Raw genomic sequence first — 54,242 nt, 5'->3', positions numbered from 1 at the left:
CGTCTTGTCTTCCTCGGACTGGCGCAAGAAAGACCGAGCGGAACCGGGATAAACAGGACCGGACGAGAGCTCGTGATAAGAACGTTGCTTAGTGCTCGCTCTAATTAAGTCTGCATTGATTCCTGCCAGCTGCGACGAGGTGGCTGACTTGACTTCCCGGATTGCTTCACCACCTATGGCCTTATGAACGCCGCAGTCAAAATTCGTCACGATTTTCTTTTCCGGGTTTGCCCCATAGCGGGAATCTAGCCCCCGGCTCAGCCATACGCCCTGAGCCGAGGGGGCGGTGCGTTAGCCCAAATGGGATGGTCCCGCAGGGCCGCAAGCCTCTGGGATCGCGGCGTTGTCAGCAAGATTTTTCACGGACCGACTCAGTCCGACACCGTTGGTGGGCGGCTGGTGCCGGCAAGAGCATGAGTATTCAAATGCAACACAATACGAAAACCAGGCGCAAGCCGAACATCCGTATCTCAAAGTCGGACCATGCACGTTTATCGGCGCTTGCAAACACCGTTGCTGCACGAAATCCGGAAGCTGTCGACGAACTGCTCGCGGAACTTGAGCGCGCGCGCGTCGTCGCCGATGGTTGGGTCTCCGCCGGCACTGTCCGTATGGGTTCTACCGTGACGTTCAAGCCTGATACCGGCGACGCAAAGACAGTTACGCTGGTTTTTCCTGGCGAGGCGGATATCTCCGAGGGCAAGGTCTCAATCCTCACGCCGATTGGCACGGCTCTGATTGGCCTCTCGGCTGGACAGTCGATCATGTGGATCGCGCGCGATGGGCGCCGGCACGAACTGTCGGTACTTGCAGTGGACCAACCCGCTCCGGAAACCGGTACGGCTGATTGGCGCGCACCAGCGTCTTCGACGATTGCGGCGGACGTCTAGCCATGGGCGTTTCCATCCGTCTCCTCAATCACGCAGGCAGCCTGATCGCGGGGGTCTGACCCCTGCGCCGGTCTCTCGTGGTCCGGCACAGGGGATCAGCTTTCCACACCCGATCAATCTGCTTGACGCTGGCCCCCTTGCGCGGACCGGCTGGAGACGCACCATGCCCACTATCGACAGCTGCCAACTGACTACTAAGGACTACACAATTCTTGAAGTGATGCGGGATCGCCATCTTGCGCGAGAGGAAGCCCTCTCGGCTATCCTTAAGCGGAAGATTTCGAGCGCAGTTGTAGTGTTTCGGGATGATATTCCGGCAACCGTCGTGACCCTCAGCAGCCGCGTGGCTTATCGGGTAAACGAAGGCCCTGCCGAAACGCGCATCGTCTCACATGACGAGATGCGCGGCCTGGTTGGCATGCTTTTGCCTATCACCAGTCCGCGCGGCCTGGCGCTGCTTGGTCTGGCCGAAGGTCAGTCCATATCCATTCCGACCGCAGACGGCGGCCTAGAAACGCTGACTGTTCATGAAGTGGTCTATCAGCCCGAAGCCGCAACCCGCGAGAAATTGAACCTGGCGGGGGGTGCCGCGCCGGGCTCGGGGAGACCGGTTCTGCGCGTCGTCCATCGTTCCGATGAACCGCAAGACAAAGCGGAGAACAAACTCTTGGCGGTTTCGGACGTCGGATTCGACGACCCAGGTCCGTCGGCCGCCTGAAGGCTCGACTATCCCGGAGGTTGCGAAGGCGGGTAGACAAGCGTTCCGTCAGCTCTTACCCGCGCCCCGTCGGTAAGTTTCGCTGGCTCGACCTTGTCATGGCCCATCAGATGAAAAACGGACTCGCCGCGGCTGATCAGATAGTCCGCGACGATCCTTCTGTGACAGCGCCACCAGAGCGTTTCCGAGCACATGACGGCGCATCGCCGCTGCCTGCCGAAGTACACAAGCCGGTCCAAGCCGCCAAGAAACTCCACTGATAGCGCGTAGTCGGCGTAGTTGTGAAAACTCTGGTTGATCCAGAATGCGTTAAGCGCCGGTGGGATACCGTGCGCCTTGCCGCGCAGGCCGCCAAGCTCGGCAATGCATTCATATCCAATCCCGTATGCTGCCAGCTTTTCCGCCAGCACCTCGCCGTTGAACTGCGGGTTGGCACGCGAGCGCCGGATGGTTCTTATGTCGACCACCAGGCTTATATCGGCGACCCGCAGCAGAGCTACGAATTCGGCAATCGACCGGGCCGAGTGACCGATGGTGTGGAATGGATAAGGCATGTTCAATTAATCCATGGCGACGGATCTATTTCCGGCGGCATGATCAGTGATTTGGAACAAAGAGCGCGGTCATTTCACCACCTGTTTCAGGCCGCGTAGCGCCTCCTGCACGTCGGCTCGCGCCGCGCTTGCTTCCGGATAGACTGCATAGGCCGGGTAGGTGAATTCCGGCGCACCCTTCACGGCCTCCAGCTGCCCCGCCTCGATATGGGGAGCCGCCGCCCCCCTGCGGAAATAGCCCATGCCACCGGCACGCAGGATATAGCTCAGCCCGAGCGGGCCAAGGCCGACCATCAATCCCGGCTCGCCGAAGACCGAGGAACTGGCACCATGCTGCGCGGCAAACAGCGGCCCCCAATCTACATAGACGTAGTCCCTGGAGGCACCCAGTTCCCCGTCTCTGTCCGTGGTCCGAACCAGGACGAGCTGCTCCTCGACAAGAAGCTCCACCCTGAAACCTGGCAGCAGCTTCGGCGCATAGAGCACCGCGATGTCCAGAACGCCGGTCCTGAGCTGATCGAGGAGCTGGTCCGGCACACCCACCTGGGCTTGGATAGCGATTTCCGGCTTGGCGTTCTTCATCCAGACCAGCCAGTCGAGCAGCAGGGGGTTCCACAGACTGAGCTCTCCGCCCAGGGCAACGACGCTTGTCCTTCCCGATGGGATGGCGAGCTGGTGGCGTGCCCGCTCCCAGATTTGCACGAATGACTGGGCGAACCGCTCGAACTCTCTGCCTGCCTGGGTCAGCTGCGCGCCATTGCGATTGCGGATAAAGAGCTGACGTCCGAGTTCGTCTTCCAGCGTGCGTATCCGCGCGCTCACTGTCGTCTGGGTCACGTGGAGTCGGTCTGCGGCTTTCAGAAAGCTGCCCGAATGAACGATCTCCAAAAAAGTGCGAGCGCGGTCAATGTCCATGCTGGTCCCGGATCAATGCAATAATCTTGCACTAATACAGCATTTAATTCCCTTTGCCTTCCTGTTTTACGCAGCGCAACCTCGTTCAGTAGAGATATCCGGCCGCGGCGGTCTATGGAACGGAGTGCGTAATGTCCGATCAGGAGGATGGTCCCCAGGAAACGCGAGAGTACGCCTCTCCGCCATGCTTCATGCACGAACTCGTCCCAGGATATGGCGCCGAAGCTATTCAGCAAGACGCATGGACCGGTGTCTGTCGATGGCGCAAGGCGGAGCGCAAGCGCCTGATCGACGAGCGTCTGGCCGTCGACGCCGAGGAACGCGCTGCGAGGTCTTTGCGCATCGCTTCGGCTCTCGACCTAGTCGTCGGCCGGGTGAGCGGTCGCATCGTCAGCGGCTACTGGCCTGTTCGAGGCGAACCGGACCTTCGCAACTGGGCGATACGGGTGATCGAGCGCGGCGGACGGGTCGCGTTGCCGGTCGTCATTAAAAAAGGCTGGCCGCTGGAGTTTCGCATCTGGAGACCGGGAGACCCTCTGGAACGCGGCATATGGAATATTCTTGTCCCCTCACACGGGCCATCGGTCCAACCGGATGTGGTCGTCGGGCCCGTGGTCGGTTTCGACCAGGCCAACTATCGCCTGGGTTATGGCGGCGGCTTCTTCGACCGGACCTTGGCCGCCGCGCCGAAGCGTCCTTTCGTCGTCGGCGTCGGTTACACCGGCAGCAGACTTCAAACCATCTATCCGCAGCCACACTACATTCCGATGGATGTGATCGTGACGGATGAATGACTGAGCGCAGGTGAAGAGCAGGAAGCACATCATGTCTAATCCGGCCACGATCTTGGATGATCACAAGCCCCGGTTTCTCGTCAGGTGGCTGTTTTCCACCAACCACAAGGATATCGGGACACTTTACCTGCTGTTCTCGATCATGGCGGGAGTCTTCGGCACGGCGCTTTCTGTTTTGATCCGCATGGAGTTGCAGGAACCAGGTTTGCAGATATTCGGCGATCCGAGCGTCTACAACGTCGTCGTCAGCGCCCATGGGCTGGTCATGATCTTTTTCGTCCTCATGCCGGCGCTGATCGGTGGCTTCGGCAACTGGATGGTGCCGATCATGATCGGTGCGCCCGACATGGCTTTCCCGCGCATGAACAACATCTCGTTCTGGCTGCTCGTGGCCGCGTTTAGCCTTTTCGTCACTTCGATGTTCGTGCCGGGAGCGCCCGGCACGCTCGGCCATGGTGGCGGCTGGACGCTTTATCCGCCGCTTTCGACCTCGGGCCAGCCTGGCCCTGCCGTCGATCTCGTCATCCTTTCGATCCACCTCGCAGGAGCGTCATCGATCCTCGGCGCGATCAACTTCATCACGACCATCTTCAACATGCGCGCGCCGGGAATGACGATGCACAAGATGCCTCTGTTCGCCTGGTCGATGCTGGTCACCGCCTTCATGCTGCTCATGTCGCTTCCGGTGCTTGCCGGCGCGATCACGATGCTGCTCACGGACCGCAATTTTGGCACGACCTTCTTTGTTCCGGATAGCGGCGGCGACCCGATACTCTACCAGCACCTGTTCTGGTTCTTCGGCCATCCCGAAGTCTACATCATGATTCTCCCTGGCTTCGGCATCATCAGCCACGTCATCTCGACCTTCGCCAAGAAACCGATCTTCGGTTACGTCGGCATGGCCTATGCGATGGTGGCAATCGGCGCGATCGGCTTTGTCGTCTGGGCACATCATATGTATACGACCGGCCTGTCGGTCGACACGCAGCGCTACTTCGCCTTCGCTTCGATGGTCATCGCCGTTCCGACCGGCGTGAAGGTGTTTTCATGGTTGGCGACCATGTGGGGGGGCTCGATAGAGTTCAAGACGCCGATGCTGTGGGCTCTCGGTTTCGTCCTGCTGTTCACCATTGGTGGCGTCACTGGCATAATGGTTGCGAACCCCGGTATCGACCGCGTGTATCACGACACTTACTTTGTCATCGCCCACTTCCACTATGTGTTGTCTTTGGGGGCGGTCTTCGCGATCTTCGCGGGCTTCTACTACTGGTTCCCGAAGATGACAGGCTACATGTACAGCGAAGTTTTGGGAAAGCTGCACTTCTGCCTGATGTTCGTCGGCGTTAATCTCGTCTTCTTCCCGCAGCATTTCCTCGGCATGGCCGGCATGCCCCGACGCTATGCCGACTACCCCGACGCTTTTGCCGGCTGGAATTTCGTGTCCTCGATCGGGTCCTACATTTCAACGGCCGGGCTTGTCGTCTTCTTCATCGCGGTGGCGGAAGCTTTCAGCCGCAGACGCCAGGCAGGAGCCAATCCATGGGGCGAAGGCGCGACCACGCTCGAGTGGCAACTTCCGTCGCCGCCGCCCTTCCATCAGTGGGAAAAGCTGCCGCGCATTCTCTGACTTCGCACCCTGTTCCAAATCGACACCTTCCGTCGCTTCGATACTTATCGGGAGAAGGTCATGAACGAGACAACAGATCCGAGCAACCACATCCTGATCGTGGCGATCATCGCGTTTTATTGGGCACTGCTGGGCAGTTGGAGCCAACTTCTGCCGCGCTCAGGTGAAGACAAGCCTAAGCGGGACGATGCGCTGACTGGCCAACGAACCGCGAGTACGGAACCCCGTTCCTCCGCGGACGCGCCCTCGGATTTGATCCGAAAGATCGACCCGGATTTCGACCTCGCCAAATTCCTGGCCGGCGCCAAGACCGCTTACGAAACTATCCTGAGAGCCTATGTGGACAGCGACTTCCAGACGTTGAAGCACCTCGTCGGGCCGGAAGTGCTTTATACCTTCGAGCAAGCGATTGCGGGACGCCGGGATTGCGGGGAGATGCTGCAACTCACCTTCATCGGCACGAGCGAAGCAAAGGTGGTCGACGCTCTGGAAAAGGATGGTACCGCTGAAATTGTTGTTCGGTACGTTTCCGATTTGATCCAGGTTACACGGTTGGCAGATGATACGATCGTCGCCGGCGATCCCAAGCAGATCATCGAGGTGACCGATACATGGACGTTCGCCTGCGAAACCCTGTCAACCAAGAGGAATTGGATGTTGATCGCCACGGAAGGCGAATAGCAAGCGCGTGTCATTCCGATGCCTGCCTGACCTCCTGGTCACCGTCGGTGGGGGTCGACCCCAGAGCGCTGGACTGCATGGGCAGATTTGTCCAATTTTGAGGATGCGCATTCGCTACTGGTGTTTCAACCAATTCGACATGACTCGGTTCAGTCGGTCATTTTCAAGCAGCGCAATGCGGCAACCCTCGAACGCCGGAAGGTCTGCCGCGCAGGTTCCAAAAACCTAATGACAAACGATCATTGAATGAGAAGTGCGCCGGTCGGCGTGATCACGAAGGTCCCACCCTAATCGAACATAATCCGAGCGGTACCCCTTTTGGCGATCAACATGCTTCGAGTTTCCTGGATCCGCTCAGCCTGTTGCTTGGTATAGGGGCCCATTGGCCGGGTTTTTTGATTGCCTCGACGGACCCGGCAGTACCAGTGGCCGCCGTCCGAGAAGATTTCAACCGAGGTCGGTATCGCATCGGACGCTTCCCTAGCCACCTCCTTGGCGAACTCGACGATCTTTGAATAATGCTGAGCGGGCGCAACCGTGCGCAAACCATTGGCATTGCCAAGTTCCTGTTGCGTTTTGGACATAGGTCGAACTCCTTTCGGTCATGCACCGCTCTGCCATGTTGGTTGTGCTCTCTCGGATCGGAGTGCCGGAGAGCGTTTGCTAGGTCGCTATTTGGCGCTCCATTTCCACCTCGGCTTCTAGGCTCTCGATGTCGCGGAAGATCGAAGCGACAGCTAGCGTGCGCCCTTCGCGTTTGAAGCGGATCAGGCAATCCTTGGCGGCAATGTCACCCTCGACTGCGATCTCGTCCCATCGCTCGGCATGGCCGACATAGTTGATGGGAACGTCGTAGTGCTGGCTCCAGAAGAACGGCACGGCAGCGAATTTCTCGCGATGGCCGAGCATGTTGAGTGCCGCAGTTCGCCCCTGTCTCTCTGCAACGACCCAATGCTCGACCCGAATGTTTTCACCAGTGTGGGGATCGGGCCACCGTGCAATGTCGCCGGCCGCAAATATGCCGGGCGTGCTCGTCTCCAGAAAGGCGTCCACCACGACACCGCGATCAAGGCTTAGCCCAGCCGTCTCGGCAAGCCCGGTCCGCGGCCGCACGCCGATGCCGGCCACAAGGAAGTCCGCCGCCAACGTGCCGCCACTTCTGAGCTTCACCCTGCTGCCGTTGATGCGGCTCGCTACGTCCTCAAGGTGGAAAACAACGCCGTTCTCCTCATGGAGGGCCCGGATGAAGTCGCCCATCTGTGAACCCAGGACACGCTCCATAGGCTTTTTATCTGGTGCCACGACGTGAACGTCGATGCCGCGCGCGCGCAGGGCCGCGGCAACTTCCAAGCCAATGAAACTGGCGCCAAGCACAATGGCGCGCTGCGCAGTCGTGGCTCGCTCGATGATCGCCTTGCAGTCTGCGAACGAGCGGAGGGTGTGAACGTGTGGGTGGTCGGCGCCGGGGATAGTAAGACAAACTGGTTCTGCCCCCGTGGCGAGCAGCAGCCTATCGTAAGGGATCCTGCCTTCACCCGCGAGGACGACCTCCCGGGAATGCAGGTCGATATCAACGGCCTTCGTATCGAGACGCAGGCCGATGTTGTTTTTTGAATAGAACTTCTCCCCCCGGAGCGGCATCCAATCCTCCGGTGCCTTTCCGGCGAGGTAGTCCTTGGAGAGGTTGGGTCGGTCGACAGGCGGCGCTTGGTCATCGCTGATCATGACGATGCTGCCCTGATACTGCTCGCGCCGCAGTGTTTCGGCCGCGGCGAAACCAGCCGCCCCGCCGCCGACAATGACGATTTTCCCAGGAAGCTGGCCAGAGCTTCCGTCGCGCGGCTTTGGTGCTGTCCGCTTGCGCTTCTCGCCCACGAATATCCGGCCGTCGCGCTGTTCCACCGACCAGCAAGCGAGTGGATTGAAGGCAGGGGCGTGCAAGGCCTCGCCTGTGCGCAAATCGAAGCATGCGTGATGCCAGGGACACCGGACAGTATCCTCCACCAGAAGACCTTCGACGAGCGGCCCGCCGTAATGTGTGCATGTCGCCGCGGTGGCGAAGACCTCTGTCCCTCGGCGCACCAACAGCACCTGTTCGTCGCCGCAATGGCCGACAAGCTTTCCGCCATCGGGAAGGTCTGACAACGCAATGCCCTGGACCAGATTCGGTCCCACTAGTACGGTATGGCCTTCAGCCATTTTCTTCTCCTGGCGATCCTGTTACAAAATCGCTCGTACGGCGAGGCGGCAATCCCACAGCTTCGGGATATTTTCTGCCTGGCTAGAGCGCCTTCAGATTCTCAGCGCCGCTTGCAGCAAACATTCCGACCACGTCACGCGTTGGGCTGACACAGTTTCCTGCCATCTCCGGTATCCTGCAAACGAATTTAATCGGTGATTGAGTGCAATTTTTATGATGGCTTCCTTAGCGATTCCACTGCGGTGATTATAGGATCGCCTGCCCCGTCTTGCCCCAATCGGCGAGGAAGGACTCGAGACCCCTGTCGGTGAGCGGGTGCTTGGCGAGGTTTCTGAGCACCGCCGGTGGCACCGTCGCGATATCGGCGCCTGCCATCGCCGCGTGCTTGACATGGAGTGGGGTGCGAATTGAGGAGGCGAGGATTTGCGTCGTGAAGGATTTGTCATTGTCGTAAATCGCGCGGATTTCGCGGATCACTTCCATGCCGTCCAGACCGAGATCGTCGAGCCTGCCGACGAACGGAGAAATGAAGGTCGCGCCTGCCTTGGCTGCGAGCAATGCCTGGTTGGCCGAAAAGCACAGTGTGACATTGACCTTGTGTCCGAGCTGACTGAGCGCCCGGCAGGCCCTGAATCCCTCCCAGGTGGAGGGCACCTTGACGGCCACATTGGCCGCAATGCCGGCCAAACGCTCTCCCTCGGCGATCATGCCGTCGAAGTCGGTCGCGGTGACTTCCGCTGAAACCGGGCCCTCGACCGTCTGGCAAATCTCCTTGATCACGCCCCTGATCGGTCGGCCGGTCTTTGCGATAAGGGATGGGTTTGTGGTCACCCCATCGAGAATGCCAACGGCGGCAAGCTCGCGAATTTCAGATATGTCGGCGGTATCGACAAAGAATTTCATGGTGTTTCTCCTCGACGTGAGCTTGTCCATCGATGCTTTGATGAGGCTTCTCCAGTTTGGTTCCATAAAGGTGATTTCGGTCTCGCTGTCGTGATCGCACGCCCAATGCTTTTGAAGGTCAATGGCAGCGCCGCGCGGCGTCTCTATCGATGTCCCAGCAAAATCTCTCTCAGGACGACGGCATCATTGTGGGCCTCGTCGTGAGCCGAGTAGACGAGCGTGACGGCGCCCTGCCGTATCAGGTCGCGCAGCCGGTCGACCTCGTCGCGGTGCGCGTGGATTTCCGCCGCATATCGCCGACGGAACTCCTCCCAGCGGGCTGGATCGTGTCCGAACCATTTCCGAAGCTCGGTGCTTGGCGCGAGTTCTTTCATCCAATAGTCGATGGCGGCCTCGGTCTTCTTGACCCCGCGCGGCCAAAGCCGGTCAACCAGCACCCGCGTGCCATCGTCGGCAACAGGGCTCTCATATGCCCGCTTCAATTTCACTCTCTCGTTGAAGACTTTTCCGCTCATCCGTCCGTCTCCGTGTCGTTGACGGCATCGAGAAGCCGGGAGAACTCCTTTCGAAGGATTATCTCGTCGGCTTGATCAGATACGATCACGAAGATGTCGCCGCGATATCTCTCGATCCAGTGATGACCGGTTCCATGGCTGCGCAGGTAGTCACCAATCTCGTGAACCGTGGAATACCCCAGACCCTGATGCAGGAGGAACTTCATAAGGTTGCGCTTCGCAAGCCGGGACAGATCGTCCCCTGTTTCAGGGGGCGGCCTTCTGTCCTTGAGTGTTGAACTGTTTGAGATAGGCGATCACATCGGCGATCTCCTGGTCCTTGCTGAGGCCGGCGAATGTCATCTTTGTGCCTGGCACCAGCTTGCGCGGCGCGCGCAGATAAGTCGTCAGCGTCGGTTCGTCCCAGGTCAGGCCTGAATCCTTGTTCGCCGCGGAATAACTGTAATCGGGGTAGGTGCCTGCCGCGCGGCCAACGACGCCATTCAATACGGGCCCTACTCCGTTCTTGGCATCAGGGCCGACCTGGTGGCAGGCCATGCATCTCTTGAAAACGGTTGCGCCGGCCTCAGCACTGCCAGGAGATGTGTCCTGCGCATGGGCCGAACCGACTGCGGTTAGAACCGCGGTCGCCAATCCAAGCATGATCGATTTCATGTTAGCTGCTTTCAATGAGTTACGGGTTGGTTCCGGTCGAGCCGGCTCGCGGCAATATGAGGTTCGAAACACACCCGGCCTGCCGGACCCGAACCGCGGATCCGGCAGGCGTTGCCTCAGGAGGGAACCAATGGGCCCGGGCTCTTCAGATACTGGTTCTTGATCGCGTCCACGGCCCAATAGGCAAGAGCACCTACCGGCCCGGTCGGATTCTTCCCTGCGTTTTGCGGAAACACGCAAGCGCCGGTGACGAATACGTTCGGGACATCCCAGACCTGAAGATACTTGTTCAGAACGCTGGTGCTCGGGTCTGCTCCGAAGACTGCCCCGCCTGTGTTGTGCGTGCTCTGATAAGGCACGATGGAATAGGGCACAGGCGGGATGCTCCGATCGACCTTGGTCGCACCCATTTCCTTGGCGATCTCCACGCAGATGTCGGCCTGACCGCTCATCTGCTTTACCTCGTTGTCCTGGAAGTCGAACGTCATCCTCATCAGCGGACGTCCAAAGACGTCAGTGTAGGTCGGATCAAGGCTCAAGTAGTTCTGTCGGTAGGCCATGACGGCCCCTTGATTGCCAACGCTCGCCGCGTGGTCATAATTGTCGACCACTGCCTGCTTCCAGTCGGAGCCCCAGCGCGGCGTGCCGTGCGGAGTTGGATGCGACTGGATAGGCCGGGCGCCCGAGTTGCTGCAGCTGATGCCGCCGCCGCCGATATAGCCTGCCTTCACGAAATCGTAGTTGTCGCCGTTGAAATCATCCATGCAGGTGCCGAGCGCACCGGCGCCCATGTAGCGGTTCAGGATGGTCTTCTTGTCGAAGAAGGCGGTGGCCCCGCCACCGCACTGATAGGCATAGTTGCGGCCGACCACGCCCTTCCCCGTTGCCGGATCGTAGGGCACGCCGATGCCGGACTGCAGCAACAGATTGACGTTGCCGAGCGCATAGGCCGACAGGATGATGAGGTCGGCAGGCTGTTCGAATTCACGCCCGCGTGCGTCGAGATAAGTGACGCTGACCGCCCGCTTGCGGGTCGAGTCGAGATTGACCTTCAGTACGATCGAGTTGGTGCGCAGCTCGAAATTCGGGTTCTTCAGCGCCAGCGGGATAACGGTGAAATGCGGGCTGGCCTTGGCATTCGCTTCGCAACCGAACCGCTCGCAGAATCCACAGTAGTGGCACTGGCCGAAGGCCACGCCGTCGGGATTGACGTAATCCCGCGACGCGTTTGACGACGGATTTGGAAAAGGGTGGTAGCCCAGATTGCGGGCCGCCTTCTCGAACATCACCATGCTCTGCGCGGCAATCATCGGCGGATTAGGGTACTCGTCCTTTCGCGCTCCCTCGAAGATGTTGCCACCATCGATCTTCCGACCGTTGATATTGCCGGCCTTGCCGGAGGTGCCGCAGGTTTTTTCGAACTTGTCATAATAGGGTTCGAGATCGTCGTAGGTGATCGGCCAGTCCTGCAGGTGCATGTCCGAAGGGATGATCTTCTCGCCGTACTTGTCGGCGGTCCTGGTGCGCGCCTGATGATCCCATTCGAGCCAGCGCCATGTGACGCCGTTCCAGTGCACGCCGGCGCCGCCGACGCCCTGGCCGGGCAGGAAGGAGCCGAGTTGACGCATAGGCAGCGCCGTTTGCGATTCACCATTGCGGAATGTGATGGTCTCCCGTCGCACGTTCTGCATGAGATCGTAGCGAGCCGCGTAACGCAATTCGTCATGGATTTCTGGGTCGATGAAGTCCGGATTGGTGTCACGTGGGCCTCCCCGCTCAAGGGCGACGATCTTCAGCTTGGTGGATGCAAGCTCCTTGGCAATGATGCCGCCTGTCCACCCAAGACCGACAATCAGGACATCTACCGGGTTCAGTTTAGTGGTCATGTCAAAATCTCCTTCTTCCGCCGATCAAATGAGGTCCTGGATGCCCTTCGGTTCAGCCTTGTAAGGCTTGTTCCGGAAGGGCTCGATCTTGTCCGCGTACATGGCATCCGCGCCGGGAAAGCCGATCATCTTCCAGGCAGCCGCGTCCTTGTTTCCGCCATACATCGGGTCCGCGAAATAACCCTCGATCGTGAGCTGGAGCAAAAGCCCGAAGAAGGTTGCCGTCGGGACTGTCGGAAGCTCGATCTTGTTGCTCTCAAGGTCAGCCATGACCTCGGCACGATCTTTTGCCGACAAGCCCTCGAAGGTGCTCTTGTGGCTTTTCTGCACGTAGGCCCTGACATCCGCGATGCCGGCTCGGATCACTTCCGATGGCGTCATCGGCAATTGATAGCCCTGCTCGGGCGTACCCTCGCCAAACGGTCCTTCCAGATACTGACGGTCGCCCTTGCCGTATGCGCCGGCCATCTGCCGGTCGACGTAGGTCGCAACGCCGAGTTCCTTGGCACCAGGGCCTGTTGAATCGCTTGGAATGAGCGTATCGACCGCTGCCTCGATGAAGGCGGATTCGTCGACGTTGAAGAATTCATAGCCGGACCCTCGAGTATGAGGTTCGGCGACGGTCACGTGATGATGTTTCGTACTGGCGGTAGCGGCGATGTTTTCGTCCGCCGATGCGGATCCGCCAAGCGGCAGTGTACCCGCTGCTGCCCCTGCTGCGCCGAACAGCTTCAGGAAGTCGCGACGCCCCACACCGCCATGGCTCTTTTCTCTTGTCGACATGGATCACTCCCGTGACGCTGCAGGCAAAAAATGTGTAAGGATGGAGGAGAGCTTGCGCCTCACTCCAACCGGCGCTGCGCAGCATCCAGCGCTAAGCTTGGTGGATTACCGGAGCCTAATGTTCGCACTTACTATGTGGCAAACGAAATTCATTGACATTTAAGCGCAATTTTTATGCTATATGCAGAATGGACATTGAGCTTGCCCGCACTTTTATTGAGATCGTTTCGACCGGCAGTTTCATTCGCGCTTCGGAGCGCTTGAATGTCGCCCAGACGACCGTAAGCGCGCGAATCCGCAACCTTGAACAGCAATTGGGCCGTGCTCTTTTCGTTCGGCACAAGGGCGGAGCCTCGCTCACCCCGGCTGGCGAGCAGTTCCTGCGCCACGCCCCGATGTTCGTCCAGCTATGGCAGCGAACCCTTCATCAGGTTGCAGTGCCGCCGGGCCGCCGGGCCGTTCTGACGGTCGGAAGCGAAGTCAGCCTTGCGCAACCCCTTCTGCTCGATTGGGTCAGATGGATGCGCCATTCGCTTCCGGATATTGCGCTTAGAGTACACGTCGACGTGCCGCAGGATCTGATCAATCAGGTCGCGTCGGGACTGGTCGACTTGGCCATTATGTACGCGCCCCCGCACAGACCGGGTTTGAAGATCGATCTGCTTTTGGAAGAGAAACTCGTCCTGGTGACTACCAATTCCGAATCGCGTCTCCTGGATGAATCCGATTATGTCTATATGGACTGGGGGCCGGATTTTGGACTTCATCACGGGATGAATTTCCCGAGTGCTGCGCCGGATCTTTCTTTCGATCTCGGTCCGCTCGCGCTGAACTATGTTCTTGCGGCTGGCGGCTCCGGGTATTTCAGAATGAGTTCAGTGCAACCTCACATAGAAGCGGGCCGGCTTCATCTTGTGCCTGAAATGCCGCAGTTCTCTTACCCGGTTTACGCGGTCCAATCCGCGAGTGCGGACGAGAGCGTTGTGGGTCCTGCCCTGGCGGGATTGCATGCCGTTGCAGGTGGCGACGTCAAACTCTAGTCATTGCTTGGCGACGCTTTGACTTCCGGTTGGATTGACGGGAACAGCAGATCGACTGTCGTCCCAATCCCCGTCTCGCTCGCAATGCGAACATGGCCGCCAATCATCCGCATCACTGCGCGTACCTGCGACAGCCCGATGCCCGTGCCCTTATCGCCTTTGGTCGTGAAGAAGGGATCGAACGCCGTTCGCAAGACTTCCTCGGTCATGCCGCACCCTTGGTCCTTGACGCGAACGCAGACATAGGTTCCCGGCCCCACGTGGTCAGGTATGGCGGTCTCCTGCACCAACCGCTCGGTGACAATCCTGATCTCGCCGCCTTTGGGCATGGCATCCCGTGCGTTGACAACGAGATTAAGCACCGCCGTGTCGAACAATGCAGGATCGACCAGGCAGTCCGGAATATCGGAACCAAGTTCAAGCCTGACGCGTATATCGGGACCGGCGCCATATCTCAGCAATGGCTCGAAGGACCTGAGGAATTCATTGAGGTCGCCGGCATGGGCATCGAGTTCCTGGTGCTTTGCAAAAGCGAGGAGCTGCGAGGTCAAATCGATCCCACGAGCGATTCCTTCCCGCGCCATCGCAATGCAGGTCAGCACATGGTTTGGCTCGTCAGCCCTTGCTTCGGCAAGCCTCAGGCCGGATTCGATGACCGCCAGCAGGTTTCTGAAGTCATGGACAATGCCGCCCGTCATTTCGCCCAATGCAGCAAGCCGATGTGTCGCCTGCCCGCGTCGTTCGATTGCGGTCCGGGCATCGAGAGAAACGGGCGGCAACCGAGAGCGCCCGTCCCGCCCTGTCTGAGATTGTGGCTGATTTCCGCATGGATGCACGTCGCCCGTCATGAAAACGTCCCCATCGGTCACTGACGACAGCCAGGGAACTCGTGGCCCGGTCTGATCGCGGTATCCAATCCTCGTTGTTCAGCCAGGCGCCTTCGCGGACATGACCTAATCGCGCTGGACGACCCCGCGAATCATGATGTTTTCGACTTTCGGAAATGCTTTGAGGGCCTTCTCCGGCAAATCGCCATTCGCACCAACCAGCTCGGTCCAGCCATGCGCTTCGGGCGCGCCGACGATGATACGGCCGACCATGCCGGCGTGCTCATGCGGGACGCAGTAGTAGTCATAGACCCCCTGCTCAGTGAAGGCAGCCGAAAAACTCTCGTTGGGCAGGAGGTAGCCAGAATCCCACGGTTTTGCGGCCCCGGGCATGCGGCGCGGTCTCTCGAAGTTCGTCGGACTGTATGCAGTCGTAGTGTGCGAATTGCCCGAATTGAGATTGGTCCAGCGGACCGTCTGTCCTGGTTTGATCAGAATGCCGATCGGGTCGAACCAGACCTGTGAGCCGTCGTCGCGCCCTCGCATCGTGATTTCCACCACCTCCTCGGCCCATGCGGCAGGAGAAGAGCGAGAAAGGGCGGCGGCAAGCGCGCCGCCCCCGCCCAGTACCTGACGACGCGTGAGCATCATTTGGCGACACGGGCTTCGTCGGTGGCCGAGACGTGCCACAACACGACGTGGACATGCGGTTCGGGAACACCCGGATGCCCGGCATTGTAGTAGACGTCGACATGGTCGACATTGCCGCCCGGCGCCGCGAGGTCGTCAAAACGCTTGTCCGGATTGAGATCCTTGATCGGCAGCATGTAGATGGTGCTGACAAGCTTGCCGTCGTGGTCATAGGCAAGGAACGGGCCGGCAGGCAATGTCGTCGGATCGACGAAAAGTTGGCCCATGCCCGGCAGGAAGTCGGGCAGCTTCACAAGCTTGCTGACCTGTTCGTAAGGAGCAGCCGGCGGAGATTTGGCGACATCGCTCGCCGCCATAGCGCAAAGCGAGCTGGCCATTGTCACGACAACTGCGAAGGCAAGCGTTTTCATCACGGTAACTCCTTGTTTTGGTAGAAGCCGCGCAACAGCCAAAAGGTGGAAGACCTAATATCCGATCTTCATCGCTGACACGGCCTATTCGTGCCCGCCAAGCAAGGAGGAGACGGCCACGTCCGTCAAACGAAATTAAGTGGCGTTTCAGTGCATTATTTTTGCGTTTATTTGGTATCTCCTGTTTGCATCCATGAATTCTCTTCAGTCACTCGATGGCGAAGATCCCAGAATGTGCATTACCAAGCCTTAGACCATTCGCGATAGCTCGCGAACCAAGGCGGCACGTGTCAAATCGTCGAAGGGGTTGTACCCACAGAACCGAATAACTCTGAAGCGACGGCCACTATTGGCGTCGCTTGATTCCAAAAAGGCCTTCACTACATTTCAGTTGCTATGCATATTTTCACGCAAAATTTCCGAAGAGATCCGTGGCGCCTCAACGCAGGCTTCTAGCCCGGACGCGAAAGACGTTGGGCTTCGCGTCCGGGAAAGCCGGGATTCCAATTCAGTCCAAAGTGAACGTTTCCCTACGCTGGCAATGTGACTGACCGTTGTCCGCGATTGCGTTTGGATCAGTCTTACCGGCAACTGTGATGATCCCCTACTTGTTAGAAGAAGATGTCGCGCTTGACCTCGCGACAAAGGGCAAGCATTCCGCATTGTCGAAAATAGCCGTCAGGATAGCGCGGAGAGCCGGACTCGACGAGCAGATGGTTCTCCATAGCCTTTGGCGCAGCGAGTGTCACGGCTCGACAGGTCTCGGCCGCGGCGTTGCGACCCCGCACGCCTTGTTCGACACGATCTCTTCTCCCGTGGCATCTTTTGCTCGACTGCATCGGCCTATCGATTTCGGCGGGCCGGACGACGATCCGGTCGATATCGTTTATACCCTGGTCTGGCCTCGCTCCGCCGTCTCCGCCTTCCTTCCCGCTCTTTCGCAGGTGTGCCGGGTGCTTCGGATGCCTCGGACTCGAGAGGGACTGCAACAGGCACAGTCAGCCGCTCGATGCTGATCCGCGCTCGGTCATTTCCGCCAATTGGCACACGTGCGCAGCCGGCTTCATGCCTGGTCAGTTGCGCGACGCCTCATTAGTAGCGGACGTACGCCTTTGAGGAACTCCGACGCCTCGGCCTTCAGCAGGGTGCAGTTCGACAGAAAGCTTGCCAGTCCATCGAACCCCGACTTCATGATCATATTCCTAAAACATACATTGACAATGTATGTTTTAGTTGAGATGCTTACCTCGATGCCAAGCCAAGGCACAATCAGAATGCAAGCCATTGATAGATCCTGATCCCCAAACCATGGCTGCAAGGACTGCGCACTTCGGTGCTGCCGACGAGCCGGCGGCCTGGATTGAGCCTGGCGGCGATTCCAAAAGCCGCATTGGCCTGGCGGAAATGAGGGCGAGCACATGAGCGGGAATAGCCGGAGCAAGAGAACGATCATCGTCGACGGCCTCCCGTTGCCGGATGTGCTCGACGAGACCATGATCCGCGGCGTGGTTGACGGCTTCTATGAAGAAATTCGCCGTGATGAGCTTCTTGGTCCCATCTTCCGCCAGCAGATACAATCCGACGAGTGGCCGCGTCATCTGGCGAAGATGTGTGACTTCTGGTCCGCGACACTGCTGCGAACATCCCGATATGAAGGTCGGCCCCTGCCCCCACATCTCGCGATAGGCAGCCTTGGCGAGGTGCATTTCCGGCGTTGGTTGACGTTATTTCGCGTAACAGTGCGCCGTATCTGCCCGCCTGAAGTCGCGGCGCTGTTCATGGATCGCGCGCTGCGCATCGCTCACAGCTTTCGTCTTGCGGTCGCCTTCAGCCGCGGCGAGACCACGATTGGCATCGAACCGATTGCCGAGAAAGACCTGTGATGCCGAATTGGTTTGTGAGTGGTTGCCATTGCAGCACGCCAACCCAAGAGAGGAAGCGCCGGTGAGGCTGACCAACTTCTCGGACTATGCCTTGAGAATGCTGATGTACGCGGCCTCCGCCGGTGATCACCTGATCACGATCGAGGAAACTGCCCGGATCTTCAAGGTATCGAAAACGCACCTCAACAAAGTCGCCAATACCCTGACGCGCGGGGGATACCTGAAGGCGGTCCGCGGCCGTTCCGGCGGCCTCGTTCTGGGACTCCGGCCCGAGATGATCCGGATCGGCGATGTCATACGGCTGACTGAGCCGGATTTTGCGGTTGTGGAGTGCTTTGCTACCGGAAACCAATGTGTGCTCACCGGATCCTGCAAGCTTTCAAGCATGTTTGGCGAAGCGATAGCCTCCTTCCAGAACGTTCTTGACCGCTACACGCTGGCCGACGTCGCACTGATGCCTCAGGATTTCCTTGGCCGGCCCGCATCACCCCAAGCTTTCGGCGTGACGCAAAGGGGCGGGTAAGGTCGAAGTCTCTTACGGTCGGGGACAAAGTGTTTCCATCTCGTCGCCCGATCAATTTGAGGACTGAGCAGAGGGTCGTCGCGGGCCGCGACGGAGGCCTTTCCCTTTACCGGACAGATGCTGATCTTTGTCACACAAGGAGACGAGCTATGGCTGAACCAAATAAGAGCGACAAGCCGACAACAAAGCAGTTTGAGTCTGGTATCGACTCGGACAACAGTCTGTTGCCGATGCTGATCGGCGGCCTTGTTCTGATCGTCATCGGCGCGATTATTGTCATGATGTTCGTCTAGTTCCGGAATGGCATAGTCGCCGCCGCGCATTGCCGGCAAGCCCGATGCTCGAGGGGCTTACAGGACCGGTTTTCTTGGGCTGATTTGACAAGAGAAATTCCCAAAGCGTCTGTCTACTTAACGCGGCGGCCGCCTCGATCGCCACCGCAGGCTCTTATTTGCGTCGAATACCCTACGAGATTGTCGCCTCCCGACTAGGTGGGCCGCGCCTCCTCCTGTGGATGACCAATGTCGGCGTCAAGTGCAAGTCGCTTGATGCGTCAGTCAGCCTCGGTTCAAACGCCTTCCTCTATGTGCTTTTCCGACTGAAAGTCAGTAGGTGCTGGATTTGATGATCTGCGCCAGGCTGCGATACGTTTTCTCCAGCATGTCAAAACCGCCTTCGGCAAGCGTGATCGGCGCAGCGTTGTCGGCTATCGCCGCGAGCAGCAGAGCCGCATCACTAGGGACAATATTTGGAGCTAGCTCGCCACGTCGGCCTGCAGCCGATAGGGCATCCGTAAACAGCATGGAAAGCTCCGCGCCGAAATGGTCGAGCATCTTCTGGCCATCGGCGCCAAGAAGTTCGGCGTCCTGCCTGAGCCTTGTGATCAGGCTCCAATTTCGTCCCTTCGTGTCGGGTGGATTGAAATGCAAGAAGCGGCCGCGGCTGTAGGCGATCATGGCCTCTACCTGATCGGAGAGGTTCGCACCCTCATCCGACCACACGGCGCGCAAGGCACTCAGCGTCGCCTCCATGTAGTCGCCAAGCACCTCATCGACGAGCGCCTGCTTGTTGCCGAAATGATAGTGAATATTGGCGCGCGTCGTACCGAGCGCCGCCGAAATATCCCCGAAGCTGGTGCCGCGATAGCCATGGCGCACCAGAAGCTCCAGCGCCGTATCCTTGATCGCCTGTCTGGTGTCGGTCTCGTCCATGCTTCCATCATAGCCAAATGCGTTGGCCATGGACGCCGAAGCTTTGCGGCATCCCCAGCATTTGACGGGATACTGACTTGCAGGTAAGTAAGTTGGAATCGGCGGGGGAGGATACGTGGTGCGGATGCAGACATTCAGCGATATCGAAGGATCGGCGCCGCAGGCCGTCCGCGCGGGCGACATCGTCTTCATCGGCGGGCTGATGGCGACGGACGCCAGCGGCAATATCGTCGCAAGCGACATAATCGGTCAGGCGCGCGCCATCTTCGACCGGCTGGCGGCCCTCCTCGCCCAGGCCGGCGCGGGCATTGCCGATGTGGTTAAGCACAACATCTATTTCAGTTGCGAGGCCGATGCCGTCGGCGCCTTCCTCGACGAACTCGATGCCGTGCGCGCCGGCTGTTTCGCGGCCCCCGGCCCGACCACAACGGAAATCCGCTGCGGCCTCGACCGCGAGGGCGCGCTGCTGATGGTCGACGCTTGGGTGGTCATCGGCGGCAAGCGCGAACTGCTCGACCCGCCCGGTCATTGGCGCTGGCGCAAGCAGCTGCCCTTCGTCCATGGCTGGAAGGTCGGCGACATGCTGTTTGTCGGAGGCCAGCGCTCGCTCGATGCCGAAGGCGATGTACTCGGGCTTGGCGATATCGAGGTGCAGACCGACGCGGCCTTCCGCAACCTCGACACGATGCTGCGGTCGGGCGGCGGCGACCGCCACAGCCTGATGCGCCAGAACACCTATTTCCGCTTTTTCGGCGAGGGCCGCGAGGTCACCGACTTCTGGGAGAAGATGACCAATGTGCGACGCCGCTACATGTCGGCGCCTTCGGCGGCCGGTGCCGGACTGCGCATCCAGGGCATGGGCAATGCCGACGAACTGATCCAGGTCGAGGGCATCGGCATGCTCGGCGACGACAAGCAGCGCCTGCAACCGGCCAACCATTGGGACTGGAGCATTTCCAACACCCAGTTCACGCAAGGTTGGAAGGTCGGCGGGCTCGCCTTCATCGGCGGCCAGATCTCGGCCGACAACAAGGCACAGGCCGTCGGCGACGACATGGAAACGCAGACCCGCAACGTCTTCGAGTTCATCCGCCGCACGCTGGCCGAAGGCGGGCTCGACGAAAGCGATGTCGCCAAGCTCTACATCTACTATCACGTCGAAGGCAGCTGGGCGGGGATCGAGGCGACGCGCGCGGTGATTGCCCGCGTCCAGCGCGAATTCTACGCCGAGCCTGGTCCGGCGGTGACCGCGATCCGCGTCGCCGGCTTTGCCTTCGAGAACCTGCTGATCGAGATCGAGGCAATGGCGGTGACGCAAGACTGATGTCGAAACATGATTTCACCGCCGCCGAGTTCGCTGATCGGTTGGCGCGTGTCCGCGCCGCCATGGCCGCACGCGACCTCGACTGGCTGGTTGCCGTCCACCCCGCCTCAATCCATTGGCTGACCGGCAGCGATGCCAAAAGCTACCAGGAATTCCAATGCCTGCTGGTCGGCGCGCGTGACGAGCCGCTGGTCGTGCTGACACGCCAGGGCGAGGTGCATGAATTCGAGACGGACGCCCTTGCCGGCGAGGTACAAGGCTATGGCGGCGGCGAGAACGAGGATCCGGTCGCAGTCTTCGCCGGCATAGCGCGGCGCCACGGCGTGCTCGGCAGGCGCGTCGGCCTCGAAGTGCCGGCCTACTATCTCCACCCGCATCACTATCTCGGCCTTCGCGCCGTCATCGGCGATGCCCTGGTCACCGAGGCGACCGAGCTGATCGCCGGCCTGAAGCTGGTGAAGTCGCCGGCCGAGATCGCTTATATCAGGCGCGCGGAGGCCCTTGCCGACCTTGGCATGGAGCGCTTTGCCGGCGAGCTCGCGGCGGGCCTGTCGGAACTGGCGCTGGCCGGCGGCATCCACGAGACCTTGCTGCGCAATGGCAGCGGCATCGCCGCTAGTCCGATCAACCTCGTCTCCGGCCCGCGCTCCGCCTACAGCCACGGCGCGCCGACCGCGCGTCGGCTTGAACATGGCGATTTCGGCAACATCGAATTCGGCACCACCTTCAACCGCTACACCGCCACTATCGGCCGCAATTTCGCGCTGGGCACGCCGACGCCGCGCATGGCCGAATTGCACGACCTCGTGCTGCGCGCCGGCGATGCCATGATCGCGGCGATTCGCGACGGCGTGCCGGCAACCGTGCCGCACCAGGCGGCCCGCGCCGTGATCGGTGAGGCCGGGCTCGAAGCCTGCCGTGTCCACACATCAGGCTATGCGCTGGGGCCGGGCTTTCCGCCGAGCTGGGCCGAGCCGCTGCACATGATCGGCGACAGCCCGCACATGCTGAAGGCTGGCATGGTGGTCACCATCGAGCCGCCGGTCTATATCGGCGCCGAAGGCCTTGGAGCGCGCATCATCGACAATGTGCTTGTCACCACGACCGGTGCGGAGGTGCTGTCCCGCACGCCGCGCGACATCATCGTCGCGGGTTGAGCGTCCCTACCCTCCAAGCTCATGCGCGATCTCGGCGCAAGCGAGCTTCAGCCGCGCCAGCATGGCCTCGAAATTGGGCGCGGCGCTGCGTCGGCTGACCGCCGCAACCGTTACGCAGGCCACGGCGCGCCGGTCGCCGGCGATTATCGGACAGACGACGTCGGTCACGCCGATGATGTCGCGGCTTTCATGGATGATGGCGCCGCGCTCGCGCACCGCGTCGAGTTCGGCGGCGAGCGTCGTCGGGTCCGGCGGCTCGCGCATCAGCATCAGGCATTCGGCGATCATCCGGTCACGCACCAGTTTGGGCTGGAACGCCATCAGCACCAGCCCGGAATGGGCGTCCGCCAGCGGCCGGCGATAGCCGAGCTTGAGCGAGAAGTTCATGTCCGCCCCGCCCGATGCTGCCGCGATGATGACGGTTTCGCCGCGATGCGCGACAACCAGATGCGCCGCCTGGTGCACTTCCTCGGCGAAGCGCTCGACGATGGGGGCCGCGGTGCTCACCAGGTCACGGGCGCGCGCCGTCTGCATGCCCAGCCCGAACAGCTTGTTCGACAGCATCAGCCCCTCGCCGCCTTCGTCGCGCTGGATGTAGCCGCGCGCAAGCAGCACATGGACCATGCGGAAAATCTCGTTCTTCGATCGCCCCAGTTCCTCGGCGATCTGGCGCGTGCCCAAGGGCTGGCCGGCGTTGGCCAGCAATTCGAGGATATCCAGTCCCTTTTCGAGGGCCGGCGCGCTGTAATTGAGCTTGTCGTCCGTCATTTGTATCGCTTCATAGATGACGCTTGACGTCACATATGAAGCGACGATAGCGTGGTGTCCAGGCAAATCCGAGCGGAAAATAGCGATCTGCCTAGCGTTGCATAGGGGACGCTCTGCATCCATGAGCTATAATTTCAAGTTTGATGTCCTGCTGCGCTATATCCCCGAGATCGTGCAAGGCGTGCTGCTGACCTTGCAGTTCTCGGTCGTCACCATGCTCTGCGGACTTGCCATCGGCTTGATCGTCGCCATGGCCTCGATAAGCCCGCTGACGCCACTGCGCGCCTGCGCCCGCGTCTATGTCGAGGCGCTGCGCAACACGCCGCTGCTGGTGCAGCTGTTCATCGTCTTCTTCGGCCTGCCTTCTATCGGCATCAAGCTTGGCGCCAACACCGCCGCGCTGATCGCGCTGTCGATCAACATGGGCGCCTATGGTGCGGAAATCCTGCGCGCCGGTTTCCAGTCCGTGCGCCAGAGCCAGATCGAGGCCGGCCGATCGCTCGGCCTCACCGCCGGCCAGACCTTTCGCCATGTCGTGCTGTTCCAGGCAATGAAGGCCATTTACCCGGCGCTTTCCAGCCAGTTCGTGCTGATCATGCTGACCACCAGCGTCGTCTCCTCGATCGGCGCCACCGAACTGTTCCACCAGGCCGCCTTCATCGATTCACGCACCTACCGCTCCTTCGAGACCTACACGCTGATCACCGTTTCCTATCTCGTGCTCACACTGGGCTTCCGCGCTTTCTTCGCCGGCGTCTACTGGGCGGTCTTCGTCAGGAGGCCGCGCCGATGATCCGCGAATTTGGCGGCACCGATATCGTCTACCTGATCGAGGCCGCGCGCTGGACGCTGCTGCTGGCGTTCACCGCCACGGTGGGCGGCGGCCTTCTGGGCATCGTCGTCGCCGTGCTGCGCGTCATCCCGTTCGGGCCGCTCAACTGGCTGGCCATCGCCTGGATCAACCTGATCCAGGGCACGCCGCTGCTCGGCCAGCTCTTCGTCTTCTTCTTCGGCCTGCCGCTGGTCGGCCTCTCGGTCGACGCCTGGACGGCGGCGGCCTTGTCGCTGTCGATCTATGCATCGGCCTTCTTCGGAGAGATCTGGCGCGGCAGCCTGCAATCGGTGTCGCAGCGCCAATGGGAGGCGGGCGCGGCGCTCGGCCTCACCTACGCGCAGCGGCTTGGCCACGTCGTGCTGCCGCAGGCGATCCGCATCTCCGTCGCGCCGACCGTCGGCTTCCTCGTCCAGCTGGTGAAGAACACCTCGCTCACCGCGCTGATCGGCTTCGTCGAGCTGACCCGCGCCAGCCAGATCATCAGCGGTGCGACCTTTGCTCCGCTGCCGGTCTATCTCACCGCCGCCGCCATCTATTTCGTCATCTGCTTTTCCCTCTCCCAGCTCGCCCGCATGCTGGAAAGGAGACTTCATGTCGCTCGTTGAAATCGCCGATATCCGCAAGCGCTTCGGCGCGGTCGAGGTGCTGAAGGGCATCTCGCTCAACGTGGAAAAAGGCGAGATCGTCGCCGTCATCGGCCGCTCGGGCTCGGGCAAGTCGACCATGCTTCGCTGCATCAACGGACTGGAGAAGGTGCAGGCCGGCCGCATCGTCGTCGACGGCATCGACGTCACCGCGCCCAAGGCCGACCTCAACCTGCTGCGCCAGCGCGCCGGCATGGTGTTCCAGAGCTACAATCTGTTCCCGCATCTCAATGTCGAGCGCAATGTCATGCTGGCGCTGAAGCTGGTGCGCAAGCTCGACAGGCCGGCCGCCCGCGAGGTCGCCCACGCCGTGGTGGCTAAGGTCGGCCTCGCAGACAAGCTGCTTGCCTATCCCGACGAATTGTCGGGCGGCCAGCAGCAGCGCGTCGCCATCGCGCGCTCGCTGGCCATGCAGCCAACCCTGATGCTGTTCGACGAGATCACCTCCGCGCTCGACCCCGAACTGGTCGGCGAAGTGCTGCGCGTACTCGAAAGCGTCGCCAGCGAAGGCATGACCATGATGCTCGTCACCCATGAGATGAACTTTGCCAAGAACGTCGCCGACCGCGTGATCTTCATGCACGAGGGCCGCATCCACGAGGATGGGCCAGCGCGTGAGACCTTGCTCGAGCCTCGTACGGCCGAACTCAGGAGCTTCCTGAGCGCCGTCCTTCACTAGGAAAAGAAAGCCCAACCAGAAAAAGGGGAAGTTCCATGTTCAAGCATCTTACCAGGATCGTCACAGCCGTGCTCCTGGCCGGCGCGGTCTCGGCAATGCCGGCCAGCGCGGCCGACCTGCAGAAGATCCTTTCCGCCGGCACGGTGCGCATCGGCGTGCCCATCGACGTGCCGCCCTTCGGTTCGGTCGACGCCAAGAACGAGCCGGTCGGCCTCGATGTCGACATGGCCAAGAAGATCGCCGAGGCGCTGGGCGTCAAGCTCGAAATGCAGCAGATCACCGGCGCGAACCGCGTACCCTATCTCGTCACCGACCGCCTCGACATCGTCATCGCCGCCATGGGCGCGACGCCGGAACGCGCGCTGCAGATTGCCTTCACCTCGCCCTACTCAGCCCTTTCGATCGGTGTCTTCGGCCCCGACAGCATCGCGGTGAAGAGCCCCGCCGACCTCAAGGACGAGACCGTCGCCGTTGCGCGCGGCACGACGCAGGACCTCGAACTGACCAAGGCCGCGCCCAACGCCAAGATCGTGCGCTTCGACGACGACGCCACCGCCGCCGCCGCCTTCACCTCTGGCCAGGCGCAATTGCTGGCCACCGCCGATGTCGTCGCCAAGGACCTGATGGACAAGGACCCCAAGGTGCAGCTGAAGCCAAAATTCATCCTTCAGTTCTCGCCATGCTACATCGGCATCCAGCAGGGTAGTCCCGAACTGCTGCGCTGGCTCGACACCTACATCCATCTCGGCATGCTTGACGGCTCGCTCTCGGCGCTGTCGCAGAAGTGGATCGGCACCACCCTGCCGACCCTGCCCCCGATCTGACCTTTCGGCGGCGGGGGTTTTCCGCCCCCGCCGCCCTTTCTCGGCCCGCTTCCATCCCCACAAGAGTTCCAAAGAGAAACATGGCTCGCATGTCCACCGCCCGCACCACCATCGACTTCGACCGCGCCGGCAAGCAGGTCGGCTTCGTTGACATCCCGCATTCGCCACATGAAGACGCCTGGGGCGCGACGCGCATCCCGATTGCCGTGATCAGCAATGGCAGCGGCCCGACTGCGATCCTGCAGGCCGGCAACCATGGCGACGAATATGAGGGGCCGATCACGCTCGGCGAAATGATCCGCGATCTCGACCCGGGCATGGTCAGCGGCCGCATCATCTTCCTGCCGGCGATCAACCTGCCCGCCGTTCTGGCCGGCCGCCGCACCTCGCCGGTTGACGGGCTGAACCTCAACCGCACCTTTCCGGGCGACCCCACCGGCACGATCACCCAGCAGATCTCGGCCTATGTCAGCGACATCGTCATGCCGCTCGGCCACGCCTATGTCGATCTTCATTCAGGCGGCTCCTCGCTCAACATCCTGCCCAGCGCCATCATCGAGCCGGCGCCGGATGCCGCCCACCGCAAGCGCAACATGGAGGCAGTACTGGCCTTCGACGCGCCGCTGACCGTCGTCATCGACAATCTCGGCGAACCGCGCACCTCGACAGCCACATCGGTGCGCGCCGGGCTGACCACGGTCGGCACCGAGATGGCCGGCGCCGGCACGGTGTCGCTCGATGCGCTCGGCATCTGCCGCAAGGGTGTGCGCAATGTGCTCAGCCATCTCGGTGTGCTGCCGCCGACCGGCAAGCCGCGGGCCGCGCGACCTGAAAAGATCCTGCGCATTCCCGGCCATGACGGCTATGTGCTGGCAACGAGTGACGGTGTGTTCGAACCGTTCCATGCTCTGGGCGCCGTGGTCCATGCTGGCGAGGACGCCGGCCGCATCCACAATCTGGCCGATCCCGGCCGTGCGCCCGAGACCGTGCGCTACCTCTCGGACGGCATCGTCTATGGCCGCCGCCAGCCCGGCCGTGTCGTCGTCGGCAATTGCTGCGTCACTGTCGCCACGCGCTACGAAGGAGAGCTGGCGTGATTGCGCTGGAAGACATCCGCGCCGCCGCCGCGCGCATTGAGGGCAACATAAGACGCACGCCGATGATCGCCGGTTCCAATTTCAAGACACCCCTGGCCGGCGATGTCGAACTGATGCTGAAATTGGAACTGCTGCAGGTCACCGGGTCGTTCAAGGCGCGCGGCGCCACCAACAAGCTGCTGTCGCTGGACCGTGCGATGCTGACGCATGGCATCGTCACCGCGTCGGGCGGGAACCACGGCATTGCCACCGCGCGCGCCGGTCTCATGGCCGGCGTGCAGACCACCATCTTCTTGCCCACCAATGCCTCGCCGGCCAAGATCGAGAAGCTGCAAGCCTGGGGTGCGGCCACACACATCGTCGGCTCTGCCTGGCATGAATCGAACGAGGCGGCTCAGGCCTTCGTTCGTGAGACTGGTGCGGTCTACTTCCACCCGTTCGCCGACCCGGCGGTGGTGGCCGGGCAAGGCACCGTCGGTCTCGAAATCCTCCACCAGATGCCGGACGTGACGACGGTGCTGGTCGCCATGGGTGGCGGCGGGCTGATCAGCGGCGTGGCGACGGCGATCAAGGCGCTGGCGCCGCATATCCGCGTCGTCGGCGTGGAGGCGGCGGGCTCACCAGTGCTGCTGCGCGCGCTCGAAGCAGGACGCAACGTGGCGCTGGACAAGGTGACGACCTCGGTGGCGACCATGGCGTGTGCTAAGACCGACGACCGCATCTTCGACATTGTCAGTGACAAAGTCGACGAGATCGTGCTGGTCGATGACGACGAGATGCTGCGCGCCGCGAAGGGCCTTTGGTTCGAGATGGGCCTCGCCGCCGACCTCAGTGGCGCGGCCGCGATAGCCGCAATCGCAGAAGGCCGAGTACGGCTGAACGCGAGCGAGCGGATCTGCGCCATCGTTTGCGGTGCGGGGCCGGATGCGATCCGGGGATAAGCTGACTGGTGTCAGAAAAGCGGACAAAAGCTGTGCCTGCATCGCACGACATCCCATTTGGGCACGCTGCTCGGGAGAGCACCGGAGGTTCGTTCAGTTACGGCCGCGCACCCTTCATCGAGATTGCCGTGCCTCGAGCTATGCCACTCTAACCCATCAGACGATGGCGGAAGGTTTGTAGTGGCATGTTCGATACGCTCTCCCGCGTTACGGCCGATTTGTTATGCCGCAGGCTTATCCCTGCCCATGGACGTGAACAGGTGCGTCGCGGATACCGCGTTGAACAGCGCCCGAATGCCCGCCGCTCACCGCCGCGCTGATCAGCGTGAAATCGCTTTCTGCTTCGACCTTCTCACCCAGCCCGTTCGTCGTCTCGGGGTGGAGCGTGCGCATGATGATCGTCTTGCCCCTGGCATGCGCCGCGAGCCGGCCCTTTTGACCAAGGATGACCTCGACGTTCTGTGCATAGTCGCGCACCGTCGAGGTGATCTCATCGTCTGACTGTTCGGCGACCTCCTTGAGCGTATCGACCATGGTGATGCCGGCGCCGCCCGCCTTCTCGTAAATGCCCTTGAAGGCGTCTTAGCCGATCACCTCGAACCCGGCCTTTTGAGGTTGACGGCCATAGGGAAGCCCATCGTTCCGAGGCCAATAGATCCGATCTTCTTGCTCATGATCCTGTTCCTTCAGCAGATTGTGCGCGTTCCAGGTCAGCCCTTGACCCAATTCCGGTCTTCCACGGGATCGTTGCGCAGGTTGAAGTCTGGCTGAACCCAGATAGTATTCTGTAGAAACCGAGAACGATCATGGCATCGGCCAGCGCTTGCACAGCGAAGTGCTCAAGTGTGTGCTTGAACAGCACCGGAGCGAAAGGATCGCCTTGCCGAATCGCAGGAAGACCCGCTCACGTTCATCGAACACGTCGGCGTCCTCTAGACGGATTCGGGACCATTGAGTTAACGCGCGGCCGTGGGCATACGCACCAGACCGAGCGCAATAGCCTTGACCCGGATCCTGCCGCGGCGAATACCGCACGCGTTGAGGCGGAGAAGACAACGGTGTCAACTCTCGTGCGCTACTTGTGCTTCGGGCAAGTCATTGCCAGGAATCCTGGGTTCGGTTCCTTCAGCATATGCAGCGTTTGGCGCGGCGGCTTAACGCTCGGCCGCGAATTCCCACATGGTACCAATACCATGGTCCGCTCGCCGCTTGGACAAAGCAAGAGAGACATCGACCACAGATGGAAAGGCAAGGGATAACGCGCCCCTTGTAGCGGCCTCTACGCATCTTTCGGCAGCACTGAACGAACCCTCGCGATGAAGGTGTGGAAATCCTGCATGAAGGTGCGCAGGAAATCGGCGGTGCCGTCATTGGTGACCTCGCCGTCATCGGTGATCAGCCCCGGTGTGAACTGGATATAGGCTTCCGGGGCGTTCATCTGGGGCGAGTTGCAGAAGCCGAGCACGCTGCGCAGATTCTGCTGGGCGACGGCGGTGCCGATTGCGCCTGGCGACGTGCCGATCACTGCGGACGGTTTGCGGGCAAACGAGTTGGTGCCGTAGGGGCGGCTCGCCCAGTCTATCGCATTCTTCAACCCGCCCGGGATCGAACGATTGTATTCCGGCGTGACGAACAGCACAGCATTGACGGCTGCGATGGCCGCCTTGAACGCCTTGCCGGCGGGGGGATAGTCGGCATCATAGTCGTAGCTATAGAGCGGCAGGTCCTTGAAGGAGATCTCCGACATTTCGAGTTCGGGCGGCGCCAACCGCACCAGTGCTTTGGCGAGTTTGCGATTGATCGAGCCTTTGGCGAGGCTGCCGATGAGATAGCCCACTTTGTGCGTAGTCATAAGGGTCTCCTGCTTCGTCGAGCCGTGTCTGATCGAAAACCAACCCCGCATCCCAGAAAATCATTGTTTGCCTGTTGAATCCGATTGTCACCCTGATTGTGCGGCAGCTACGTTGGCGCGAGACAAGGTCACGATCAGTTGATTGCGAAGATCCACCTTGCCGCCGCTGTGGATGGTCGTGATCATGATCGCGACTTGGCCGGACCGTTTCAGAGCCGGGAGGCATCGAGGACGAACAGGAGTCCGTCATGACAAAGCATGTCCACACCAAAAGCGTTTCCGCCATGTTGAAGGACATGACCAAGCTGCTGCCCGAGCTTGAGGCGCTCTACAAGGATGTCCACGCACATCCCGAGCTCTCGATGCAGGAGACGCGCACCGCGGGCATTGCCGCCGACAGGCTCAGAAAAGCTGGCTTCGAGGTGACGACTGAGGTCGGCAAGACGGGTGTCGTCGGACTGCTTCGCAATGGTGAAGGACCGACGGTGATGCTGCGCGCCGATATGGATGCACTGCCGATCGCGGAGAACACTGGCCTTGCCTATGCCAGCAAGGTTACGGCGAAGGACGCCGAAGGCAATGTTGTGCCGGTCGGCCATATGTGCGGTCACGACATGCATGTGGCCTGGCTGGTCGGGGCGGCGACACTCCTGTCGCGGACGCGCGATGCCTGGAAGGGCACCTTGATGGCCGTCTTCCAGCCGGGCGAGGAAACCGCGCAGGGCGCCCAGGCCATGATCGACGACGGGCTGCTCAAACGCTTTCCTCAACCTGACGTCGTGCTTGGCCAGCACGTCATGGTCGGTCCCTCCGGATCCGTTGCCGGCAGCGCCGGACCCATCACCTCCGCGGCGGACAGCCTGCAAATTCGCCTGTTCGGGCGCGGCGCGCATGGCTCGATGCCGCAGGCCAGCATCGATCCCGTCGTCATGGCGGCGTCCGTCGTGCTACGGCTGCAGACTGTTGTTTCCCGCGAGGTTGCAGCCAACGATGCGGCGGTGGTCACGGTTGGCGTGCTGCAGGCGGGCACCAAGGAAAATGTCATTCCCGACGACGCCGTCATCAAGCTCAATGTGCGGACATTCGACGCTGGCGTGCGTAAGCATGTGCTTGCCGCCATCGAGCGGATAGTCAATGCTGAGGCCGAAGCCTCGGGCGCGCCGCGCAAGCCGGAGATAACGCCGCTCGACCGCTACCCGCTTAACGTGAATGACGAAGCCGCCAGCAACCGCATCGCCGAGGCGTTTCGCGGTTATTTCTCGCCAGATCGGGTGAAACATACCGGCCCAGCCCCAGCGAGCGAGGATTTTGGCTGCTTCGGCACCGCATGGCAGGTGCCCTCGGTGTTCTGGTTCGTGGGCGGCAATGATCCCAAAGTCTATGCCAAGGCCAAGGCGGCGGGAAAGCTGAACGAACTGCCGGTTAATCACAGCCCGCAATTCGCGCCGGTTCTGCATCCCACCCTGGAAACAGGCGTCGAGGCGTTGGTCGTTGGCACGTTGGCCTGGCTCGGTGCGGCGTGACATTCGCCTGCCAGGATTGTGGTTGTCGGGATTGCCTTTTGCTTGCATGCGAACTTTTCTGAAGTCGTTTCGCGCTTGCGGTCTGGCATTTTGGACCGCCGAACGTCCCCTCAGATGGACAAAGAAGATTGGGTACTTGATTGAGCCCGGATTTACCGAAAACCGGTATCAGTCTGGCACCCTAGCCTTCACGAGTAGGAACGGCATGGTCGCCATTGGAACCTTCGTGCACGTTCTCGACTTGGTCGGAACCTTCGTCTTTGCGATCAGCGGCGCAGTTGCGGCAGTCAATCGGCGCCTCGATATTTTCGGCATTCTCGTGCTCTCATTCGTTGCCGGAAATTTCGGTGGGATTACCCGGGATCTCTTAATTGGCGCAGTGCCGCCGGCGGCCCTGACTGACGGACGATATCTGCTGGTTTCGGTTCTCGCCGGGCTCATCGTTTCCTTCTGGTATGCCGGTGTCGACAGGCTGCGCGAACCCGTTCTGTGGTTCGACGCGGCGGGACTGTCGCTTTTCGCCGTCGCCGGTGCGCAAAAGGCAACTCAGTTCGGATTAAGCCCGGTAATGTCAGCCCTGCTCGGCATGTTGACTGGCATCGGTGGTGGCATGTTGCGGGATGTTCTTCTTGTGGAAATTCCACAGGTGTTGCGTTCCGATCTATACGCTGTGGCAGCACTGGCCGGTGCATCCATCGCCGTCGTCGGCAATATGCTCGGTTTTTCCTATGGCATCTCGGCATTGGCCGGAGCAATCTTGTGTTTCGGCCTTCGCTTCATGGCGATCAGACATGGCTGGCATCTGCCAGTCGCCCATCTGTCGGCGCAGCGGCGCGCTGAAACAGATAATTCGAGCGATGAGGAGCCACGCTGAATCCTCGGTCGCGGTATGTCCACGGCCTCCGCCGGGCACCGTCCGGCCTCTCGTGGCGCCTACGATCCGTTGCGGGCCGCAACATTCGAGAACAACGCACCGAGGCCCTCCGCCATGGTCGGATGCGCCAATATGGCGTCGCGCAGGTGCGTGTATGGCAGGCCGGCGAGCATGGCCGTCTGTACCGTGGCCATGACCTCGCCCGCTTCCGGGCCGACCATGACAAAGCCAAGAATTTGGTCGTCATCCGCGGAGATGATCGCCTTCATGAACCCCGTGGTTTCGTCGATGGTTCGCGTGCGCAACACCGCCTTCATCGGAAGCCGCGCGACCCGCACCGCCATACCCTTGCGCATCGCCTCATCTTCGTTCAGACCCACCCGCGCGAGGGGCGGATCGGTGAACATGCAATACGGGACCAGCCGGTCCCGTGTCGTGCGAATTCCTCCAGCGAGGTTATCGCGGATGATCCGGAAATCGTCGTAGGAGACATGCGTGAACTGTGGGCTGCCGGCACACTCCCCGATCGCCCATACGTTGCGCGCGCTTGTCTCCAGCCTTTCGTTGACATGAATATATCCGCGATCGTCGAGCTTGACGCCCGCCGCTTCGAGTCCGATTCCCGCTGTGTTGGGAACGCGGCCGGCCGCCACCAGAATGTCGCTGCCTTCCATGGTCCGCTCGCCCGAGGGCGTGCGCAGCACGAGGCTGATTGTTCCACCGGATTGACCTTTCACCCTGAGAATATCCGTCGACAGGCGTATGTGGATGCCTTCCGCGGCCAGGAATTGCTCTACTTCGCCACCGACATCGGCATCTTCGCGGCGGGCCAGCCGAGATCCACGATCAATGACGGTGACCCGGCTGCCGAAGCGACGGTAGGCCTGGGCCAGTTCGAGACCGACATAACCGCCTCCCAGCACGATCAAATGCGAAGGGACATAGTCGAGATCGAGTGCCTCGATATTGGTGAGCGGCGCTGCGTCAGTCAGGCCGGGCACGTCCGGGATCGCGGGGCGGGTCCCGACATCGAGGAAGATTTGATCAGCACTCAGGACGCGTGTTCCACCGTCGTTCAGGCCTACCTCGATCGTCTTCGATTCCACCATGCGACCACTACCCATGACAAGTTCGGCGCCGCTCGCCTTGTAGTTTTGCAGATGCATCGCGATCAGGCCTTCGACCATGTCACGCTTCCGCTGGCGGACTTTGCCCATGTCGACCGTAACCGCACCAGTCCGCGTGCCGAATTTAGCGGCATGGCGCGCCAGATCCGCGACCTTCGCGCTCCAAATTTCATTCTTGCTGGGGAGGCAGTTGATGTTGGGGCAGGAACCGCCAATCCATCTTCGTTCCACGACCGCGGTCCGACGCCCTGATTTTGCCAGGTGCCACGCGAGATACTTGCCGCCCTCGCCGCTTCCGAGAACCAGGGCATCGAACTGTTCCGGCAGGGCCATCACCATCTCCGCCAGGCCATCGCATCTGAACGGATTCATTCGACGCGGCTTGGGTCTTTGTTTTTATGCATCCCCTCATCCCAAAGCAGATCAGTATTTGGGCGACATGCACAGGGTTGAGAGCGTCATGTCACACCGTGACTTCCGCTCAATGCTGGACCACAACGGCCCTATTTCTTCGCCGACGCAGCCATAGGACGACAAGCCCGATCAGCACCAGCGCGCCGACGACCATGGCCACTCGTATGGCCGGAACCAGCATGGATTTCTGCGTGCCGGCGCGCAGCTCCGAGACTTGCCCAACGTCCACTTTGGCCGCCGGGTTGCCAAAATGCTGAATCAGATAGGTGCCCAGCGTGGCAATTTGCGTATCCGAAAGTTCCTTCGCGAAGCCGGGCATCAGAACGTCCGGTTGGCGACGCAGGCCCTCCAGCATCACCATCACCAAATTGTTGGAATTTTCTCGGCCGAGCGCGGTGTTGTGCAGCAGCGGCGGCAGACCGCCTTCGAAACTGCCCTGCCCTTGTGCCTGATGGCAGCTCGCGCAATAGGCGTCGTAGAGCTGCGGGCCGCTCATTTTGTCGCGATCCTGCGGCAACGCAAAGCCGCGGATACTCTCCAGTTCGTCCGAAGGACTGCCCCATGCAAAGACCGGCTTCGTGTCGACGGCATCGTGAGCCGCCGGTATGGATTTCACGTAGACCGCGATCGCCTGCAAATCTTCAGGCATCAGGAATCGCAAGCTGTTGTCTACCGCTTCCGCCATCGGACCGGCCGCCTGGCTCTTGCCGGCGGCATGGCCGTCACGCATGTAAGTGACCAGTTCCTCGACGCTCCACCCGCCCACACCACTGTTGGCATCGGAGGTGATGTTGGGTGCATGCCAGAAGCCGACATCGCCGCCGGCCATTTCGCTGGAGGTCTTTTTCGCCATGAATAGATTGCGAGGCGAATGGCAGGTACCGCAATGCGTGGGTCCACGCGCCAGATAGGCGCCGCGGTTCCATTCGGCGTCATGCGCCGGATCGGGCTTGTAAGGGCCGTTGTCGAGGAACAGCAGGTTCCAGGCCGCCATCGACAGGCGAATGTTGAACGGAAACGGCAGTTTCGTTTCGGCGGGGCTAGTCTCGACCGGGGCCACGCCGTTCATGAAAAACGCATAGAGTGCCTCGACGTCGTCGCCCGACAGCAGTGCATAGGCCGTATAGGGCATGGCCGGGTAGAGATGCTTGCCGTCGGCACGCACGCCCTTGCGCAACGCCGCGCCGAACTGCTCCAGCGTATAGCTGCCGATACCGTTTTCCTTCGACGGGGTTATATTGGTTGACATAATGGGCCCGATCGGCGTTGCAAGCGGCAGGCCGCCCGCCATCACCGCGCCGCCGGGAGCGGTGTGGCAGGCCACGCAATCGGAGGCAGTAGCGATATACTTGCCGCGGGCAATCTGATCCATATCCGCGCTAAGAGCAGGGTTCACGGCAATCGACAGCGCCAAGGCAACACCTGAGCGGCGAAACAGGCGAGGCATGGCGCGGCTCATGATTTTGCCGCGCCGCCAGCAGCGCCGGTCGAGGCCGCTTGCTGTCCCAATATGTGCGCAACCGAGCGCAGTGCTACCGCCAGGCCATTTTCCGTCGAATTGCAAGTCGCCGCTGTCGGCAGCACACCGGTGCTGGCGAGAAACAGGTTCTCGTGATCGTGCGCGCGACCATAGCCGTCGCAGACCGAGGTCTTGGGGTCGCTGCCCATGCTCAACGTGCCGCAAATATGCTGGTTGTTGGCGAAGTCTCCGTTCTTGCTGAAGCGCAGATTGGTGCCGCCCATCAGCTCGGCAATGCGCCGAAAATCCTGCTGGGATCGCTCATGGCCCCGCACGGTATAGTCGGCGATCGCATAATGCGCCTCGGGCTTCGGGATGCCCATCGCGTCCTTTTCCGAACTGAGCGTGATCCTGTGCTCAGGGTCCGGCAGGACTTCGAGCACGTTCTTCACGTTCATCTCGCGCGCCGCGCTGAAGCGCAGGCGCTTTTCCAATTCAGCGCCGTAGACACCCGCTGCTATCAGGCTCTTCGTCGCACCGTCGACCCGCGAGATATTGGTGAAATCGAGCCGGTAAGGCGCATGTTCCGAGCGGAACGCGCCGTCGCGCATGGTGTTGATGGAGCTTGGGCTTTGCGGCCCGCGCCCCAGCCACACGTCCTCGTCCGCGTCGAAGGTCAGCGACGTGCTGGGATGATCCATCAAATTGCGCCCGACCATGTCGGAGCTGTTGCCGAGGCCGTTCGGGAACTTGTCGCTGGCCGAAAGGAGCAACAGGCGCGGGCTCTCGATGCCGTTAGCGGCGACGATGAAGGTCTTGCCAGTCACCCGATGCGAGGCCTTGTCGGAATCGTAGTAGAGTGCCGCCGCGATGCGACCCTTTTCGTCATGTTCGAGCTTGTAGACATTGGCGTTGGCGATCAGTCTTGCACCAGCTGCTTCGGCGGCCGCCGCGGCAAGCCCGCCATGATACTGGGCGTCGATGGGGCAGATCGGCTGGCAGGAGTTGTTGCCGCAGCAGGCTGGCCGGCCGTCATAAGGGCGGCTGTTGCGCGCCGTGGTATTGGACACGACCGGATAGTCGGAGACAAGCCGTTCGCGCAGGCGGCGCATGGCATAGGGTTCGGCCACAGACTCCATCGGAAACGGCTTGTTGCGCGGCGAACCGGTGTTGGGCGCACCCGAAACGCCCATGATCTCCTCCGCCTCCTGGTAGAATGGTTCGAGGTCGTCGTAGCTCATCGGCCAGTCGACGCCGACACCATAGAGGCTCTTGATCCTGAAATCGTTGCGTACGTTGCGCCAGGCATGCGCCGCCCAATGCCACGTCGTGCCGCCGACCTGCCTGATGTACTCGGCCGCGTAGGGATATGGCCCGGCCTGGATGAGATGGTTGTTCGGCTCAGGTTGGTAAACCGGGTGCGGCGCCCAGGAGGCGGGCGGATATGGCGACATCCAGTCGCTGCGGCGGGTGGAGTTGCGGAAGCGCGCCACCAGTTCGCCGCGGGTGACGCGGGGGCCCGCTTCGAGGATGATCACCGACGCACCCGCGAGCGCCAGCTTGTGCGCCACCAGTGAACCGATGATCCCCGAGCCGACGACGATAAAATCCGCTGACAGGATGTCGGCCATCATATTCCCTCAGATCGGTTTTCTGATCCAGCTGCCATAGGCCCCATAGGCGTAGGTCGGCGGCTTCAACACATCGGCAACTGCCTGCGCGTTGAGTGCCGTCTCAAAAGCGAGACAGCGCGCCTTCGCGCCGTCGCCGACGATGCCCATGTACCAGGCCGTCACGATCCGCCAGGGCACAAGCTTGAGCGGCGAATTTTCGTCGTTGAGAATCTTCTGCAACTGCATGGGATCGATCTTGCGCTGCTCGATTGTGTCGAGCAGCGCCTTGGCGGCCGCAGGAAACCCGGGCTCGTCGGCGACAAGCGCTGCGTATAAGCGTCGGGCTTGCGCCTGATCGAGCGACTGGCGGCCGACCAGAATGGCGGAAACCGCCAGGAAAGCACCGCTATCCGCATCGGTCTCCTCCTGGGCCAATGCCCACGGTATCAAAGAGGCCGTATAGGCTGAAACCAGCCCAAACAGCATCAGTCGCCGGCTAGGATTCGGTGGATCGATTGAATCGGCAAGCCTTTCCACGACCTGTCCTCGCTAAGCGCAACGCACAATCGCTGCTTTGACTATCGCCTCAAATCGTCAAAACCCGAAATAAGGCGATGCGACCAGCGTGGCTGCTCCGTCGCCCAGAAGAAACACTGCAAAAAGAGCCGCAGCCCAGAACGCCGGATATTCCCAGCCGCCGTCGGTGTTGCTGAACAGCCATCCCTTTTTGCCGTGCACGGTGACGACGGTGCCAAGGATGAGCGGCACCAAAAGCAGGGCGACATAGCGCGGATAAATGCCCAGGATGAGACAGGCCGCGCCACCCAGTTCCGCCACGATCGTCACATAGGCCAGCCAGCCGGGCAGCCCAAGCGACTTGAAAAAGGCAACGGTGCCGGGAATGGTGAAAACCCTGACTTTGAGCATCGCGTGGGCGATGAACATCGCGCCGAGGCAAAGCCGTAGCAGAAGGTCCCGCTACCTGATCGATCATGGGCTTCCCCCCGGTCACGGCAATGCCAGACGACCGACGCGCTGAGTGCCCTCCAGCCTACGCTGGCCCTGTCGGGAGTCAATGCCGCAAGGGTAGTTGCTGGGTAGTTGCCTGACGGACTGCAAGATCACGTCGTTCGGGACCGGTTATGCGGCCCGAGATGAAGCGCAACATGCCATGCATGGTTGCGTTGGCATCGCGTCGGGAATGAAACGGCATCCAGACACGATTTTGACGCTTAACGAGCTGCGCCTTGGTTAAACGGCGTCACGCCCGAAATTCCGTTGGCATGAGGCGACGCCGTTGGCGTGCCGCGCAACGGAGCGGCGGCAATCTGTTCTTAGCCTTGCTGATTTTCCGGTGCCAAGGACTGATGTGCATCTGAACGAGAGATTCAAGTATGACCACGCTCGACTTGCACGGAGCTTGGTGGTTTGGTGTCTGGCTGAAGCGGCGAGGAACGGGACATGGGAAGGCTCGGTCGATTCATACTCTGGCTGTTTATCGCGCCGGGCGACATTATCTCGGATCGACTTGGCGTCACCAAGGAGCAAAACCGCGACCTTGTTCGCATGCTTTTTAATTCGCTCTTCTGGATATTGATTGTCATCATCGGCTTGGCAATCTGGACATCACGAATGTCAGCGTTCCAATAAACTAGGCCACCGTTTGATTCAGAGAATGGCGGCAGGCCGAGATAACGCAAGAACACCGGCCAGAACGAGTTTGATCGAGCCCGCAATATTGCGCTTGGTGTTTGACTTCAGCTCAGCGGCGTCTTCAAAGGAAAGTCGCGACGCCCCTTTCCGGCAACTTTGTCATCGCGATGAACGAGGCCATTCCGACGGTAATTGCCGGCAGCAGGATGTGCCAGCCAATCAGCCAGGCAAATTTCAGCCGCGACAGGAATGCACGATTTCCATTGCTCGCCTCCTCAAATTCGCCGAGAGGGAAATCTGGCTGTGCAAAGCAATGGCAATTAGAGCACTTGCTAAACGCTGTGGTCATCGACATCTTTCTCGAGCGCATGTCCAGCCTCTTCAAGGCTGTAAACAAGGCGAGGCGGCAGGCACAGCGGGAAGCGAACCGCGAACGCCTCGGGGCAATGATCATGCGCTATTACAGAATCTTCATCCGCGATCACAAGAGCAGCGGGACTTGCGAGCAGGGTGCCGAGATCCTCGAGGAGATCCAGAGTCAGCTCGACGACACGCCGCAGTCCGACGACGTCCGCATCCGCATCCAGCTCAAGGCAGAGCGCACGAAAGCGCCCGACCCTGACGTGACTCCTAAACCGGAGACCACACAGGCAGCCTCTTCGGCGCGCCTTTCTGGATTCTGTCCCTGCTGACGGGCGTCTTCCTGAACAAGGGGCCGAAGCAGATCCGGTACATGCTGAAGCAGCGGGAGATCGATCCGAACTCCTTGACGTCGCAGCAGATCAACGGTGATGGTCACTAGCCGAGGTCACCAGGGAGTCTCGAGAGGATCCTCGCGGAAGCGCCGGTCAATCTTGGGCAGGCGTTCGCCCCGGATATTGGCATCAAGGCCGCGCAGGCGCTTGTAGATGGACAAGAGTTCCACGATCACCGTCCACGAATTGATCAGAAACTGCATAGACGTACGTACCTGCAGGAAGGCGTTCAGAATCTGGTTCATGGCACCTAGCGTGATTTTGCCAGCCACAATATTTGGTCCCAGTACGACGTAGGGGAAGATGTTATCTACCTGTAAATAAGTCAGTCGAACCACATTGAAGTAAACGTAGTTGAGATAAAGTCGAAAGTAATTGCGCCGGATGTGCGAGAAGAGTTCCGCGATCGTCGCCGGCTGCGCCCGCTCGGCGCTATCCTCGCCATGAACAAGCTCCTTGCGGTAGGCCGCCTCAACCCTCTGGTTACGAAATTGTAGCGCCGGCAAGCGGATGCCGACGAGAGCGAGCAAACCCGTTCCGAAAATAGACCAGACGACAACGGCGACGACGAGTGCATAAGGCACGTGCCCAATGAGCGGCAGTTCGGTCACATCGGCGGAGAGGCGGAGCAGGACGGGCAGGAAGGCGACTAACGTCATGACCGACTCGATGAAATTGATGCCCAGGCTTTCTATCGTCGAGGCGAAGCGCATTGTGTCGTCTTGCACGCGCTGCGAGGCACCTTCGGTGGTGCGCAGCCGGCTCCAATGCGCCATGTAGTAGCTGTTCATGGCCGTACGCCAGCGGAAGATGTAGTGACTAGCGAGGAAGCGCGTCAGCACGCCGACGCCGACACCGACGCCGACGATGCCCGCGAGCCCGCCGATCTTTGTGTAGAACTCGGCCAAAGTGACAGGCGCCGATCTGGACAAGGCGGCCTCGATCAGATTGTAAAAAGGTCCGTACCAATTGTTGATCGCGACGCTGGCCTCAACCTGAATGTAGTTGGTGAAAATGATGAGGGCGGAACCGAGAATGGACCAGAGCGCCCAAGGGTGCGGCGCCATAAACATCCAGAATGCCGCGAATATGCCTAATGCGATCGCGAAATAGATATCAAACCAAAGAAATGGCCCGGACCAGAAATACGAGGCATCGACCCGCGGCATCGTCCCGGGCGGAAGCGGCGGCAGGCCTATAGACGCGCCCGCGTCCTTGCCGACGACATACCACAGCGTCATGGCGAGGACGGTCCACAAAAAAGCCGAGAGGAAGAACAGGCGCGGCCTGGGAAAGAACGATACGAACACGAGAGGCTCTCCTTCAACTACGCAACGCGAAAGCGCCATCTGACGCAGGCGCACAAAGCTCCCGAAGGGCTATTTGGGATGACTTGACAAGTGGCGGAGCCAGGGTGAGATCGAGCGACGGCCGACCACCCGATCCGACAAAACCGCCTTCAGCTTGCGCTTCACTCCGGGATTGGTTTGCTTCAGGCTGCCGGACATGTCGTTCAGCGAGTTCGCGCGCCATTCTATGGACTTCTGCCTGCAGTCTGAGGACCTGCCCCATCCGGATAGCCACGTCTATTACATGGACGGCAGGGTTCCTCTTGGCCGTCGGCATTGGTCACCAGCTTCACATTGTCGTGTTTTCGCCAGCATTGGATCGATGTAGATTACCTGCGCGTGGGCCGACTTGGTACCTGCCGTCGACCAAGGCAGCCTGCGCGCTCCAGTCAGCCTCCTCGCCCGGTAGGTAATCGTTCGAGGATCAGGCGCTTTCCGGTTGGCGCGGGCGCATAGGCGAACGAAGCACAGCCTAGGCAGCTGCCGATGGCGATCAAATGATAGTGTTCAAGCAACCCATCCTCCCGGCGGCAAGGCGGCGCTCAGCGCTGTCCATCCCTAAACGGCGCACGACGCCAATGTTTCCGCCGTGGCCCATTTTCGCCATTCGGCCCGGAACAACACTCCGAACCCGTCGTTAGATGGCCATATCCAGGAGAGGATGTATGGCCAAGGTGGTGGTGATCACAGGTGCCGGCGCGGGCGCCGGTCGCGCCACCGTCGAGGAGTTTGCTCGAGAGGGCTTCGATGTCGGCCTGCTTTCGCGTGATGCCGCGCGGCTTGAGCGGGCAGCCAATGATGTGCGGCGGTACGGCGTAAACGCGCTGCCGATTCCGACGGATGTCACGATCCTGCCGCGGTTGAGGCGGCCGCGGATCGGGTCGAAGCGGAGCTCGGTCCAATCGACATTTGGGTCAATGTCGCGATGGCGACGATATTTTCCCCCGTCGCCAAGCTGACTGCCGAAGAGGTCGAGCGCGGCACCAAGGTGACTTACCTCGGACAGGTACATGGTATGATGGCCCGGTGCTGAAGAGAATGCGCGTGCGAAATCGCGGAACCATCGTCAACGTCGGGTCGGCACTGGCCTATCGTTCCGTGCCGCTGCAATCGGTTTACTGCGGCGCCAAAGCAGCGATCAGCGGGTTTACCGACAGTCTGCGTTCCGAGATCATCCACGACAAGCTCGATGTACACCTGACGATGGTCGACCTGCCTGCGGTCAATACGCCGCAATTCGACTGGGCGCTCAACAAGATGGGGCGCAAGGCCAAGCCGGTTGCCCCGATCTTCGAGTTCCTCGTTCGCCTCACCAGGCGCGGATCCTGCAGGCTGTCCGTGAAGCCCGTGGCGCGGACTCCGCGCAGCTGATCGATCACATGAAGAAGGACATCGTGGCGCGTGAAGCCGCCCGTCTTCTCGAAGGATCGAACTGGCTGCCCGAGCCGCTGCGCCTCGACGTCGACGAAGTGGCTGACGATACCGGCGACGCCGTCGCCGGCGAGCTGCCGGACGAGGCGGCGCTCGATGGCGATGCCGCCGAACTGCCAGCCTTTCTCGCCGAGGGTGCGGGTGCGTCCTCCGATGAGCCGGTGACCATCGACGACAGCGACGAGACGGACCACCTCCAGGCTGCCGAATAGGCCCTCCCGTTCCGCACCAGGCCCGGCACATCAGCCAGGCCCCCGAAATCGACATGGTCCGCGTGCTGCAGGCCCTCGGCGACAGCCCGGAGCTTCCGCATCTGGCCGAAAACAGCGAGGCGGCCGAGCACTGGCTTGCCGGCAACTCCTGCGGCCGCGCCTATCTCGATGAGGTCTCCGCCGACGAGATCGGCGCCGATGTCATCGAGGGGCGCGCGGCCGCCTGATCGTTTCACCGGATAAAACCAACCGATGATGGGCCTGGGGTCGCGAGCGATCGCCGGGCCTGTTTCGTTTCATGGAGGCCGACATGTTCGACTGGAACAGAAGTTGCTCCTATGACGAGCAGCATAAGAGACGTTTTCACACGACAGCTCGTTAAAAGCTGAAGAAACTTGCCGCCGAACTTGCGCTTCCGCTGGGCAGCTATGATCTGCGCTCAAACAAGGCGGGCATAGCCGTCTCCGGTGAAATCACCTGCACTCCTTGATAGGGACCAATGGGACACCCCTTCGCCTCGCCGTGTCCTTCCCTGCATGCCGCTACATTCCGAAGTCTGGCGTGAGCAACTGTTCGGCTCGGTCAACGTGACAGTGATAATCAATGGCACTAAGATGACCGACCCCATCACTGGTCGCAACCGTGAGGAAGTGGCCGGAATCGTTACGTCTGCAATGGCAAGTTTAAGTTTGACGGCGAGAGCCGCTAAAGGTTTTCCGCTCGTCCCGTGCTCAGCTACCAGCACGGGCCAACGCTGCTGTGGCCGGCTATCTGCCAGGCTCGGAAAACAGAACAATGCCAGCGGCCAAGCTCTCCTCTTCGAGGACATCTGTCACATCACCGACGCTGGCTTCCGCATCTGGGTGAGCCATCGCCAGTTCCTTTGCCTTGGATTGCAGGTCAAACGAAAACTGTCGACGCTTCTTTGCCGCTGCAACCGCGTCTGCAATCTCGACTGCCAAGGTGAGTGCGGGCATTTGATTTCTCCCCAAGTGCCGCAGCGTCTACCCCAAATATGGCAGACATTCGACCAAGCCGACATTTACGCGGATGGGGCGTCCCAGCCCGCGCTGCATTAGCGGAGACGAGCAGACTAGAGCGTTGGTGTGGAACGCAAGCAGGGGCGCCCCACGGCAGCCGCCTGAAGGGAAGGACGGCGGCCGATCCTGCGGCAAGAGGGGCTGAGGGCGGTTTGCACCGTGCAACGTAAGTCGCGCATGCCGCACGCATCCGTCGCTTGCTCTCGCGCAATCCCCAACTCTGCTTCGCTAGTTGGTGCCGATACGGGAGCGGCCCGGTAGCCGTCGGGTTTGGGGTGTGCCAGCGGACCTAATCGGCGGGGGCTCGGAAACGAAACACGGCACCGGCTGACGACAAATATACGCCCCTGCCTGAATGATCGGCAGGCATCCATAAGGACGAAGCTGGGGTAGCACAAAGGCAGGGTGTGCCGGAAGTACCAGAGCTGCTAATTGCCGCGGGGTCTGCCGCTCGATCCCGGAGCGCTATCACGCGGATTCGCGCCGAATCTGGCGGTACGCGGATCTCGTAGCCACAGAGACTTCCTTTCCAGCATCTCATCGCGGCCGAGATCAACGGCCGATCGGCCTTTCGCCGCTGCGATCAAATAGTCGGCTCTGTTCGTTCGAAAGTCGCCTTTTTGGACAGACATCGTTTTCCTCCCGGGTCCGCAGCTTTCCCACCCTTAGCCTGGACGGAGACACTAGCTGCCGATGCATCGCGGGAGTCTACAAATTTACGATTGTGTTAAAATGATACACTTCCACACCCGAGCCTCGACACGCCGTCCCGCCACACCTGATCAGGATTGGGATTGACGGCTGCGGCCAGTAAGGATTGTCAATCCGCCGAAACGCTTCCCCGTTGTTGGATGCCATTTTCCCGGGCGGCATCCGGCCCGGTCTGCATCGACGAATTAAACGCCGTTAGAAGCTGGAATCGCCGTTATTGAGGGAGACAGCTGGTGGGATCCCTGCCCATTTTGCACAAGCTCCGATGTAAGGCCATACGTGACAGCCGAGGCCTGGGGCGGGTATCACGGCTCAAACCACATCAACACGTCACCAGGTTCGCCGGAGTCTTGGCGAGGCGAAATTCATGCGTTTGGAGAAGCTATCACGAAAGCATGGCCGTCCGGGTCGCGCATGGCGCGCGTTACACCCCTATCCGCAGCACTCCATGCTCTGCCAGCCTCGTACACAACACGTGTGCTGGCAATATCGTTGGCTTTTGGGGGAGGTGCAGGATGAACAAGCGGGGCCCGCTGAGCCTTGCGATAGCATAGCAGTTCAAGATGCGGAATGCAGGTAACCGGTGTGAGCGCAACCACGTCGACCTCGGCGCCTTGCACGTCGTCAAGCCTTTCCTGCTCGATCCCGTGGTTGAACGAGCGCGCGGACACGCTAAGGCCGATGTTCTCGTAGTAGGCGACACTGGCATCGGTGTCGGAGATTGTTATCGCAGAATGATCGATCCCCACACACGGTTCGTGAGGCGAGCTTGCCGGCCAGCGCGAGTCGCCGCCTCCGCGGAATTGGAGAAACTCAAGCGGATGGCCTTCCGGATCTCGGAATTTGAACGCAGTAACGCCACCGGACGAGGCCGGCAGGCGCTGCGGCCCGCCCGTGGAGATGGGCGTCCAGCCCGCCACGGTCGAAAGCCGTTGAAAGGCTTGGTGCATATCTGTGACAGCGATCGCAAAATGCTGGAACACCAGGTCCGAAGCAGACGATCCCGACGGATAAGGGTCGCCCGACAGATCGAACTGCAGGAGTTCGATGGTCTGGCGCCCAATGCCAAGCGTGATCCGGTCCGCGGCGCCGCTCACGCCCATCAGTTGCTCGAATTGCGGGCCGCCGAGGCGCTCCTTTGCGAACAGGCGACAGCCGAAAGCTTTTTCGTAGAACCGGGCGGCGCCTTCGGCATCGGCCGTCGTAAGGCTGAAACAGGCGATCCTCTCGATGGACGGCGCGTCGGCGGTCATGGCCACGACATCCCGCGGCGATTGAGGAAGATGGCATAAAGCGTGTGAGAGCCGCCAATAAAGAGCCTGTTCCGGAACGGGCCGCCGAACGTCAGATTGGAAACGCGGTACGGGACCAAGATCTTCCCGAGCAGTTTGCCGTCCGGCGCGATGCAGTGAACACCGTCCGCCGCGCTGGACCAAAGGTTGCCGTCTCCGTCGACGCACAGCCCGTCAGCATAGCCGGGCTCTATCTTATGGAAGATTTCGCCGCTACCGAGCGCGCCGTCCGGCGCGACATCGAAGGCCATGATGTACTGCTTGGGATCGTCGGTGGTCTGATCGCCGGTTTCGGCAACGTAGAGACGTCTTTCGTCAGGGGAAAATGCGAGGCCATTCGGACCGTCGAAATCGCCGGACATAACGGCGATCCGCTTGGTTTGCGGATTGAACCGATACAGCGCAGGCGGCTGCTCGGAAGGCTGGCAGCCGCCTTCATAGTCGGTCTGAATGCCGTAAAGTGGATCGGTGAACCAGATCGAGCCATCCGACTTCACGGCCACATCGTTCGGCGCGTTGAGGCGCTTACCGTCGTGCCGATCAACCAGCCGCGTGACCGTGCCGTCCCATTCGGTCCGAAGCAGGCACCGCTTGCGGTGCGAGCAGGAGATCAGGCGGCCCTGTGTGTCGCGCGCCTGCCCGTTGGCGTAGCCCGAGGGAGCGCGATAGACGGATACGCTTGCGTCTTCGATCCAGCGCATGGTCCGGTCGCGCGGCAGATCCTGGAACAGGAGGCAGTTTGCGTCGCCCATCCACACCAGCCCCTCGATCCAGCGAAATCCGCTGGCGAGTTCCTCGAGCGGCGCATTCTCGAGGATATAATGGGAAAACCGTCGATCGATGATGTCGAAATTCTTCATCGCACTATCTGAATTCGCAAGGCCGAGATGGCGCGGGCACGTCTTCCAACTGAACGACCATCAACACGGCAGGCGCATCGCCCGCCGTCCCGGATCGGTGACCGCGCTTGCCGTCGACCTCCCGGCAGTTCTGATCGCCGCCGAAAGACAATTCGCCTGGCCCCATCTCGACGCGCTCGCCGTCCATCGATTCGACGAACCAGCGGCCCGAGAGGGGAACGATCCATTGCGGCTTGGGGTTCTCGTGCCATGTGCCGATCCAGCCGACAGGCAGCACGGTGACAAGCGTCGTCATCCGACCGCTCGATTTTTTGCCCTGCCACTGCGGATCGGCGGGTGGCGCTATCGACTTCAGGTCGAACTCCGTCATCGCGCATTGGGTCTGACGGCTGATGCCATCGTCGTCCGTCCATAGATGGCAATAATGAACCGTTGGCCGTGCGCTCATTTCGCTTCTCCTGGAACCAGCTGATAAGGGTTTGAGGAGGCCAGCGGATGACGCAGGAAATGCTCGACGCCGACGGCATTCGACCCGAAGGCGAGAAGAAGAAAGCCGCCGGCAAGGGAGACGTTCTTGAGGAAATCCCAAAAGACTTCCCGGCCGCTGCTCTTGCCCTTCAGCCGAAAGTCGGGCTGGCGCCAGAACTGTTTCCACAACAGCGCCGTGATGAGGCAGTAGCCAGCCAGGATCAAGGCTGCCAGTCGATCGGCGACCCCGCCCAAGATGGCGAGCGACATGAAGACCTCGACGCAAAATCCGCAGGCGATCAAAGCCGCCGCCAGCGGGCGGTTTGGAACCGCCTGGGATGCCTGATCTATCGCCAGCCTGAAGTTCAGCGCCTTGTCCAACGCGCTGAACGGCAGAAAGAGCCCTATCAACAAACAGCGCACCGCGAGAGCGATCAGGACGGGCATCGGACAACCCTTTCGATGCACGGGCGGCACCCCCGCCGAGCAGCGCATGGCCGCGTCGGACTCCATGGGCGAGAGGGCCGCGTCACCGTGGATATACGTTCAGGCATCCAATTGGTTCGGAACCGACGCATCACAAAATTGTTCCCGAACATGTATCGCGATGTAACGAAACGAGCGGACCTTTTGCTTCTCCGAGGCGTTCATTCGCATCCGCGCAGTTTTCAGGGTCTGCAATATTGGCATCTGGTTCGAAGTCCGCCATGCCCGAGTTCAAGCCATTGGCCAGGCAAAAAGCCATCGTAACCGGGGCCAGCTCCGGTATCGGCGAGAGCGTCGCCATCGCCCTCGGAAGGGCGGGTGCCGATGTGGTGGTGAACTATGTCGAAGGCGAAGCTGCCGCGAACGCCGTCGTTGATCAACTTCATCAGGCCGGCAGCAAGGCTATCGCGCACAAGGCTGATGTTTCGGCGGAAAATCAGGTCGAGGAAATGTTCGAGCGCGCCATGCGCGAATTCGGCACTATCGACATTCTCGTCGCCAATGCCGGCCTGCAACGCGATTGCGCCTTTGCCGAGATGACGCTGGAAGAGTGGAACAAGGTCCTCGCTGTCAACCTGACCGGACAATTTCTCTGCGCCCGGGCCGCGACGCGCGAATTCCTGCGCCGCGGGGTCGTTTCGTCCGTCTCGCGCGCGGCCGGCAAGATCATCTGCATGAGTTCGGTGCATCAGGAGATACCGTGGGCCGGCCATGCCAATTACGCCAGCTCGAAAGGCGGCATCAAACTGCTGATGGAAAGCATGGCCCAGGAGCTTGCCCCCAAACGCATCCGCGTCAACGCCATTGCGCCGGGCGCGATACGGACACCCATCAACACGTCTGCCTGGGACACGCCAGAGGCCCTGAAGAGCCTGCTGACGCTGATCCCCTACGGGCGGATCGGGCTGCCGGAAGACATCGCGCGGGCGGCCGTCTGGCTGGCATCCGACGAGTCCGACTACGTCGTGGGCACCACGCTCTTCGTCGATGGCGGCATGACCCTCTTTCCGGGCTTTTCGACCAACGGTTAAAAACGCGATGACAGACCATTTTGACGTCATCGTCATTGGCAGCGGTCCCGGCGGGGCGTCGGTAGCGCAACGTCTGGCGCCGACGGGGAAGCGCATCTTGCTCATCGAGCGCGGCGGCTATCTGCCGCGCTCGCGCGCCAACTGGGATGCGCAGGCGGTGTTCGTGGATGCCGCCTATCAGGCGAACGACATCTGGTATGACAAGGACGGCAAAAGTTTTCGCCCCGGCCTGCATTATTATGTCGGAGGCAATTCGAAGGTCTATGGCGCGGCGCTCCTTCGAATGCGCGAACGCGATTTTGGCGAGCTTCGCCACAAGGACGGCATATCTCCCGCCTGGCCGCTGGGATATGAAGCGTTCGAACCCTATTACGCCGAGGCCGAACGGCTCTTTCACGTTCACGGCCAACGCGGCGAAGACCCGACCGAACCGCCGTCGAGCGGCCCTTTTCCCTATCCGCCCGTTTCACACGAGCCGCGCATCCAGGCGCTGCACGACGCTTTGGCGGCCGGCGGATTGCGACCGTTTCATCTGCCGCTCGGCATCCTCCTCCATGAGGAGGATGGCAAGGTCACGCCGACCAGCACGTGCATTCGCTGCGATGCGTTCGACGGATTTCCCTGTCTCTTGAACGGCAAGGCGGACGCGCAGGTCGTATGCGTCGATCCGGCGCTCAAGGCGCATCCCAATCTGATGCTGCTCACCAATGCCTACGTCTCCAGGCTCGGAACTCATGCGACGGGCAGGAAGATCAATGACGTGGCCGTGACTCGCTACGGCGAGAAGGAGCACTATACGGCCGACATTGTGGTGGTCGCTTGCGGCGCGCTATCCTCGGCGCTGCTTCTGCTGCGCTCCGCGAACGACAAGCATCCCGACGGCCTGGCCAACGGTTCCGGCCAGGTCGGCCGCAACTACATGCGGCACAATCAATCCGTGCTGATGGCCCTGATGCTTGAGCCGAACGAAACCATTTTCCAAAAGACTCTCGCCGTCTCTGATTTCTACTTCGAGTCAGAAGATGACTGGGGCTACCCGCTCGGCCTGATCCAGATGTGCGCGACGTCGCATGGCGCCCAGATCAGGGGCGAAGTGCTGCCCCAGTGGCTGGAATGGTTCCCGAAGATGCCGTTCGATGAAATGGCGCGGCACTCGATGGATTTCTGGCTGTCGAGCGAGGATCTTCCGCGCCCGGAGAACCGCATTCGCTACGATGGCGAGCGGGTCGTCCTCGACCTCGCCGACGGCGATCAGGAGGCGCACCGCCGGCTCCGGCAGAAGCTCAAGCAAATATTGGGCAAGGCTGGGGCGCATCCGCTGCTGTTGGAACGCAAGCTCTATCTCAGCCAGGACATCCCGATTGCCGGAACCGCGCACCAGGCAGGAACCGCGCGCTTCGGCACTGATCCCGCAGTGTCGGTCCTCGACGTCGACTGCAAGGCGCATGAACTCGACAACCTCTACCTCGCAGATGCGAGCTTCTTTCCGTCGATCGCCGCGGTCAATCCCACACTGACCATCATCGCCAACGCGCTCCGTGTCGCGGACCGGATCAAGGAGCGGCTCCTATGACGGCTATGTTTTCGAGCGACCTGAACGGACCCGCGACCAGTTTTCCGCATTTCTGGGAGCACACGGTAGGCAGCGGCCATGCTACGCTTGCGCTGCGCGCCGACTGGCAAACTCAGTTGAAGCAAACGCATGACGAGTTGGGCATGCGGCATGTCAGGTTCCACGGTATCTTATGCGACAACATGGGGACGCTCGTCGCCGAAGGTGACACATTCTTCTATTCATTCTTCAACGCAGACCAGATTTTCGATTTTCTTCTTTCCATTGGCATGAGGCCCTTTGTCGAACTGAGCTTCATGCCATCCGCCCTGGCCTCGGGCGATCAAACGGTTTTCCATTATGGTGCCAATGTCACGCCACCAAAGGACCACGCGCAATGGGCGGTGCTGATCCGAAAGCTAGTGAGCCACTGGGTGGACCGCTACGGCCTGGACGAGGTGCGGCAGTGGTTCTTCGAGGTCTGGAACGAACCGAACCTCGCTGCCTTCGGGAGCGGAAAGCAGAGCGACTACTTCGAGCTGTACCGCTACACCGTCGAAGCCATTAAAGGCGTCGACAAGATGCTCAAGGTCGGCGGCCCCGCGACAGCCGACAATGCGTGGATCGAGGATTTTCTGAACTATTGCCGGACCAGCAATCTTCCAGCCGATTTCGTCAGCACGCATCATTACCCAACCGATGACTTCGGCAAGCCGGGCGACGACAGCGAGGCACAGCTTGCCGCGAGCAGGCGCAGCGCCTTGCGCGACGAAGCCCGCATCGCGCGCAAGCAAGCGGGCGATCTGCCCCTTTACTACACGGAATGGTGCACATCGTCGAACCCGCGCGACGCCATGCACGACGACCCCTATGCCGCCGCGTTCATCGTCAAGACGGTCATGGAGGCGAGAGGGCTCGTTCAGGGGTATAGTTACTGGACGTTCTCAGACATTTTCGAGGAGAACTATTTACCTTCCGTCGCCTTCCAGGGAGGGTTCGGATTGCTCAACATCCACGGGATCGCCAAGCCCGCGTATCGCGCATTCCAGCTGCTGCATCGACTGGGCACGCAGATGCTGCCTGTCGAGGGCAGCCATGAAACCGTCGATGCTTGGCTCGTGCACGGCGACCGAGGCTCCACGGTGGTGCTGACGAACTTTGGACTGCCACGCCACCCGATTGAAACGCAGCAGGTTCTCTTCGCGCTTGAATCCGCGCCGCCGGGCATGGTCGCCTCGGTTCAGCGCATTGATATCGAGCACGCCAATGCCAAGCGCCACTGGGAACAACTGGGCGAGCCGGAATATTTGGACGCAGCGTCGGTCGATGAACTCAAGAGACGGTCAGAGCTCCGGGGCGAACCGATCGAGATCAAGAACGACGCCAACACGGCGAGCTTCGAGATTTCTATGCCGCCGCAATCGGTCGCCGCAGTGACGGTCGCTCTTCCATCCAGGCTCGGTCAATGAAAGCCGATCCGGACCAGATGCCGGTCGGCGAGGACCTGCTGGCGGCGCTCCAGCGCAAGTCATTCGCCTATTTCCTCTACGAAGCAAATGAGGCGAACGGGCTGGTTGCCGACAGATCCAGAAAAGGCTCCCCCGCCAGCATCGCGGCGGTCGGGCTCGCGCTCGCGGCCTATCCGGTCGGGGTGGCGCGCGGCTTCATGACACGCGAGCAGGCGTGCGCGAGGACGCTGGCCACGTTGCGCTTCTTCTGGAAGGGCACGCAAGGAACCGGACCGGATGCCACCGGCTACAAGGGGTTCTATTACCATTTCCTGGACATGGAGACGGGACGGCGCGTCTGGCGCTGCGAACTGTCCACGATAGACACCGCGCTTCTGATCGCCGGCATCCTGACGGTAGGCGCATATTTCCGGGAGAACTCCGAGGACGAAACGGAAATCCGCACCCTCTCGGAGGCGCTTTACGAGCGCGTCGACTGGGACTGGGCTCGCAATGGCGGCGCCACCGTGGCCCATGGCTGGACGCCGGAAAAAGGATTCCTTGGCTACCGATGGGAAGGCTACGACGAAGCGTTGATCCTCTATGTCCTCGGCATCGGCTCGCCGACGCATTGCCTGCCGCCTGAAAGCTACCAGGCGTGGCTGTCAACTTACCGCTGGAAGAAGATCTACGGCCACGAGTTCGTCTATGCAGGACCGCTGTTCATCCATCAGTTGTCGCATGTCTGGCTCGACTTCCGCGGCATCCGCGACCGCTTCATGCGCGACCACAAAAGCGATTATTTCGAGAACAGCCGGACGGCGACTTATGTCCAGCGCGAATACGCGTCCCGTAATTCGATGGAATTTTCCGGTTATCACGAGAACAGCTGGGGCGTGACTGCCAGCGACGGGCCAGGATGGCAGACGCGACGGATCGGCGGGGTCGAGCGGCGGTTCTACGGCTATCGCGCCCGCGGCGTGCCGTTCGGACCCGACGATGGCACTCTGTCGCCCTGGGCAGTCGCGGCATCACTGCCTTTTGCTCCGGAGATCGTCCTGCCAGCGCTGCGCCATTTCCATGATATCAACCTCAATCTCGAAAATTCCTACGGTTTCAAGGCGAGTTTCAACCCGACGCTTTCGCCAGACAACGGAGATCCTGCCGGCTGGGTGGCTCCGGATCATCTGGGGCTGAACCAGGGGCCGATCGTGCTGATGGTGGAGAATCACCGATCCGATTTTCTTTGGCGGCTGATGCGCGGCTGCAAGCATGTTGTTCGCGGTCTGCGCGGGGCCGGCTTTCGGGGAGGATGGCTCGAGACTGTCGGCGAGTAGGTCGACCGACTGGGAGTTAAACGTGCATAGAGCCCAGAGCTTCACACCTCAATCGGTTTTCGTCTTCAGCCAATCTAGGCCAAGGAGAACGATGACGGGTTCTTTACACTATGATCCTAGCATGCACGGTCGCGCAGCATGGAACGCTGGCAAAACCATTCGTACAAAGCGACCACTTACTCAGAAACGGATCTAAGCGATCGGCTTCTTCCTCGACGGAGAGGGACGCCTGCGCGATCGTGCATTTTTCGACCTGGCAAGCAATCGACAGCAAGCTGCGGCCGTGTCGGACGGCCGTTTTCGATATCGCTGCAATCGCGCTTCTAGCTCCTTCAGGGGGTGGAAAGCGTCCATCGGGCGGATTAGACTTCCCGACCATGTTGGAGCCGCTGGGATTGAACCTATGGTTTGCGGATGGCGGGGTAGTCTCATTCAAAGGCTTCGATTATCCGACACGCATGGTCGTCGTGCGTCTTGCCGATGGGGGGCTGTGGTTATGGTCGCCTGTCGAAAGGACGGCAGCGATTGAGGACGAGATTCGGGCGCTTGGCCCTGTTCGGAATATCGTCAGCCCCAACAAGCTGCACTATTTGTTTCTGGGCGAGTGGCAGGCCGCATTCCCAGACGCGAATTTATGGGCGACGGCGCAGACAATCGCCAAGTGCAGGGAACTCCGCTTTTCCGGGGCGCTGGCCGATAATCCGCCAGCCGAATGGAACGGCCAGATCGACCAGTTCTATTTCACCAATTCGCCTTTCATGGACGAGCTGATCTTCTTTCACCGCGCGTCGCGCACCGCCATCATCGCCGACCTCTCGCAGACCTTCAGCGAGACGTTCTTGAAACGCCATTGGCCTTGGTGGATGCGGCCAATCGCCAACCTTTCGAAAATGGTCGAAGGCTGGGGCTATCCGCCGATCGACTATCGGATCAGTTTCCGCAACCGTGCAACCGCGCGCCCAAAGATTCGTGAGTTGATCGGAAACCATCCCGAGCACGTCGTCGTGGCGCATGGTGAGGTTGTCAGGACGGGTGGCGAAGCCTTTTTGCGGCGTGCCTTTTCATGGCTGATCCAGTAGTCTCACCGTCGCCAACTGGTTTCGCCGAATGGCGGCTAGCCGGTGATCTTACATAGTCACCGGTCGTCGTCCGGCCCTTTCATACTGCTAAGCTTAGACGCGGCTATCGATCTCCATCCAGCGATCGCGAATGGCAGCGCCGTCGAGACGCCTCTCGCCAGTTTACAAACATCATTGCTGGCCAGTTCAGTTTGCTGGTTCGATATGCGGGTGCGCCCCGACCCTCCCAGCAGGCGCCGAGCCGAAGCGGCTCCCCAAACCAGATTATTCTTACATCGCATCGGCCACCGCGCGTTCCAGTGAGGTAGTGGCTCGGCGGATGGACGACTTAGGGTCTGGCTGTCATCGAACAGCGCCTCTTGTAATCCCCCTGCCGGAGGTCACGCCTTGGGCTCGGAGCGCTTCGGCTCTGGCAGGATCACGAACCATAGCCACAACATCGGCCGCGGCCAGTCGCGGTCGCGGTAGCCGTTGCGCAGCCGGCGCGGGTTCTTCTCGCCATAGCCGTCGCCGGTCGCGGCGCCCGGCCTCAGACACCGCCTTGGAGCGTCTGCCACGCCCGCCTGCATGAGAAGCATCGTCGCTGCTGGTCAGATGAGTTATTTATAGCAACAACAAATCATTTCTTAAACAGTGCGCAAGCAGTTTAAGCGCTTATTCATTATTCAAGCGCATTTTTCTTGCAAGTGTGTGCGGGCTTCGAGAAAAAAGCATGCTGAAGGTCTACACCTGCATTGCAACG

Annotated in this window: 62 protein-coding genes; 31 read left to right on the top strand and 31 right to left on the bottom strand. The window is 60.8% G+C overall.

The window, feature by feature from the left end; genetic code table 11:
* The first annotated feature begins 425 nt into the window (after positions 1 to 425).
* Both rnk and LB543_RS27385 read left to right on the top strand, forming a co-directional pair.
* A complete protein-coding gene (gene rnk, locus LB543_RS27390) occupies positions 426 to 890 on the top strand; it encodes a nucleoside diphosphate kinase regulator (RefSeq protein ID WP_224616373.1) in 465 nt (154 codons plus the stop codon).
* A 163-nt stretch (positions 891 to 1,053) separates the two neighbouring features.
* Positions 1,054 to 1,608 (top strand): nucleoside-diphosphate kinase, encoded by a 555-nt coding sequence (locus LB543_RS27385; RefSeq protein WP_224616372.1) that lies wholly within the window; start codon positions 1,054 to 1,056, stop codon positions 1,606 to 1,608.
* 8 nt (positions 1,609 to 1,616) lie between these two features.
* On the opposite strand, the gene LB543_RS27380 is transcribed toward LB543_RS27385, so the two are convergent.
* Both LB543_RS27380 and LB543_RS27375 read right to left on the bottom strand, forming a co-directional pair.
* Positions 1,617 to 2,162 carry a DUF488 family protein gene (locus LB543_RS27380; protein WP_140764149.1) on the bottom strand — a complete coding sequence of 182 codons (546 nt, stop codon included), beginning with the start codon at positions 2,160 to 2,162 and terminating at the stop codon, positions 1,617 to 1,619.
* A 69-nt stretch (positions 2,163 to 2,231) separates the two neighbouring features.
* Entirely contained in the window at positions 2,232 to 3,077 is an 846-nt protein-coding gene (locus LB543_RS27375) for a LysR family transcriptional regulator (RefSeq protein WP_140764146.1), read from the bottom strand.
* 131 nt (positions 3,078 to 3,208) lie between these two features.
* On the opposite strand from LB543_RS27375, the gene LB543_RS27370 reads away from it, so the two are divergent.
* From LB543_RS27370 to LB543_RS27360, 3 genes are read left to right on the top strand one after another with little or no spacing between them, the layout of a single operon-like run.
* Positions 3,209 to 3,871, top strand: coding sequence for a 5-formyltetrahydrofolate cyclo-ligase (locus LB543_RS27370; protein ID WP_224616371.1), 663 nt, complete (start codon positions 3,209 to 3,211; stop codon positions 3,869 to 3,871).
* Between the two features lie 31 nt (positions 3,872 to 3,902).
* Positions 3,903 to 5,498 carry a cytochrome c oxidase subunit I gene (ctaD, locus tag LB543_RS27365; protein WP_224616370.1) on the top strand — a complete coding sequence of 532 codons (1,596 nt, stop codon included), beginning with the start codon at positions 3,903 to 3,905 and terminating at the stop codon, positions 5,496 to 5,498.
* Between the two features lie 60 nt (positions 5,499 to 5,558).
* Positions 5,559 to 6,179, top strand: a complete 621-nt coding sequence (locus LB543_RS27360; RefSeq protein WP_224616369.1) for a Tim44/TimA family putative adaptor protein — start codon at positions 5,559 to 5,561, stop codon at positions 6,177 to 6,179.
* Between the two features lie 287 nt (positions 6,180 to 6,466).
* Here LB543_RS27360 and LB543_RS27355 read toward each other — a convergent pair whose 3' ends face one another.
* From LB543_RS27355 to LB543_RS27320, 8 genes are all read right to left on the bottom strand, one after another.
* Positions 6,467 to 6,763 (bottom strand): hypothetical protein, encoded by a 297-nt coding sequence (locus LB543_RS27355; RefSeq protein ID WP_140764135.1) that lies wholly within the window; start codon positions 6,761 to 6,763, stop codon positions 6,467 to 6,469.
* A gap of 79 nt (positions 6,764 to 6,842) precedes the next feature.
* Entirely contained in the window at positions 6,843 to 8,378 is a 1,536-nt protein-coding gene (locus tag LB543_RS27350; protein ID WP_224616368.1) for an FAD-dependent oxidoreductase, read from the bottom strand.
* A 247-nt stretch (positions 8,379 to 8,625) separates the two neighbouring features.
* The gene (gene fsa / locus LB543_RS27345) at positions 8,626 to 9,282 is read right to left on the bottom strand and encodes a fructose-6-phosphate aldolase (protein ID WP_224616367.1); all 657 of its coding nucleotides are present in this window, start codon (positions 9,280 to 9,282) and stop codon (positions 8,626 to 8,628) included.
* Between the two features lie 143 nt (positions 9,283 to 9,425).
* Complete coding sequence (locus LB543_RS27340) at positions 9,426 to 9,797, bottom strand: DUF488 domain-containing protein (protein ID WP_224616366.1); 372 nt, start codon at positions 9,795 to 9,797, stop codon at positions 9,426 to 9,428.
* The gene (locus LB543_RS27335) at positions 9,794 to 10,003 is read right to left on the bottom strand and encodes a hypothetical protein (RefSeq protein WP_224616365.1); all 210 of its coding nucleotides are present in this window, start codon (positions 10,001 to 10,003) and stop codon (positions 9,794 to 9,796) included. The genes LB543_RS27340 and LB543_RS27335 overlap by 4 nt, the downstream gene beginning before the upstream one ends.
* Before the next feature lie 40 nt (positions 10,004 to 10,043).
* Positions 10,044 to 10,439, bottom strand: a complete 396-nt coding sequence (locus tag LB543_RS27330) for a cytochrome c family protein (protein WP_318013016.1) — start codon at positions 10,437 to 10,439, stop codon at positions 10,044 to 10,046.
* Positions 10,440 to 10,567: 128 nt separating this feature from the next.
* Positions 10,568 to 12,337 carry a GMC family oxidoreductase gene (locus tag LB543_RS27325; protein WP_224616363.1) on the bottom strand — a complete coding sequence of 590 codons (1,770 nt, stop codon included), beginning with the start codon at positions 12,335 to 12,337 and terminating at the stop codon, positions 10,568 to 10,570.
* 24 nt (positions 12,338 to 12,361) lie between these two features.
* The gene (locus LB543_RS27320; protein ID WP_224616362.1) at positions 12,362 to 13,120 is read right to left on the bottom strand and encodes a gluconate 2-dehydrogenase subunit 3 family protein; all 759 of its coding nucleotides are present in this window, start codon (positions 13,118 to 13,120) and stop codon (positions 12,362 to 12,364) included.
* A gap of 188 nt (positions 13,121 to 13,308) precedes the next feature.
* Here LB543_RS27320 and LB543_RS27315 point away from each other — a divergent pair, with 188 nt between their 5' ends.
* Positions 13,309 to 14,160: a LysR family transcriptional regulator gene (locus tag LB543_RS27315; RefSeq protein ID WP_224616361.1), complete on the top strand. Its 852-nt coding sequence runs from the start codon at positions 13,309 to 13,311 to the stop codon at positions 14,158 to 14,160.
* Here LB543_RS27315 and LB543_RS27310 read toward each other — a convergent pair.
* The 3 genes from LB543_RS27310 to LB543_RS27300 form a co-directional block, all read right to left on the bottom strand.
* Positions 14,157 to 15,008 (bottom strand): ATP-binding protein, encoded by an 852-nt coding sequence (locus LB543_RS27310; protein WP_224616360.1) that lies wholly within the window; start codon positions 15,006 to 15,008, stop codon positions 14,157 to 14,159. The two genes, LB543_RS27315 and LB543_RS27310, sit on opposite strands and share 4 nt — an antisense overlap.
* A gap of 105 nt (positions 15,009 to 15,113) precedes the next feature.
* Complete coding sequence (locus LB543_RS27305) at positions 15,114 to 15,638, bottom strand: plastocyanin/azurin family copper-binding protein (RefSeq protein WP_224616359.1); 525 nt, start codon at positions 15,636 to 15,638, stop codon at positions 15,114 to 15,116.
* The gene (locus LB543_RS27300) at positions 15,635 to 16,048 is read right to left on the bottom strand and encodes a DUF5602 domain-containing protein (protein WP_224616358.1); all 414 of its coding nucleotides are present in this window, start codon (positions 16,046 to 16,048) and stop codon (positions 15,635 to 15,637) included. The genes LB543_RS27305 and LB543_RS27300 overlap by 4 nt, the downstream gene beginning before the upstream one ends.
* A gap of 596 nt (positions 16,049 to 16,644) precedes the next feature.
* Between LB543_RS27300 and LB543_RS27295 the strand changes: the two genes are divergently transcribed.
* The 4 genes from LB543_RS27295 (at position 16,645) to LB543_RS27280 (ending at position 18,747) form a co-directional block, all read left to right on the top strand.
* The gene (locus LB543_RS27295; protein ID WP_224616357.1) at positions 16,645 to 17,064 is read left to right on the top strand and encodes a PTS sugar transporter subunit IIA; all 420 of its coding nucleotides are present in this window, start codon (positions 16,645 to 16,647) and stop codon (positions 17,062 to 17,064) included.
* A gap of 402 nt (positions 17,065 to 17,466) precedes the next feature.
* A complete protein-coding gene (locus LB543_RS27290; RefSeq protein WP_140764109.1) occupies positions 17,467 to 17,931 on the top strand; it encodes a group III truncated hemoglobin in 465 nt (154 codons plus the stop codon).
* A 61-nt stretch (positions 17,932 to 17,992) separates the two neighbouring features.
* Positions 17,993 to 18,454, top strand: a complete 462-nt coding sequence (locus LB543_RS27285) for an RrF2 family transcriptional regulator (protein WP_224616356.1) — start codon at positions 17,993 to 17,995, stop codon at positions 18,452 to 18,454.
* Between the two features lie 149 nt (positions 18,455 to 18,603).
* On the top strand, positions 18,604 to 18,747 hold the full coding sequence (locus LB543_RS27280; protein ID WP_181178788.1) for a hypothetical protein: 144 nt from the start codon (positions 18,604 to 18,606) through the stop codon (positions 18,745 to 18,747).
* A 312-nt stretch (positions 18,748 to 19,059) separates the two neighbouring features.
* On the opposite strand, the gene LB543_RS27275 is transcribed toward LB543_RS27280, so the two are convergent.
* Positions 19,060 to 19,857, bottom strand: a complete 798-nt coding sequence (locus LB543_RS27275) for a TetR/AcrR family transcriptional regulator (RefSeq protein ID WP_224616355.1) — start codon at positions 19,855 to 19,857, stop codon at positions 19,060 to 19,062.
* Between LB543_RS27275 and LB543_RS27270 the strand changes: the two genes are divergently transcribed.
* Together LB543_RS27270 and LB543_RS27265 are read left to right on the top strand one after the other, a co-directional pair.
* Complete coding sequence (locus tag LB543_RS27270) at positions 19,790 to 20,989, top strand: RidA family protein (protein ID WP_224616354.1); 1,200 nt, start codon at positions 19,790 to 19,792, stop codon at positions 20,987 to 20,989. The genes LB543_RS27275 and LB543_RS27270 overlap by 68 nt on opposite strands.
* Positions 20,989 to 22,146, top strand: a complete 1,158-nt coding sequence (locus LB543_RS27265) for a M24 family metallopeptidase (RefSeq protein ID WP_224616353.1) — start codon at positions 20,989 to 20,991, stop codon at positions 22,144 to 22,146. The genes LB543_RS27270 and LB543_RS27265 overlap by 1 nt, the downstream gene beginning before the upstream one ends.
* A 6-nt stretch (positions 22,147 to 22,152) precedes the next feature.
* Here the strand turns inward: LB543_RS27265 and LB543_RS27260 are convergent, their stop codons facing one another.
* The gene (locus LB543_RS27260) at positions 22,153 to 22,914 is read right to left on the bottom strand and encodes an IclR family transcriptional regulator (RefSeq protein WP_224616352.1); all 762 of its coding nucleotides are present in this window, start codon (positions 22,912 to 22,914) and stop codon (positions 22,153 to 22,155) included.
* 121 nt (positions 22,915 to 23,035) lie between these two features.
* On the opposite strand from LB543_RS27260, the gene LB543_RS27255 reads away from it, so the two are divergent.
* The 6 genes from LB543_RS27255 (at position 23,036) to LB543_RS27230 (ending at position 27,934) form a co-directional block, all read left to right on the top strand.
* Positions 23,036 to 23,707: an amino acid ABC transporter permease gene (locus tag LB543_RS27255; protein ID WP_224616351.1), complete on the top strand. Its 672-nt coding sequence runs from the start codon at positions 23,036 to 23,038 to the stop codon at positions 23,705 to 23,707.
* A complete protein-coding gene (locus LB543_RS27250) occupies positions 23,704 to 24,354 on the top strand; it encodes an amino acid ABC transporter permease (protein ID WP_140764093.1) in 651 nt (216 codons plus the stop codon). The genes LB543_RS27255 and LB543_RS27250 overlap by 4 nt, the downstream gene beginning before the upstream one ends.
* Positions 24,341 to 25,072, top strand: a complete 732-nt coding sequence (locus LB543_RS27245; protein ID WP_140764091.1) for an amino acid ABC transporter ATP-binding protein — start codon at positions 24,341 to 24,343, stop codon at positions 25,070 to 25,072. Before LB543_RS27250 ends, LB543_RS27245 begins: the two co-directional genes overlap by 14 nt.
* 35 nt (positions 25,073 to 25,107) lie before the next feature.
* Complete coding sequence (locus LB543_RS27240; protein ID WP_140764089.1) at positions 25,108 to 25,896, top strand: transporter substrate-binding domain-containing protein; 789 nt, start codon at positions 25,108 to 25,110, stop codon at positions 25,894 to 25,896.
* Positions 25,897 to 25,976: 80 nt separating this feature from the next.
* On the top strand, positions 25,977 to 26,993 hold the full coding sequence (locus LB543_RS27235) for a succinylglutamate desuccinylase/aspartoacylase family protein (protein WP_140764087.1): 1,017 nt from the start codon (positions 25,977 to 25,979) through the stop codon (positions 26,991 to 26,993).
* Positions 26,990 to 27,934 carry a threonine/serine dehydratase gene (locus LB543_RS27230; RefSeq protein WP_140764085.1) on the top strand — a complete coding sequence of 315 codons (945 nt, stop codon included), beginning with the start codon at positions 26,990 to 26,992 and terminating at the stop codon, positions 27,932 to 27,934. The genes LB543_RS27235 and LB543_RS27230 overlap by 4 nt, the downstream gene beginning before the upstream one ends.
* Positions 27,935 to 28,168: 234 nt before the next feature.
* On the opposite strand, the gene LB543_RS27225 is transcribed toward LB543_RS27230, so the two are convergent.
* The 3 genes from LB543_RS27225 to LB543_RS27220 all read right to left on the bottom strand — a co-directional run bounded on the left by LB543_RS27225 (position 28,169) and on the right by LB543_RS27220 (position 29,786).
* Positions 28,169 to 28,501 carry an NAD(P)-binding domain-containing protein gene (locus LB543_RS27225; RefSeq protein WP_318013015.1) on the bottom strand — a complete coding sequence of 111 codons (333 nt, stop codon included), beginning with the start codon at positions 28,499 to 28,501 and terminating at the stop codon, positions 28,169 to 28,171.
* A gap of 23 nt (positions 28,502 to 28,524) precedes the next feature.
* The gene (locus LB543_RS34235) at positions 28,525 to 28,608 is read right to left on the bottom strand and encodes an NAD(P)-binding domain-containing protein (protein ID WP_411908791.1); all 84 of its coding nucleotides are present in this window, start codon (positions 28,606 to 28,608) and stop codon (positions 28,525 to 28,527) included.
* A 605-nt stretch (positions 28,609 to 29,213) separates the two neighbouring features.
* Positions 29,214 to 29,786, bottom strand: coding sequence for an NADPH-dependent FMN reductase (locus LB543_RS27220; protein ID WP_224616350.1), 573 nt, complete (start codon positions 29,784 to 29,786; stop codon positions 29,214 to 29,216).
* Between the two features lie 248 nt (positions 29,787 to 30,034).
* On the opposite strand from LB543_RS27220, the gene LB543_RS27215 reads away from it, so the two are divergent.
* Both LB543_RS27215 and LB543_RS27210 read left to right on the top strand, forming a co-directional pair.
* Positions 30,035 to 31,309 carry a M20 family metallopeptidase gene (locus LB543_RS27215; protein WP_224616349.1) on the top strand — a complete coding sequence of 425 codons (1,275 nt, stop codon included), beginning with the start codon at positions 30,035 to 30,037 and terminating at the stop codon, positions 31,307 to 31,309.
* 205 nt (positions 31,310 to 31,514) lie between these two features.
* Complete coding sequence (locus tag LB543_RS27210; protein WP_140764082.1) at positions 31,515 to 32,183, top strand: trimeric intracellular cation channel family protein; 669 nt, start codon at positions 31,515 to 31,517, stop codon at positions 32,181 to 32,183.
* A gap of 59 nt (positions 32,184 to 32,242) precedes the next feature.
* Here LB543_RS27210 and LB543_RS27205 read toward each other — a convergent pair whose 3' ends face one another.
* From LB543_RS27205 to LB543_RS27185, 5 genes are all read right to left on the bottom strand, one after another.
* Positions 32,243 to 33,643, bottom strand: a complete 1,401-nt coding sequence (locus LB543_RS27205; RefSeq protein WP_140764081.1) for a mercuric reductase — start codon at positions 33,641 to 33,643, stop codon at positions 32,243 to 32,245.
* Positions 33,644 to 33,791: 148 nt separating this feature from the next.
* Positions 33,792 to 35,183, bottom strand: a complete 1,392-nt coding sequence (locus LB543_RS27200) for a c-type cytochrome (RefSeq protein ID WP_224616348.1) — start codon at positions 35,181 to 35,183, stop codon at positions 33,792 to 33,794.
* A complete protein-coding gene (locus LB543_RS27195; protein WP_224616347.1) occupies positions 35,180 to 36,814 on the bottom strand; it encodes a GMC family oxidoreductase in 1,635 nt (544 codons plus the stop codon). Before LB543_RS27195 ends, LB543_RS27200 begins: the two co-directional genes overlap by 4 nt.
* A gap of 9 nt (positions 36,815 to 36,823) precedes the next feature.
* Positions 36,824 to 37,282 carry a sugar dehydrogenase complex small subunit gene (locus tag LB543_RS27190; protein ID WP_140764079.1) on the bottom strand — a complete coding sequence of 153 codons (459 nt, stop codon included), beginning with the start codon at positions 37,280 to 37,282 and terminating at the stop codon, positions 36,824 to 36,826.
* Between the two features lie 108 nt (positions 37,283 to 37,390).
* Positions 37,391 to 37,765, bottom strand: a complete 375-nt coding sequence (locus LB543_RS27185; protein WP_224616381.1) for a DoxX family protein — start codon at positions 37,763 to 37,765, stop codon at positions 37,391 to 37,393.
* 492 nt (positions 37,766 to 38,257) lie between these two features.
* Between LB543_RS27185 and LB543_RS27180 the strand changes: the two genes are divergently transcribed.
* On the top strand, positions 38,258 to 38,446 hold the full coding sequence (locus tag LB543_RS27180; RefSeq protein ID WP_140765855.1) for a hypothetical protein: 189 nt from the start codon (positions 38,258 to 38,260) through the stop codon (positions 38,444 to 38,446).
* Positions 38,447 to 38,570: 124 nt separating this feature from the next.
* Here the strand turns inward: LB543_RS27180 and LB543_RS27175 are convergent, their stop codons facing one another.
* A complete protein-coding gene (locus LB543_RS27175; RefSeq protein WP_224616346.1) occupies positions 38,571 to 38,798 on the bottom strand; it encodes a cytochrome ubiquinol oxidase subunit I in 228 nt (75 codons plus the stop codon).
* Here LB543_RS27175 and LB543_RS27170 point away from each other — a divergent pair.
* Entirely contained in the window at positions 38,791 to 39,141 is a 351-nt protein-coding gene (locus tag LB543_RS27170; RefSeq protein WP_140812122.1) for a hypothetical protein, read from the top strand. The two genes, LB543_RS27175 and LB543_RS27170, sit on opposite strands and share 8 nt — an antisense overlap.
* A gap of 116 nt (positions 39,142 to 39,257) precedes the next feature.
* On the opposite strand, the gene sbmA is transcribed toward LB543_RS27170, so the two are convergent.
* Positions 39,258 to 40,514 (bottom strand): peptide antibiotic transporter SbmA, encoded by a 1,257-nt coding sequence (sbmA, locus tag LB543_RS27165; RefSeq protein ID WP_224616345.1) that lies wholly within the window; start codon positions 40,512 to 40,514, stop codon positions 39,258 to 39,260.
* A 704-nt stretch (positions 40,515 to 41,218) separates the two neighbouring features.
* Here sbmA and LB543_RS27160 point away from each other — a divergent pair.
* From LB543_RS27160 to LB543_RS27145, 4 genes are all read left to right on the top strand, one after another.
* Positions 41,219 to 41,512, top strand: coding sequence for an SDR family NAD(P)-dependent oxidoreductase (locus LB543_RS27160; protein WP_210243089.1), 294 nt, complete (start codon positions 41,219 to 41,221; stop codon positions 41,510 to 41,512).
* 85 nt (positions 41,513 to 41,597) lie between these two features.
* Positions 41,598 to 41,924: an SDR family NAD(P)-dependent oxidoreductase gene (locus LB543_RS27155; protein ID WP_210243088.1), complete on the top strand. Its 327-nt coding sequence runs from the start codon at positions 41,598 to 41,600 to the stop codon at positions 41,922 to 41,924.
* 8 nt (positions 41,925 to 41,932) lie between these two features.
* A complete protein-coding gene (locus LB543_RS27150; RefSeq protein WP_224616344.1) occupies positions 41,933 to 42,196 on the top strand; it encodes a hypothetical protein in 264 nt (87 codons plus the stop codon).
* Between the two features lie 53 nt (positions 42,197 to 42,249).
* Positions 42,250 to 42,423 (top strand): hypothetical protein, encoded by a 174-nt coding sequence (locus tag LB543_RS27145; protein WP_181178856.1) that lies wholly within the window; start codon positions 42,250 to 42,252, stop codon positions 42,421 to 42,423.
* A gap of 540 nt (positions 42,424 to 42,963) precedes the next feature.
* Here LB543_RS27145 and LB543_RS27140 read toward each other — a convergent pair.
* The 5 genes from LB543_RS27140 to LB543_RS27120 form a co-directional block, all read right to left on the bottom strand.
* The gene (locus tag LB543_RS27140; RefSeq protein ID WP_224616343.1) at positions 42,964 to 43,173 is read right to left on the bottom strand and encodes a hypothetical protein; all 210 of its coding nucleotides are present in this window, start codon (positions 43,171 to 43,173) and stop codon (positions 42,964 to 42,966) included.
* Positions 43,174 to 44,312: 1,139 nt separating this feature from the next.
* A complete protein-coding gene (locus LB543_RS27135) occupies positions 44,313 to 45,200 on the bottom strand; it encodes a VOC family protein (RefSeq protein WP_224616342.1) in 888 nt (295 codons plus the stop codon).
* Entirely contained in the window at positions 45,197 to 46,099 is a 903-nt protein-coding gene (locus tag LB543_RS27130) for an SMP-30/gluconolactonase/LRE family protein (protein WP_224616341.1), read from the bottom strand. The genes LB543_RS27135 and LB543_RS27130 overlap by 4 nt, the downstream gene beginning before the upstream one ends.
* A gap of 4 nt (positions 46,100 to 46,103) precedes the next feature.
* A complete protein-coding gene (locus LB543_RS27125) occupies positions 46,104 to 46,547 on the bottom strand; it encodes a cupin domain-containing protein (RefSeq protein ID WP_140765815.1) in 444 nt (147 codons plus the stop codon).
* Positions 46,544 to 47,080, bottom strand: a complete 537-nt coding sequence (locus LB543_RS27120; RefSeq protein ID WP_224616340.1) for a DoxX family protein — start codon at positions 47,078 to 47,080, stop codon at positions 46,544 to 46,546. The genes LB543_RS27125 and LB543_RS27120 overlap by 4 nt, the downstream gene beginning before the upstream one ends.
* Positions 47,081 to 47,274: 194 nt before the next feature.
* Between LB543_RS27120 and LB543_RS27115 the strand changes: the two genes are divergently transcribed.
* The 5 genes from LB543_RS27115 to LB543_RS27095 all read left to right on the top strand — a co-directional run bounded on the left by LB543_RS27115 (position 47,275) and on the right by LB543_RS27095 (position 53,500).
* Entirely contained in the window at positions 47,275 to 48,084 is an 810-nt protein-coding gene (locus LB543_RS27115) for an SDR family oxidoreductase (protein ID WP_224616339.1), read from the top strand.
* A 7-nt stretch (positions 48,085 to 48,091) separates the two neighbouring features.
* The gene (locus LB543_RS27110) at positions 48,092 to 49,657 is read left to right on the top strand and encodes a GMC oxidoreductase (protein WP_224616338.1); all 1,566 of its coding nucleotides are present in this window, start codon (positions 48,092 to 48,094) and stop codon (positions 49,655 to 49,657) included.
* Positions 49,654 to 51,105, top strand: a complete 1,452-nt coding sequence (locus LB543_RS27105) for a GH39 family glycosyl hydrolase (RefSeq protein WP_224616337.1) — start codon at positions 49,654 to 49,656, stop codon at positions 51,103 to 51,105. Before LB543_RS27110 ends, LB543_RS27105 begins: the two co-directional genes overlap by 4 nt.
* Positions 51,102 to 52,421, top strand: a complete 1,320-nt coding sequence (locus tag LB543_RS27100; RefSeq protein WP_224616336.1) for a glucoamylase family protein — start codon at positions 51,102 to 51,104, stop codon at positions 52,419 to 52,421. The genes LB543_RS27105 and LB543_RS27100 overlap by 4 nt, the downstream gene beginning before the upstream one ends.
* 377 nt (positions 52,422 to 52,798) lie before the next feature.
* Positions 52,799 to 53,500, top strand: coding sequence for a DUF4336 domain-containing protein (locus LB543_RS27095; RefSeq protein ID WP_224616335.1), 702 nt, complete (start codon positions 52,799 to 52,801; stop codon positions 53,498 to 53,500).
* 380 nt (positions 53,501 to 53,880) lie between these two features.
* Here LB543_RS27095 and LB543_RS27090 read toward each other — a convergent pair whose 3' ends face one another.
* Positions 53,881 to 54,057, bottom strand: a complete 177-nt coding sequence (locus LB543_RS27090) for a hypothetical protein (RefSeq protein WP_181183002.1) — start codon at positions 54,055 to 54,057, stop codon at positions 53,881 to 53,883.
* Positions 54,058 to 54,242: the final 185 nt, after the last annotated feature.

The organism is Mesorhizobium sp. ESP7-2, assembly GCF_020164715.1.
Classification (GTDB): Bacteria; Pseudomonadota; Alphaproteobacteria; order Rhizobiales; family Rhizobiaceae; genus Mesorhizobium.
This window is presented reverse-complemented; position numbering and strand designations above follow the sequence as displayed.

Excerpts from the sequence above, each read along its gene's own strand:
- rnk (WP_224616373.1), top strand. The coding sequence starts at position 426 with ATGCAACACAATACGAAAACCAGGCGCAAGCCGAACATCCGTATCTCA.
- LB543_RS27385 (WP_224616372.1), top strand. The coding sequence starts at position 1,054 with ATGCCCACTATCGACAGCTGCCAACTGACTACTAAGGACTACACAATT.
- LB543_RS27380 (WP_140764149.1), bottom strand. The coding sequence starts at position 2,162 with ATGCCTTATCCATTCCACACCATCGGTCACTCGGCCCGGTCGATTGCC.
- LB543_RS27375 (WP_140764146.1), bottom strand. The coding sequence starts at position 3,077 with ATGGACATTGACCGCGCTCGCACTTTTTTGGAGATCGTTCATTCGGGC.
- LB543_RS27370 (WP_224616371.1), top strand. The coding sequence starts at position 3,209 with ATGTCCGATCAGGAGGATGGTCCCCAGGAAACGCGAGAGTACGCCTCT.
- ctaD (WP_224616370.1), top strand. The coding sequence starts at position 3,903 with ATGTCTAATCCGGCCACGATCTTGGATGATCACAAGCCCCGGTTTCTC.
- LB543_RS27360 (WP_224616369.1), top strand. The coding sequence starts at position 5,559 with ATGAACGAGACAACAGATCCGAGCAACCACATCCTGATCGTGGCGATC.
- LB543_RS27355 (WP_140764135.1), bottom strand. The coding sequence starts at position 6,763 with ATGTCCAAAACGCAACAGGAACTTGGCAATGCCAATGGTTTGCGCACG.
- LB543_RS27350 (WP_224616368.1), bottom strand. The coding sequence starts at position 8,378 with ATGGCTGAAGGCCATACCGTACTAGTGGGACCGAATCTGGTCCAGGGC.
- fsa (WP_224616367.1), bottom strand. The coding sequence starts at position 9,282 with ATGAAATTCTTTGTCGATACCGCCGACATATCTGAAATTCGCGAGCTT.
- LB543_RS27340 (WP_224616366.1), bottom strand. The coding sequence starts at position 9,797 with ATGAGCGGAAAAGTCTTCAACGAGAGAGTGAAATTGAAGCGGGCATAT.
- LB543_RS27335 (WP_224616365.1), bottom strand. The coding sequence starts at position 10,003 with ATGAAGTTCCTCCTGCATCAGGGTCTGGGGTATTCCACGGTTCACGAG.
- LB543_RS27330 (WP_318013016.1), bottom strand. The coding sequence starts at position 10,439 with ATGCTTGGATTGGCGACCGCGGTTCTAACCGCAGTCGGTTCGGCCCAT.
- LB543_RS27325 (WP_224616363.1), bottom strand. The coding sequence starts at position 12,337 with ATGACCACTAAACTGAACCCGGTAGATGTCCTGATTGTCGGTCTTGGG.
- LB543_RS27320 (WP_224616362.1), bottom strand. The coding sequence starts at position 13,120 with ATGTCGACAAGAGAAAAGAGCCATGGCGGTGTGGGGCGTCGCGACTTC.
- LB543_RS27315 (WP_224616361.1), top strand. The coding sequence starts at position 13,309 with ATGGACATTGAGCTTGCCCGCACTTTTATTGAGATCGTTTCGACCGGC.
- LB543_RS27310 (WP_224616360.1), bottom strand. The coding sequence starts at position 15,008 with ATGACGGGCGACGTGCATCCATGCGGAAATCAGCCACAATCTCAGACA.
- LB543_RS27305 (WP_224616359.1), bottom strand. The coding sequence starts at position 15,638 with ATGATGCTCACGCGTCGTCAGGTACTGGGCGGGGGCGGCGCGCTTGCC.
- LB543_RS27300 (WP_224616358.1), bottom strand. The coding sequence starts at position 16,048 with ATGAAAACGCTTGCCTTCGCAGTTGTCGTGACAATGGCCAGCTCGCTT.
- LB543_RS27295 (WP_224616357.1), top strand. The coding sequence starts at position 16,645 with ATGATCCCCTACTTGTTAGAAGAAGATGTCGCGCTTGACCTCGCGACA.
- LB543_RS27290 (WP_140764109.1), top strand. The coding sequence starts at position 17,467 with ATGAGCGGGAATAGCCGGAGCAAGAGAACGATCATCGTCGACGGCCTC.
- LB543_RS27280 (WP_181178788.1), top strand. The coding sequence starts at position 18,604 with ATGGCTGAACCAAATAAGAGCGACAAGCCGACAACAAAGCAGTTTGAG.
- LB543_RS27270 (WP_224616354.1), top strand. The coding sequence starts at position 19,790 with ATGCAGACATTCAGCGATATCGAAGGATCGGCGCCGCAGGCCGTCCGC.
- LB543_RS27275 (WP_224616355.1), bottom strand. The coding sequence starts at position 19,857 with ATGAAGACGATGTCGCCCGCGCGGACGGCCTGCGGCGCCGATCCTTCG.
- LB543_RS27265 (WP_224616353.1), top strand. The coding sequence starts at position 20,989 with ATGTCGAAACATGATTTCACCGCCGCCGAGTTCGCTGATCGGTTGGCG.
- LB543_RS27260 (WP_224616352.1), bottom strand. The coding sequence starts at position 22,914 with ATGACGGACGACAAGCTCAATTACAGCGCGCCGGCCCTCGAAAAGGGA.
- LB543_RS27255 (WP_224616351.1), top strand. The coding sequence starts at position 23,036 with ATGAGCTATAATTTCAAGTTTGATGTCCTGCTGCGCTATATCCCCGAG.
- LB543_RS27250 (WP_140764093.1), top strand. The coding sequence starts at position 23,704 with ATGATCCGCGAATTTGGCGGCACCGATATCGTCTACCTGATCGAGGCC.
- LB543_RS27245 (WP_140764091.1), top strand. The coding sequence starts at position 24,341 with ATGTCGCTCGTTGAAATCGCCGATATCCGCAAGCGCTTCGGCGCGGTC.
- LB543_RS27240 (WP_140764089.1), top strand. The coding sequence starts at position 25,108 with ATGTTCAAGCATCTTACCAGGATCGTCACAGCCGTGCTCCTGGCCGGC.
- LB543_RS27235 (WP_140764087.1), top strand. The coding sequence starts at position 25,977 with ATGGCTCGCATGTCCACCGCCCGCACCACCATCGACTTCGACCGCGCC.
- LB543_RS34235 (WP_411908791.1), bottom strand. The coding sequence starts at position 28,608 with ATGAGCAAGAAGATCGGATCTATTGGCCTCGGAACGATGGGCTTCCCT.
- LB543_RS27220 (WP_224616350.1), bottom strand. The coding sequence starts at position 29,786 with ATGACTACGCACAAAGTGGGCTATCTCATCGGCAGCCTCGCCAAAGGC.
- LB543_RS27215 (WP_224616349.1), top strand. The coding sequence starts at position 30,035 with ATGACAAAGCATGTCCACACCAAAAGCGTTTCCGCCATGTTGAAGGAC.
- LB543_RS27210 (WP_140764082.1), top strand. The coding sequence starts at position 31,515 with ATGGTCGCCATTGGAACCTTCGTGCACGTTCTCGACTTGGTCGGAACC.
- LB543_RS27205 (WP_140764081.1), bottom strand. The coding sequence starts at position 33,643 with ATGGCCCTGCCGGAACAGTTCGATGCCCTGGTTCTCGGAAGCGGCGAG.
- LB543_RS27200 (WP_224616348.1), bottom strand. The coding sequence starts at position 35,183 with ATGAGCCGCGCCATGCCTCGCCTGTTTCGCCGCTCAGGTGTTGCCTTG.
- LB543_RS27195 (WP_224616347.1), bottom strand. The coding sequence starts at position 36,814 with ATGGCCGACATCCTGTCAGCGGATTTTATCGTCGTCGGCTCGGGGATC.
- LB543_RS27190 (WP_140764079.1), bottom strand. The coding sequence starts at position 37,282 with ATGCTGTTTGGGCTGGTTTCAGCCTATACGGCCTCTTTGATACCGTGG.
- LB543_RS27180 (WP_140765855.1), top strand. The coding sequence starts at position 38,258 with ATGGGAAGGCTCGGTCGATTCATACTCTGGCTGTTTATCGCGCCGGGC.
- LB543_RS27175 (WP_224616346.1), bottom strand. The coding sequence starts at position 38,798 with ATGACCACAGCGTTTAGCAAGTGCTCTAATTGCCATTGCTTTGCACAG.
- LB543_RS27160 (WP_210243089.1), top strand. The coding sequence starts at position 41,219 with ATGGCCAAGGTGGTGGTGATCACAGGTGCCGGCGCGGGCGCCGGTCGC.
- LB543_RS27150 (WP_224616344.1), top strand. The coding sequence starts at position 41,933 with ATGAAGAAGGACATCGTGGCGCGTGAAGCCGCCCGTCTTCTCGAAGGA.
- LB543_RS27145 (WP_181178856.1), top strand. The coding sequence starts at position 42,250 with ATGGTCCGCGTGCTGCAGGCCCTCGGCGACAGCCCGGAGCTTCCGCAT.
- LB543_RS27140 (WP_224616343.1), bottom strand. The coding sequence starts at position 43,173 with ATGCCCGCACTCACCTTGGCAGTCGAGATTGCAGACGCGGTTGCAGCG.
- LB543_RS27135 (WP_224616342.1), bottom strand. The coding sequence starts at position 45,200 with ATGACCGCCGACGCGCCGTCCATCGAGAGGATCGCCTGTTTCAGCCTT.
- LB543_RS27130 (WP_224616341.1), bottom strand. The coding sequence starts at position 46,099 with ATGAAGAATTTCGACATCATCGATCGACGGTTTTCCCATTATATCCTC.
- LB543_RS27125 (WP_140765815.1), bottom strand. The coding sequence starts at position 46,547 with ATGAGCGCACGGCCAACGGTTCATTATTGCCATCTATGGACGGACGAC.
- LB543_RS27120 (WP_224616340.1), bottom strand. The coding sequence starts at position 47,080 with ATGGAGTCCGACGCGGCCATGCGCTGCTCGGCGGGGGTGCCGCCCGTG.
- LB543_RS27115 (WP_224616339.1), top strand. The coding sequence starts at position 47,275 with ATGCCCGAGTTCAAGCCATTGGCCAGGCAAAAAGCCATCGTAACCGGG.
- LB543_RS27110 (WP_224616338.1), top strand. The coding sequence starts at position 48,092 with ATGACAGACCATTTTGACGTCATCGTCATTGGCAGCGGTCCCGGCGGG.
- LB543_RS27105 (WP_224616337.1), top strand. The coding sequence starts at position 49,654 with ATGACGGCTATGTTTTCGAGCGACCTGAACGGACCCGCGACCAGTTTT.
- LB543_RS27100 (WP_224616336.1), top strand. The coding sequence starts at position 51,102 with ATGAAAGCCGATCCGGACCAGATGCCGGTCGGCGAGGACCTGCTGGCG.
- LB543_RS27095 (WP_224616335.1), top strand. The coding sequence starts at position 52,799 with ATGTTGGAGCCGCTGGGATTGAACCTATGGTTTGCGGATGGCGGGGTA.